We start from the raw sequence: 57371 nt of genomic DNA on the forward strand, positions 1-57371 counted from the left end.
GCGGCAGAGTAACGTGCAAGCACAAACCGAGGCAGCCACCACTCGATTCGATGAGGAGAGAGACAAGCTCGGCGCCAAACGCAGAGCCTCACCGCAACAGTACGATGAACACACCTATCGTACGGATCTCGCTGCGCTGGACAAGGCCGAAACTGCTTATAAAGAAACGGTGCTCGCTAATTATGAAGCGATGAACGAGGCGCGGGGGGACTGGCGTAGAGGCGCTTCTTCGGCATTCCAGAGTTACCTCGAGCACGCCCAAGACGTGGCGGGGCAGACGAAGACTTTATTCACCAATGCCTTCAGCTCGATGGAGAATGCTGTAGTCACGTTCGCGATGACAGGCAAGTTTTCGTTCACGGATTTTACTCGGTCCATTCTCAGCGATATGGCGCGCGTTGCAGCACAGCAAGCAGCCTCTGGTCTGTTATCAGGTATAGCAAGTCTCGCCACCACGGCAATCAGTGCATGGGCTGGAGGAGGTTCAGCCGGGGCAGGCAGCAGTGTCGGCTCCGCAGCAGGCAGCGACAACGACATGTTCAGTCTGGCCAATGCGTCGTCAGGTATGACCTACGGGAGCAGGGGGTTCTCTGCAGGCGGCTACACCGGCCCCGGCAACAAGTACGACCCCGCCGGGATCGTCCACGCCGGGGAGTTCGTCCTGCGCCGCGAAGTGGTCAGCCAGCCCGGCATGCGCAACTACCTCGACCACCTCAATGCCCGTGGTTATGCCGACGGTGGCCTGGTCACCCCTCTGGCCGTTGCACGACCTGCCACCGGCAGCGGCATGGCGATCCATGTCAGCACCACCGTCAACGTCGCCGATTCCGGCGCGGGCGACCCCGGCAAAGGCCTGGATCAACAGGCGTTGCAACAGAACATGGAGAAACAGATGAAAGCGGCAGCAGACAGGGCCGTGGCGGATTCGTGGCGGCCCGGTGGCGTGAGCCATCGCAACACCCTGGGGAGACGCTGATGGCGATCGAACGATTTCTCTGGCCCACCCAGCGTGGCGGCGCGACCACGGTGGAGTACCGCACACGGCAAGCGCGCTTTGGCGGCGGCTACCGGCAGGTGGTCGGCGATGGCCCCAACAACCGGGAAGACAGCCATGCCATCACCGTGACGGCTGACAGGCAGACGATGCAGGCGATCCTGGCCTTCTTCGACCGCCACGCCGGTGCCAAGGCCTTTCTCTGGACCACACCGCTTGGCGAACTCGGCCTGTACACCTGCGCCGATCCCGCGACCACGCCCGTGGGAGGGGGCCGGTTCACCGTGACCGGGACCTTCCAGCGGGCCTACCACCCTTGAGGAGCGCCCATGTCGCTGATCAAACAGATCCAGGCCCTGGAGCCTGGTAGCGAGGTGCTGTTGTTCGAGCTCGACGGCTCGGCGTTCGGCGCCGGCGTGCTGCGCTTTCATGGGCACGCCATCCCCCATACGCCCGAGCAGCTGGCGGCGGCTGGCGATGCCGCCGACCAGCTGCCGGCGCGACCGATCTGGTGGCAAGGCCAGCTGTACAGCGCCTGGCCCATGGAGCTCACCGGCATCGAAGCCAACTCGGACGGCACGGCCGTGCGGCCCACCCTCACGGTCGGCAACGTGGAGGGGCGCATCACGGCGCTGTGCCTGGCCTTCGACAACCTGCTGGAGTTCAAGCTGACCTTGCGCCACACCCTGGCGCGTTACCTGGATGCGGCCAACTACCCCGAGGGCAACCCCGAGGCCGACCCCAGCGAGGAGGCCCTCGATGTCTGGTACATCGACCAGAAAGTCAGCGAGAACGGCACCACGGTCGCCTGGGAGCTGGCCAGCCCCGGCGATGTCGGCGGCGAGACCATCGGCCGGCAGATGACCCAGCTGTGCCATTGGGCGATGACCGCCGGCTATCGCGGCCCGGATTGCGGCTACACCGGTCCGGCCTACGACCTGGAAGGCGAGCCCACCGACGATCCGGCCCGGGACCAGTGCAACGGCTGCCTGGATTCCGGCTGCGTGGTGCGTTTCGGGCCAGGTAATCCCTTGTCGTTCGGCGGGTTTCCTGCCGTTTCGCTGATCGCCAGGAGTTGACCATGCGCAAACACATACTGGCTGCCGTGCAGGCGCATGCTGCCGAGAGCTACCCCCGCGAAGCCTGCGGGCTGTTGCTGGCGATCGGTCGCCGTCAGGTCTATGTGCCCTGCGAAAACACCGCCCGCGAGCCGGCCGAGGAGTTTCGCATCACGCCCGAAGCCTATGCCGACGCCGAAGCGCAGGGCGAGGTGATCGGCATCGTCCACTCGCACCCCGATGCCACCAGCCGACCGTCGCCCCGCGACCTGGCCATGTGCGAAGCCACCGGGGTGCCCTGGCACATCCTGTCCTGGCCGGAGAACGACCTGCGCACACTGGTTCCTACCGGGCACACGCCGCTGCTCGGACGACCCTTCGTGCATGGCGCCTGGGATTGCTGGCAGGTGTGCGCCGACTGGTATGCACGCGAGTGGGGCCTGGCGTTCCCTGCCTATGGCCGTGAGGACGGCTGGTGGGAGCGCGCCGAGGGGCCCAGCCTGTACGAAGAAGCCTACGCCGCGGCAGGTTTCGAACCGGTCAGCCAGCTCCAGCGCGGCGACCTGGTGGTGATGGCCGTGGGGCGTACCGCGCACCCCAACCATGCCGGCATCTACCTGGGCGACACCCCGCAACTGCCGGGCGAGCCCACCGACGTGCATGGGCCAGGGCCTTTCCTGCTGCACCACCTGTATGGCCGGCCCTCGGAGATCATCGTGTTCGGTGGGCCCTGGCGGGACCGTACCCGGTTGATCCTGCGTCACCGCGATGCGCCCAAGGCCATACGACCACTCGACCCCGCCACCCCCTGAACCGAGGAGGTTCGCATGAAACGAAATATGGAGCTGATCCGCGCGCTGCTCACCACAGTCGAAGCGCTGCCCGACCTGGACGCCACGCTGCGCCCGGATCAGCTGGAAGGCTACGCGCCTGAGGCAGTGACGTACCACATGCTCCTGCTGCAACAAGCCGGTTACCTCGAGGTGACGGTGACCGAGTACGTCGGGGAAGGCCTGGACTGCATCGCTCGTCGATTGACCTGGGACGGGCAGGCGTACCTGGCCACGTTGCGTGAGCCTGATGAGCAGGCTTAGCGCGAAGGCGCACGTCCTCGACCAGACGGTGATTCGCGTGGCCACCGTGCGGGCGTTTCTCACTCAATCGGAGGCTTGCCATGTCAACCCTGCTTGCCGGTGACCCGATGACGGTCATCAAACTGTCCGGACCATTGGCGCGACGTTTTGGGCGGATTCATCGTCGGTGCCTGGACGTCAGAAGCTTCAAGGACGCCTGCCGCGCACTGGGCGCGACGCTGCCCGGTTTCGACGAGGAAATCCGCCGCCTAGACCGCCTCGGCATGCGCTTCGCGATCTTCCGCAATGGCCGCAACATCGGCCAGGACGAATTCGAGCGAGGCGGCGCCCGCGAGGTCCGCATCGTCCCGATCGCCGAAGGCAGCAAGCGCAGCGGTTCCTTCCAGACCGTCCTTGGCGCCGTGCTGATCGCGGTTGGCTTTGTCTTGAGCTTTACCCCGCTGGCCGCCGCTTCGCCCTTTTTCTACAAGGTCGGCGCCAGCTTCATGATCAGCGGCGCCTTGCAGATGTTGAGCCCGCAAGCCAAGGGATTGATGCAGAGCGGCGCGCCAGAAAACCTGCCGTCCTATGCCTTCGGTGGCGCCAGGAACACCACGGCCAGTGGTAACCCCGTGCCCCTGTGCATCGGCCGCCGCCGATGGGGCGGGGCGGTTATCTCGGCGTCCATCGAGGCACAGGACACCCATTGACCAACCTGCAGGCGAACCGCCCTGGCGAAGCTGGAGCCTGCTCAGGAGGCGCGATGAGCGCAATCGTTTATACACCGATGACCGACATCCGGTTGTCCGGGTCATTGGCCCGTAGGTTCGGCCGGGTTCACCGCCGTCAGCTCGACAGCGGCGACACCTGGGAAGTCTTCAAGGCCTTGAAAGCTACGCTGAGCGGCTTCGAAGACGAAATCAGGCGACTGGATCGCCTGGGCATGCGTTTCGCCATCTTCCGTAACCGCAAGAACGTGACACCTGAGGTCTTTGATCGAGGCGGCACACGCGAGTTGCGCATCGTGCCCGTGGTGGGGGGCAGCAAGCGTGCAGGGGGCATGCAGATCGTCGTGGGTCTGGTGATCCTGGCGGCGGTTGCCTTTCTGGGGCCCGCAGGAGGCATAGCGGGGGCACTTTCGGCGGGCGGTGCTTGGGGAACCGCTGCAACGATCGGCATCAGCATGGCCGTGGGCGGCGCGCTGCAATTGATCAGCCCGCAGCCGCAAGGTTTGTCCACGAGCGCTGCGCCGGAAAACAGGCCGTCCTACGCCTTCGGCAGTGCCAGGAACACCACGGCCAGTGGCAACCCGGTAGCGCTGTGCATTGGCCAGCGTCGCTGGGGTGGCGCGGTCATCTCGGCGTCGATCGAGGCGCAGGACAAGGCCTAGTGGCGCCGGGCAGGCCCGCTCACCCATGATCACGTCCCTATGAGGCCGGCTGCCAAGGACCTGTGGGCTTGCCCGCGATGCAGGCAGTGACGGAACGGACGCTATCGCGGGCAAGCCCGCTCCCACAAGCTGCTTGCGCAGCCATGCCTACACCGACGGCTGCAGAGGTCTGGGTGGGAGCTGGCTTGCCAGCGATAGGGCCCTGTCGGGCACCGCCTGCGTTGCGGGGAAGGCCACATATCAGCCATGCGGTCGGGCATGTACCCAGTAGAAAAAGACAGTTGCTCTCACATGGAAGTGCATCGGTCTGTCAGCCCCGTAATGCAGCCCAATCCATGCGATCCCTACCGGTGCACCGGACCGGCCGTGATTCGGCCCCAGGGCGTGTGAAGCCAGGCATCCCTCTTCGAACGACCTCCCCATGCAGATCACTGCGCCGTGTGGCTTAAGGCCGCCGCCTGCTGCACGCGCACGCCTGCACCACCTCATTCCACATTGGCACTCACTCTTCCAGAGGCCCGCAATGACCATGACATCCCACATGCCCCTCACGGGTGCAAAAGGTGGCGCCAGCAAACCCAAGACCCCGGTCGAAGCACCCGACAGCCTGCAGTCCACCAACATCGCCAAGCTGCTGCTGGCAGTGGGCGAGGGCGAATTCGACGGCATCCCGACCGACCAGGACATCTACCTCGACAACACCCCGATCCGAGACGCCAATGGCGCGCTCAACTTTCCGGGCGTGAAGTGGGAGTGGCGCCCTGGTACACCGGAGCAGGACTACATCCAAGGCATTCCGGCCGTGGAAAACGAAACCTCCGTCGGGGTCGAGCTGCGCAGCGACACCCCCTTCACGCGTGCCTTGACCGATCTTCAGCTGTCGGCGGTGCGCGTCCGCATGGCCTGGCCGCGCCTGCTCAGCCAGGACAGCAACGGCAATACCAATGGCTACCGCATCGAGTACGCCATCGACATCGCTACCGACGGTGGCACCTATGTCGAGGCGCACCGTGGCGCGGTCGACGGCAAGACCAACAACGGCTACCAGCGCTCGGTCCGGGTCAACCTGCCAACTGCTAACAGCGGTTGGACGATGCGCGTACGCCGGCTGACGCCCAACGCCGACAAAGGCGCGATCGCCGACACCATGACGATCGCCGGCTACACGGAGATCATCGACCAGAAGCTGCGCTACCCCAACACCGCACTACTCTACATCGAGTTCGATGCGCAACAGTTCCAGAACATTCCGGCCGTCACCGTCGACTGCAAGGGGCGACGCTGGCCGGTGCCCAGCAATTACGACCCCGTGACCCGCCGTTATGACGGCGTCTGGGACGGCAGCTTCAAGCACGCCTGGACCAACAACCCGGCCTTCGTCACCTACGGCCTGTGCGTCGAGGACCGCTTCGGCCTTGGCAAGCGCATCAAGCCGTGGATGGTCGACAAGTGGGAGATGTACCGGATCGCCCAGTTCTGCGACCAGGCGGTGCCAGATGGCAAGGGCGGGGAAGAACCGCGCTTTCTGTGCGACATGAACCTGCAAGGCCGCGCCGAGGCCTGGACGCTGTTGCGCGACCTGTCGGCCATCTACCGTGGCATGGTGTACTGGGCCCATGGCGCGCTGTTCATGCAGGCGGACATGCCACGGGCCCAGGACATCGACTACGTGTTCACCCGCGCCAACGTCATCGACGGCGATTTCGTCTACGGCGGTGCCGAGCGCAACACCCACTACAGCCGGGCACTGGTCAGCTACGACAACCCCGCCAACAATTACGACACCGATGTGATCCCGGTGACCGACCTGGCGCTGCAGCGTCGCTATCGCGACCGGCCGGTCGAGATTTCCGCCATCGGCTGTACCCGTGCCTCGGAGGCGCAACGTCGCGGCAAGTGGGCCCTGCTGAGTAACGACCAGGACCGCACCGTCACCTTCAAGACCGGCCTGGAAGGGCGCATCCCGTTGCCCGGCTTCGTCATCCCGGTGGCGGACGAACTGGTCGCCGGCCGGCCCAACGGCGGGCGTATCGCCGCCGCCGAAGGGCGCGTGGTGACCCTGGACCGCGACACGCCAATCAAAGCCGGTGATCGTCTGGTGGTCAACCTGCCCAACGGCACCGCCCAGGCACGCACCGTGGCCGCGGTCACCGGCCGTGCGGTGACCGTCACCACCGCCTATGCCGTGCAGCCCGAGCCACAGCTGCAGTGGGCGATCGACTATGACGACCTGGCCATCCAGCTGTTCCGGGTGCTCAAGACTACCCGCACCGAGGACGGCCACTACGCCATCACCGCCCTCGAGTTCAACCCGAGCAAGTTCGCCGCCATCGACAACGGCGCCAAGCTCGACGAGCGCCCGATCAGCGTGCTGCCCAGCGGCACCGTGCAACCCCCGGCGCAGCTCACGCTGTCGTCCAGCTACCGGATCGACCAGGGCATCGCGGTCAGCACCCTGACCCTCGAGTGGTCGGCCGTGGAAGGCGCGGCCGGCTACGACGTGGAATGGCGCAGGGACAACGGCAACTGGATCCGCCTGCCGCGCACCGGCATGACCTCGGTCGACGTGCCAGGCATCTACGCAGGCGCCTACCTGGCACGCGTGCGTGCGATCAGCGCGTTCGAGCTGGCCTCGTCCTGGACGCATTCGGCGCTGACCTCGCTCAAGGGCAAGGAAGGCGCGCCACCTGCCCTCACGCGCCTGACGACGGAGAGCCTGATCTTCGGGATTGGGTTGACGTGGGGCTTCCCGGCAGGGGCAGGGGACACCCAGCGCACCGAGCTGTGGTACAGCGAGGGGACGGACCTGGACAAGGCTACCAAGCTGGCTGACCTGGCGTATCCGCAGGATCGGCACACCTTGCAGGGCCTTCGCGCCGGGCAGCGGTTCTACTTCTGGGCGCGGTTGGTCGACAAGTCGGGGAATGTGGGGGTGTGGTTCCCGAGCGGCACCACGTTGGTGACCGGCGTGTCGAGTGCGGATGCTGGGCCGATCCTCGAGCAGATCCAGGGCCAGGTGACCGAGAGCGCCATAGGCCAGAAGCTCAACGAGCGGATCGACCTGGTCGACGGTACCGGCCCCGGGTCGGTGACCGAGCGCGTCACCACCGCCTCGAACGCCATCAAGGCCGACGTCAACAAGCAGCTCATCCAGGTCAACAGCACGATCGACGGCGTGCGTTCGAACTTGCAAGGCCAGATCACGGCCGTGGACGGTCGAGTGACCACCGCACGCGACGACCTGCAGAAGCAGATCAGCGAAGTCTCCTCGATTGCCGGGGCGCTGCCCTACAACAAGACCAAGACCTACGCCCTGGACCAGGCGGTGCTCGGCGCCAACGGCAAGCTGTACCAGGCCAAGAAGGCGGTACCGGTCAACATGGCGCCGCCGAACACCGACTACTGGGAAGACGTGGGCCAGTCCGTGCGCACCGCCAACGGTACAGCCAGTGCCGTCAGCAAGTTGCAGATGGATGTCACGACCCTGGGCGACACGGTCACGGCCACGTCGAGCAAGGTCGATGGTTTCCAGGCCAGCATCAACACCGCCAACAGCAACGCCAGCGCTGCCCAGGGCGCCGCGCAGGCTGCGAACGACCTGGCAGGCGGCAAGGGCAAGGTCATCGTCCAGAACGCAGCGCCGGCGGGTGCGGATCGCCTCCCGCAAAACTTGTGGATCGACACGACCAGCGGGGCCAACGCGCCCAAGCGCTGGAATGGCTCTGCCTGGGTTTCGGTCAGCGACAAGGTGGCCACCGATGCGGCCGCAGCAGCCCAAAGCGCCCTGAACCAAGTGGGCAGCAAGGCCGACGCCAGCGCGGTCAACTCGCTGAAGCTGACGGTCGAGCAGCAGGGCCGTGATCTGACGTCCCAGGGCAGCACCCTGAACGGCCTGCAGACCGCGATCGACGGCAAGGCCAGCTCGCAAGCCCTGACCCAGCTGACGAGTCGGGTCAAGCTGACCGAGGACAAGAACGGCCTGCAGGACGACACCCTGAAGTCGCAGAGCGAGTCGCTGACCACGCTCAAGGACACCGTCAGCAAGAAGGCTGAGGCCTCGACCGTCACCCAGCTGGCCAACGACGTGAAGACGCAGGGCAACACCTTGTCGGCGCAGGGTTCGTCCCTGACCAGGATCGAGGCAGGACTGCCGCTTCTCGGCGGCGAGAACCTGCTGGCCAACAGTTCGTTCGAGGAGGAGGCCAGCGGCGGCAGGCCAAAGCACTGGAACATTACCGGCAGCGCAGCGCGTGCACTGGTGCCGTCGGCGCTCACAAGCAGCACCATTGCTGCGCGCATCTCTGGTACGCCAGCGGCCGGCGCTTACATCGAGATCGTCTCGAGTTCGGTCGATGGCAGACCTAACGTCAAGGTCACTGGAGGGTCGACTTACACGCTGACCGTCTACGCGCGGGGCAGCGGCCGGATGCGCATGTACCTCCAGTTCCTGGACGCCTCGACCGGCGTCTTGAGCGCGCCATCGACGGAAGAGGGCTTCGTGCTCTCCGATACCTTCGTCCGCTACGCGCTGACCGGGACTGCGCCGGCAGCCGCAACGCAGGTCAACGTCTACGCCTGCCGAGTGTTCAACACCGGCGCTGCCGGGACGACTGTCTGGGCCGAGGTCGACAACGCCCAGCTGCAGGAGGGCACCATCGCCACGGCCTACCAGCCATCTGTCGTCGCAGCTGGCGACACGGCGGCACAAGCGACCACAGCGCTGGCCGCGCGCGTGGAGAAGACCGAACAGGGGCTGACCTCTGCCAGCCAGCAGACCACGCAACTCAGCAACAGCCTCAGCACCACCAATGGCAATGTGGATAAAGCGCAGAAGGCCGCCCAAGACGCCTACAGCCTGGCGGATGCCAAGGGCAAGGTGATCGTGCAGAACTCCGTGCCCTCAGCGATCAACCAGCAGATCCAGAACCTGTGGATCGACACGACAGGAGGTGGAAACACGCCGAAGCGTTGGAATGGCTCGGCCTGGGCAGCCGTAACCGACAAGGTTGCCACCGACGCGGCGGCAGCCGCGCAGAAGGCCCTGAACCAGTTGGGCGACAAGGCTGACGCCAGTGCGCTGTCCAGTCTGGGCAGCACGGTTGAGCAGCAAGGCCGCGACCTGACCGCTGCTGGCCGGTCCGTCACTGAACTGACTGCATCCATCGGCAATGTCGGCAGCGAGAACCTGCTGTACAACCCATCGCTCGAGGCGCCTCATCCTAGTCGTGCGGGTCTGGCAGCTGGATGGGACCTGGGCAATGCTTTGGCAAACCTCGCGTACTCCCTGGTGGCTTCCACACTGGACCCAGCAGGCAACGCAATCCGCCTGGACCTCACCATCAACGGCGGGTCGAGCTACGTGGACCTGGCGCCCGACCGAGCCTACTGGCCGGCGGTACCGGGCGGGCAGGCCATGGCCATGTCCGGGTACTTCCGCGCCACAGCTGGCATGATCGCGCAGCTGTACGTGCAATGGTTCGATGCCGCTGGTGCGAACATCAGGACAGATGGGGCAGCGTCCACCGCGGCGAATGGGAACTGGCAACGTATCACTCTCGCAACCGCTGCATCGCCGATGGGCGCAGTCAAGGCACGCACCATCTGCCGTATCAGGGGGCCATTCAATGGCGATACGGTGTCCGGATTCTGCGAGTGGGACCGCATGCAGTTCGAAGTGGGCGACCGGGTATCAGGCTGGCGCGATAACGGGCAGGTGAATGCAGCACAGGCGGCCGCCAATGCCTCGGCGACCACTGCGCTGACTTCGCGGGTCACCAAGACCGAGGAGTCGCTAACCAGTCAGAGCGTGGATATCACGCAGCTCAAGAACACCCTGAGCTCTGGCAATTTCGTTGCCGGTAGAGCATGGGAGATGCTCAACGACAATCTGGGATGGTACGCCACGGCAGCTGACGCCACGCTGACGCCGGGACCGCTCTTTTCAACGATGCGGGGCGGCAATAGCAACCTTCAGGTGAACATCAATCCTGCGAAGTTCTCCGGCGCAGAGAACCCCATCGTCAGGTTCCGCATGCGGCGTAGAAACACGACGCGTGTGGGTTGCCGCTTGTATTGGGCGAACGAGGATGGGGGGTTGGCCGAGACGCGCATGATGCCCTTTGACGTCGACGTGAGCAAAAGCGATTGGCAGGAGATCGAGATCGACCTGTCAGGCAATTCAGCCTGGGTGGGCAAGACCGGCATTTACGCGCTGCGCCTGGACATGACGACCACCAGCGACACTAAGGCTGAAGTCGACATTGCCTATGTCGCCGCTGGTCGCAAGTCTGTGGCGGCATCCTCCCAGGTTGTCGCGTTGCTCGGCTCTGTTGTTTCGCAGCAGGGTAGGGATATCGAAAGCACGGGCAGGCAGACCGTGGAGCTGCAAAACAGCCTGACCACTACCGACGGCAACGTGACGAAGGCACAGACGGCTGCTGATGCCGCCAGCAAACTCGCGGGCGGCAAGGGCAAGGTCATTGTCCAGAGTGGCGCACCCGGGGCAGATGATCGCCTGCCACAGAACCTGTGGATCGACATCACGGGCGAGGCCAACACCCCCAAGCGTTGGAATGGCTCGGCCTGGGCCGCCGTAACCGACAAGGTGGCTACCGATGCGGCGGCAGCGGCCCAGAATGCCCTGAATCAACTGGGCAGCAAGGCCGACGCCAAAGCGCTCACCGACCTCACGACGCGGGTCAAGGACACGGAGGACGGACTCTCCACCCAGGCCAGCCAGCTGACAGTGCTGGGCTCTTCAATTGGCAGTGCGCAGCCGTTTGTGGCCGGCGTTTCCTGGGAGTTCATCAACTCTGTACGCGGCTGGGTCGCGAATGCTGCTGACGGAACCATTACTGCGGGCCCAGCGTTTGCCACGATCAAAAAACCGACGAACCTCCAGGCGACCAACACGTTCGGGAAGATCGTCGGAGCCGAGAACCCTTACCTGCGCATCCGTCTTCGTCGTCGCAACACCACGCGAGATCGGGCCGCCATGTACTGGGCAAACGAGGACGGCGGGCTGGCGGAGAACCGTCGTATCGACTTCTCGATCAGCCTGTCCTCGACCGACTGGCAGGACATCGAAGTGGACCTGTCGAGCAATACGCAGTGGGTGGGCAAGACGGGTATCTACGCCATTCGGCTGGACATGACCGGAAGCGCCAACACGGCCTGTGAGATCGACATTGCCTATATCGCGATCGGCCGGCGCTCGGCAGCGGCTTCGGCCCAGGCAGTTTCTCTGCTCGAAACCGCGGTAACCCAGCAAGGAGGCGACCTGAAGCTTACTGCTGACAGCGTGACCAAGCTGACGGGCGAGCTGGGCAAGACAAACGGCAATGTCACCGAAGAAGCAAGGCTCAGGGTAGAGGGCGACAAAGCTCAGGCCTCCAAGACCGACAAGGTGCAGACCAATCTGGACACCACCAACGGAACCGTCAAGACCGTGTCCGACGCGGTGGTCAAGTTGGACGGCAAGGTGAACACCAGCTTCTCCGTGCGCCTCCAGGCGTCGGCGGGCGGAACTCACTATGCGGCCGGGTTCGGCATTGGCCTGGACAACAACGCCGGCACGTTCCAGTCGAGCTTCGTGGTGAAGGCTGACCGGTTCGTGGTGATGAACCCGGTGGGTGAGGGCCTGATCACGCCTTTTGCAATCCAGAACGGCCAGGTGTTCATCAACGACGCGCTGATCTCGAACCTGGCGGTGCAGCGTGCGGTTGTGGGCAGCACGATCGGATCGCAGGCGCTTACATCCTACGGCGCCCCTCGCATGACCCTGAACTTCAATGGAGGAGAAATCATCATCCAAAACAATGCCAGGTCAGGTCGTTATATTCACATGCGGGAGGACGGCATATTTATGGTCAGTGATGGCATCATCGCTATTGAGTTGAGTCTTTAATTATGGCGGGTCTGGTAATTAGGCGTCCCGACACGGGCGCCACACTCATAAGCCTTGCTACCAGAATCACGAGATTTATGGGGTCTTTTGAAATATCCGGGGCCGGTAGATGGGCGATCCCCCCTAGTGAGGGTGTATTTTGGTTTTATGCTCGCCATCCTGGTTATTACACTGATCGCGGGTATGGAACAAAGCTTATACTAGATGGGCAATCGTTGTATTGGGAGAATATGCCACCTAATACGATTATCCTTTGGGGGTACTACTAATGGCACGAGCCAGGATTAGGAATGGCAACAAGGTTCTGCTTGTTGATGAGAGTTATGCCAACCTGGCTTTACGCGAGTATAAGGTGGTAACCACGGGGGCGGAAAATCATCAGTTCTTTTCAACTGTGGATGTAACCTTTAATAATGATCAAAGCGTACTCGCGATTAGATCCAGTAGCGATGTAGCCATATACAGCGTTAGATATACTCCTGGGTTCGTCACATATAGTATAATTGCAGTGCGAGGTTATGCAACAATAGAGTGTTGGAACTTTGATCTAGCTAAATATGGTGCCTACGGCAATCTTGATTGGCCAAAGTTAATTATTAGAAAACCTGGCACTGGTGAAGTCGCATTTGATTCAAGAATGCGGTATATGAAAGTGATAAATTTTCAGTACACTAATAGTGAGAGCGATCAGGCGGCTGTGAATACTTCATATCCGGGTACACTGCCAGCAGTAGTAATCGCATCGCAGCCATGGATATTCAACTCGGAGCGAATTGGTATTCCCAACCCCCACAGCACAATAGTTTCTCAAGGATTGGGGTTTGTTAGAATGAATTCTACGACGGTTACGATAACTCCATTGGCGATATTTAATGACTTTGTAGACCAAAATGAAGGAAATGTTCACCCATCTACCGCAATGCCAGACGGTTACTGGATGACCCTAGACGTTTCTAATTTGCTGTAACCACCAACCAGGAAGTTTAAAAATGCCTTATATCGCAATCAACGCTACCAACAGCTACGACGCAGCCAACTCGACCCGCTACGCCACCCAGGAGGAAGCTGACGCCCGCGCTCGCGAGATCCTGAGTCAGTTCCCAAGGGCCCAAGTCTTCACCGCTCAGGTGCTCAAGGAGTACACGGTCAAGGTGTCGATCACGGCCAAGGAACCGGCCGAGCCCAAGCCGGAAGCCGAGGCGGAAGCTGACAACGCCGCCTGACGGCCCGCTGCACTCACCCAGCCCGCCCTGCGCGGGCTTTTTCATGCCTGGAGAAAACCCATGACCGCACGCGGTGTACGCAACAACAACCCCGGCAACATCGATTTCAACCCACGCAACGCCTGGGTCGGCCAGTTGGGCCTGGAGGAAGGCGTGGCCAACCCGCGCTTCGCCCGTTTCGACTCCCCCGAGAACGGCATCCGCGCCCTGGGCAAGCTGCTGGTCAACTACCGCGGCAAGGACGGCCTGCCCGGTGTCGGCGGGCCGGGCATCGACACGGTACTCGAAACCATCGCCCGCTGGGCGCCGAGCAACGAGAACGACACTCAGGCCTACGCTCAGGCCGTCGCCACGCGTCTCGGCGTGCCCCCTGCGGCGCCGATCAACATCCAGGATCCCGTCACCCTGCGCGGCATGGTGGTGGGCATCATCGTCCATGAGAACGGCGGTAACCCGTACCGGCCGGCGGTCATCGACGAAGGCGTAAGACGGGCGCTGGCATGATCTGGCCGTTACGGGCTGGTCTGCTGGCCCTGGTGCTGGCGTCCTGCTGGGGCGCCTATCGGCAGGGGCTTTCAGTAGCACGCACCGAGGCCCAGGCAGCCTGGGCGCAACGTGACAGCAGCGATCGCCTGGCCGAGACCGAGGGCCAGCACGATGCACGCCAGGAAGAACAACGCCGCGCCCAGGCGCAGGAGGAGGCGAGAGCCCATGCACACAAACACCACCAGGTGGCCGACGCTGGCGCTGCTGGCGCCGATGCTGCTGGCCAGCGGCTGCAGCACGACGCCGCCCAACTCGCCGCCAGCGTCCGTTGCCCCGGCACGGATCCCGCCGCTCTCGCCCGAGGCCAGGCAGCCACCCGCGCCGCTCTGGTGCTCTCCGACCTGCTCGCACGGGCTGATGCAAGAGCGGGAGAACTGGCGAACGCGTATGACCAGGCCCGAATAGCCGGGCTTCAATGCGCGCAGGAATATGACGGGCTGCGCGTGCCAGGGGCGCCTCGTTTCATCAACGAACAGGCCCATGAATAATGGCGTCATATTTATGTCGAAGGCTGCCTTCAGCTTCCCACTATCAGCCTTAACGTATTGTTATAAAAAGAAAGTAGCATTTTGCTATCTGATCGCTACAATGCGCCCCGGCCAAACCATGGCCAGGCCAATGAAGGCGCACAGGAGCGAGTGTCGATGTTTCGGAAGATGATGGGGACAATGGTCGTTGCAGCGATGATCGGCGTTCAGGGTTGCGCCAGTATCGTGGGTGAATCGCGCTATCCGGTGGTGGTGTCCAGTGCACCCCCGGGCGCGGCGTTCGAGATCACTGACAAGAACGGCACCGTGGTGCACACCGGCAACACGCCGAGCACGGTCACGCTCAAGTCCGGCAAGGGCTATTTCACCGGCCAGACCTACACGCTTCGTTTCAAGAAAGACGGCTACCCGGACAGGACCGTCGAACTCGATTCCAGCCTGAGTGGCTGGTACTGGGGCAACATCCTGGTCGGGGGGCTGATCGGCATGCTGATCGTCGACCCATTGACCGGCGCCATGTACAAACTGCCGGAATACGCTTCGGCGGACATGGGTCAGCCTCTGGTGAACGCCAAGCCGGACACGCTCAAGGTGGGTGTGATCGATGACCTCAGTGCCGCTCAGCGTGAGCAATTGGTACCTGTCCAGTAAGGAATGCGTCGCGCCACCTGCAGGCGCCGTACCGTTAGGATCCACGCTGGTCAGACAGACCGATGCAAGCCCCTGGTGCGGGGCTTGCCCGCGATACAGGCAGTAGCGGGCCGGACGCTATCGCAGGCAAGCCCGCTCTCACGGGCCTGTGACAGCGATGAAGCCTTCAGATGGCGCCGTCGCCCGGGTTCGGCCCGTCCCTGTCATCCACGTCGTACTTGCGCGTATTCGGGTCACGCGTGTTCTCGGCCGGGTGCCGCGAATCGACCGTAGGGTCGACATGGGTTTCGGAATTGGGGTCGAACCCGGTTTCATTGTCGGTCGCGCCTGCCTTACCTTTTTGCGAAATGTTGCCGGGTGCGTTGGGGTTGATGTCCATGACGGCCTCCAGTGAACAGCGCAGGGGGATCCGCGCGTTCAACTTTGAGCCAGGCTCAGCGGTTAAGTGCCCTTGCGTTGATCGACGGTGGGCGTGGGGCAATGCCGGTCGACGGCTCGACGGCCATGCTTTTTCAGCCCCTTTGGCAGCGCGACGCAAGAATGACTGACGGCACCCGTCCATCGGTTTTGTCTCTATCTTGCTTCCGCTTTTCCTCGCCCGGCGTAGGGCATTTCCCAAAGATCGTCCCAGCGGCCCATTTGCATTGTGCAGCCGGCTGGCGCTGCCTAGGCTTCGTTCCACCCAGCTCCTTGGGAACATCGATCACTGGAACGCGAAGAGGCACACCATGGCCGTCAGGTTGGACTTTCACACCACAGACCCCGAACAGATCGCATTGGCCAAACGCTATTGGGCGATGGACGAGGAGGGCCTGTTCCTGGAGCGGGTACGCGACCTGCTGCCGTTTCGCGAGGTGACCCAGGCCGGTAGCCTTGCGGCCTACCTGCGTACGTTCTGCGAGGTCTATGACGAAAACCAGGCATGCCCCCGCTGCGAAGGGCCTGTGCGCATCAAAGGGCGCAGCGAGGCACGCCGGACGTATCAGCCTGCCCGCACGGCCTGCCCCGATTGCCAGGCACGTGAGCACCTCGCGCGCCTTCAGCGCGAAGCCGAGGAGCGCGCTGTCCTGACCCAGAAGCTGGCCCCTTACCTCAAACATCTGCAGACCCATACCGTGTGCTACGCCGAACTGCCGGACGATGCGGTCCTAGTCCTCCAGGCCATCCGCGCCCTGGTCGGTCCACGCTTGAGCCAGGGGACATTCACCCGCACGGACTGCAGCGAGTTGACTGCCCTGGGCGCGGATGACTTCATCGATCGGTTGTGCGAACAGGGTGTGCTGCTGGACGATCCCACGGTCATGCCAGGCGCCTACTTCCTGAAAGGGGACCAGGTGTGGGTCAAGAAGCACCAGGCGCGCTATCGACTGTCGCCCGATGCTGACCTGGGCCGCTCCGAGCAGGCGCTCGACGTTCTGATGGAGCGCGCCCTGTGCGACACGCAGGCGCTGACACGTCTGTGGCTGGATTACGCCACCCAGGATGTCCTGCGCTACCTGCAAGGGCAGTGCGACCTGCACAACCTGGTGCCGGAGCCTGAGCATGTCGGCAAACTGGTCGGCACGATCCGTCAGGCGCTGCACACCTACAGCGTTGCCCAGGTCTGGGCCATGAGCTGGAAAATCGTGCGTGATGCCGCGGCACTGGCCAGTCGCAGCTACTACAACTTCGCCAAGGCTGCGGCGACATTGCCGGGCAAGCTCCGCAAGCAACTGGAGCTTGCCGAGTCCAGCCAGACACTGCGTAACGAATGGTCACGACCGGAGCCGCACATTGCGGGCGCCTTGGGCATGGTGTTCCTGGCGCGCTTCGACATCGACGAATACAGCACGGGGGATCAGGTCCTGGCGCTGTTCGCCCGGCTGGGTCAGCGTGCGGAGCCCGAGGCCCGGTTGCAGGCCTTGGCCACTCAGTTCGTCACCACCAGCCTGGCGCGTGCCACCGTACCCGCTGCCTTGCAGGCATTCGCCGAGCATATCCGGGCAGGCCTGGGGGTGGAGGAGGCGCTTACACAGGCCATGCAGCGTCAACCTGACGTGTTTGGCTGACGCGGCAGGCGTACCGGCTTCAGGCCTGCGGCCACTCGAAGACGAACGTGGTCCAGCCGGCCTCGCAGTGCACCCGGATGCATCCGCCATGGGCCTGGACGATGGAACGGGTGATGGCCAGGCCCAGTCCGGCGTGCTCCTGCTGGCCCTCCCGGCGCGCCGGATCGACGCGGTAGAAGCGATCGAACACACGCGGCAGCCGATCGGCCGGGATCGCCGGGCCGATGTTGGCGATGCGTACGCGTGACAGGCCGTCGAGGCTGTCCACCGTCACCACGATCTGCCCTTGGGCAGGCGTGAAGCGCAGGGCATTGTCGAGCACGTTGGAGAATGCCCGGCGCAGCATGTGCCGATCGCCCGCCATGTCGCCGCGGCCGACCCGTCGCAGCTCGACCCCGCGCTCCTCGGCCAGGGGGGCGTAGAACTCCAGCAGCGCATCCAGCTCCTCGTGCAGCGCCAGTGGCTGACGCTGGGGCAGCAGCAGGCCATGGTCCGACTTGGCCAGGTACAGCAGGTCGTTGACCAGTTGCGCCATCCATTGCAGCTCTTCCAGGTTGCCGTGCAGCGCCTCGCGGTAGGTTTCCAGGGACCGTGGCCGTGACAGCGTGACCTGGGTGTGGGTCAGCAGGTTCGACAGGGGGGTGCGCAGTTCGTGGGCGATGTCGGCGGAGAACCCGGACAGGCGCTCGAACGCGTCTTCCAGGCGCTCCAGCATGGCGTTCACCGCCTCGGCCAGGCGAGCCAGCTCCTCGGGCATGTGCGCCACCGGCAGGCGTGTGGTCAGCGAGTGGGCCGAGACCCCCGCGGCGATCCGCCCGATCTGGCGCAGGGGTCGCAACCCCCGGCGCACGGCCCAGGCGCCCAGCAATGCCGTGGCCAGCGCGGACAGCCCGACCGTGAGCCAGATCAGGCGCTGCATGTGCTGCAGAAAGTGCTGGTGGTGCGTGATGTCCAGCAACAGGGCCACCCGGGGCGACCCCGCGTCGACAGGACGCAAGGGCGCGGCGAGGCTGCGGTAGTCGATACCGTCGGCATGCAGGGTCGTCAGGCCCGCGTCTGCTGGCGTGGCGGGCAGGTCAGGGCGGCTGTCGAACCACGGTGTGCCATCGCTGGCCTGGATGCGCAGGGCCAGTTCCGCCGGATGCCCCAGGTCCTGGCGCAGCGCCGGCAGGTAGTCGGCAAGGTCTTCGGGCCGTTGCACGTTCGCCAGGCGGGTGATGATCGCCGTGAGGCGAGGGGACAGCCACTGCTGGTCCAGCTCGATGAAGTGCTGTTCGCTGGCCCGGCTGAACAGCACGCCGGCCGTCAGCGACACCAGCGCGGTACAGGCGGCGAACAGCACGGCCAGGCGGCTGCCGAGGGACAGTCGATGGATCAAGACGCGCGCGCCTCCAGCACGTAGCCCATGCCGCGCACGGTGTGGATCAACTTGTGCGCGTGCGGATCGTCGACCTTGGCACGCAGACGCCGGATCGCCACTTCCACCAGATTGGTGTCGCTGTCGAAGTTCATGTCCCAGACCAGCGAGGCGATCAGCGACTTGGGCAGTACCTCGCCGTGACGACGCAGCAGCAGTTCGAGCAGCGCGAATTCCTTGGCGGTCAGCTCGATCCGCAGGCCTCCGCGCTCGACACGGCGGCGGATCAGGTCCAGGCGCAGGTCGGCCAGGCCCAGGAAGGGTTCCTGGGTCGGCGCGCTGCCGCGCCTGAGCAGGGTGCGCACCCGCGCCAGCAGTTCGGCGAAGGCGAACGGCTTGACCAGGTAGTCGTCGGCGCCCAGCTCCAGCCCGTGCACGCGGTCCTGCACCGCATCACGGGCGGTCAGGAACAGCACGGGCGTTTCCAGCCCGGCGGCGCGCACGGCCTGGAGGATTTGCCAGCCGTCACGCCCCGGCAGCATCACGTCGAGGATCAACAGGTCGTGTTCGCCGGTCAAGGCCAGGTGCAGGCCGGTGTCGCCGTCCTCTGCCAGGTCGGTGACGAAGCCCGCTTCGCTCAGGCCCTGGCGCAGGTAGTGGCCGGTCTTGGCCTGGTCTTCGACGACTAGCAGTCTCATGGCAACGCTCGTGGCAAGGGCGGTAGTTGGGGGCGGAGGGCAGCAGCCACACCTCCAGGCGGCAGGGCGTCATGATACGCCAGGCAGGGGTGGCCCGGTGTGAAGCTGACAATCTTGTAATGCAGCGGTCAGGTCCCTGCCAGCCCGACCTGTCAGACTGTCGCCATCCCTCGTTCTGGAGCGTTTCCGATGAAGTCCACGCTACTGGCCTGTGCGCTGACCCTGACCTGCACGGCGGCCATCGCCGACCCGGCGCACACCTACGCATTCGGCGAACCGGGCGACCCGGCCAAGGCCGACCGTACGGTCGAGGTGCTGCTCAAGGACATCGCGTTCGAGCCCGATCGGTTGCAGGTCAAGGCCGGCGAGACGGTCCGCTTCGTGCTGGTCAACCAAGGACAACTGCCCCATGAGTTCAATCTGGGCGACAAGGCTATGCATGTCGAGCACCAGAAGCAGATGCTGGCAATGGCAGGCCATGTGCACGGCGGCACGGCGCACGATCACGACACCGCCAACACGGTGCTGGTCATGCCGGGCAAGCGCGCCGAGCTGACCTGGACGTTCCGTGGCTCGGCCCCGATCGAGTTCGCCTGCAACGTGCCTGGGCACTACCAGGCGGGCATGGTGGGGCCCGTGACCATCGAGTGACGGCAGGTGCCAGCGTTGGGGGAAAACCCGGTAGAATGGCGCATTTCGATTGACCAGGTCAGAACCATGCATCCCGCTGCCGAACATTCCCCGCTAGGCAAAGCCAGCGAGTACATCTCGACGTACACCCCGTCGCTGCTGTTCCCGATTCCCCGTGAGGCCAAGTGGTCCGAACTGGGCGTCACCGCGCAGACCCTGCCGTGGCAGGGCGTCGACTACTGGAACTGCTTCGAGCTGTCCTGGCTGCTGCCGTCCGGCAAGCCGGTGGTGGCCATCGGCGAGTTCGCCGTTCCGGCCGACTCGCCGAACATCATCGAGTCCAAGTCCTTCAAGCTGTACCTGAATTCGCTGAACCAGACGGCCTTCGCCACCACGGCCGCCGTCCAGGCCTGCCTCGAACAGGACCTGTCCGACGTGGCCGGCAAGCCGGTGCAGGTACGCATTCGCAGCCTGGCGGACGTGGAGGCGCAGGGCTTGGTCGCGCTGCCGGGGCAGTGCATCGATGAGCTGGACCTGGAGGTCAGCGACTACAGCGAGCCACGGCCTTCGCTATTGCGCTGCGAACCGGGCGCCGCCGTGGAGGAGGTGCTGCACAGCCACCTGCTCAAGTCCAACTGTCCCGTGACCCATCAGCCGGACTGGGGCAGTGTGGTGGTGCAGTACCGCGCCGAGCGTCGCCTGGACCCGGCCAGTCTGCTGGCCTACCTGGTGAGCTTCCGTCAGCACTCGGATTTCCATGAGCAGTGCGTCGAGCGCATCTTCCTGGACCTTCAGCGTCTGCTCGCGCCGGCGTCGCTGACGGTCTATGCGCGCTATGTGCGCCGGGGCGGGCTGGACATCAACCCCTACCGCAGCACTGAAGCCCTGACGGTCGACAACGGGCGACTGGCCAGGCAGTGAGGGGCACGCTGGCCGGGCCGTGACCGACCCGGCACAGCATCAGATGCCCATGCTGTGCAGGTGGGTCGCAATGTTGCGCAGCGTGGCGGTCAGGTCCGGGTGAGCGGCTTCGAACCGTTCCACCGCCAGGTTGACCCCGTCGGCGATGTTCGAGTCCTGGGCCTGGGTCTCCGTCTCAAGCGCGAGCTGGGCCTCGATCTGCTCCATCAGCTGGTGCAGATTGTCGCGTTCTTCGAACGACAGAGGCGCATTGGTCTTCAACTGCTCGCGCAGGCTATCGAGTTGCTCTTGCAGTTCGCGGGCGGGCATGGGGCGTCTCCCTCAATGAAATGGTCACAGCCATGGACCTCGCCGGCAGGGCAAAGGTTCTTGCACGGCTGTTCACAGCGTATGCCAAGGCAGAGGGGTCTGCCTCGTTCGCCCGGCGCCAGGCGACTGCCGGGCAGGTGCGCGTTTCGTTGAAGATCATGACGTGCAGGTAAAACTGTTCTCGAACCCCGCAGTCTTTATACTGATGCCTTATCAGCCACGCGCCCGGCGCGTGATCCGTGACTCGATGGAGATATGTTATGCGTGCGATTGCTGCTGGCGTGATGCAGCGAATCACCCAGGCCTGCGTGTGTGCCGGCCTCGTCCTGGCGCCCTGGACGGCGAGCCAGGCGGCGACGGAAGACGATCCGTGGGAGGCGGTCAATCGCCCGATCTTCCAGTTCAACGACTTCCTCGACACCTATGCCCTCAAGCCCCTGGCCAAAGGGTACCAGGCCGTCACGCCACAGTTCGTCGAAGACGGCATCCACAACGTCTTCAACAACCTGGGCGACGTCACCAACCTGGCCAACAACATCCTCCAGCTCAAGCCCTACGAGGCCGGCGTGGACACCGCGCGGCTCATCGTCAACACCACGTTCGGCCTGGGCGGCCTGATCGATGTCGGCACCCACATGGGCCTGACCCGCAGCGATGAAGACTTCGGCCAGACCCTGGGCTACTGGGGCGTGGGCAGCGGTCCGTACGTGGTGATTCCTTTCCTGGGGCCAAGCACGGTGCGCGATGCCGTGGCCAAGTACCCGGACACCTACACCCGGCCGTATCGTTACGTCGACGACGTGCCGGTGCGCAACTCGGTGTTCGCGCTGAACGTGGTCGATACCCGGGCCAACCTGCTGTCGGCCGAGAAGCTGATCACCGGCGACAAGTACATCTTCATCCGCAATGCCTATCTGCAGAACCGCGAATTCAGGGTCAAGGATGGCGAGGTCGAGGACGACTTCTAATTCGTGCACAGGGCAGGGCGGCTCTGGCCGCGCCTGCCCGGTGTGAAAAGGCGCCGTATCTGAAAACGAAAAAAGCCCAGTGCTCGGCACTGGGCTTTTTCATGCTGCCAGGGGTGTTGTGGACATCGCTGACAGGGCAGAACTGGTCGGAGAGACAGGATTCGAACCTGCGGCCTTCTCGTCCCGAACGAGACGCGCTACCTGGCTGCGCTACACTCCGATGAACAGGATCTTACTCGACGCGAAAATGCCGTGCAAGCCCCTGATGCGACAGGTTAAACCGTCGAATCACAGCTCCTTGACGGTGCGTACCTGATCCTTGTTGATGCGGGTCTTCTTGCCGTCGAGCTGTTCGAATTCGTAGAAGCCGGAGTCTTCATCGTAGGACGGTTTGTCGGTGGCCTGGATCTCGCGGCCGTCGTTCAGGGTGATGACGGTCGGCGAAGCGCAGCCGGCGAGCGTCGCCAGGCCGAGGGCGAGCAGGAAAGCGGGAACGATACGTTGGGCCATGGTGTTTCTCCGAGGCGAAGGTGGAAAGATGGCATTGAGACGCGGACGAACGGTACAAGTTCCTTGCTCGAGCGCGCACGGTGCGGATCGTCATGCATGCCCGCCGATCCGTCTTGCGCTGTGATATAACCCGTGGCTTGTCTTCCCTGCAATGGATCCCGTGCCCTTTATGAAAGCCAAGGCCGATACGCCCTTCGTTCCGCTCAATATCGCCGTGCTGACGGTGAGCGACACGCGCACGTTCGAGACCGATACCTCTGGCCAACTGTACGTGGACCGGCTCAAGGCGGCGGGCCATGCGCTGGCCGAGCGCGTCCTGCTGAAGGACGATCTGTACAAGATCCGCGCCCAGGTGGCGCAGTGGATCGCCGATGACGTGGTCCAGGTCGTGCTGATCACCGGCGGTACCGGCTTCACCGGCCGCGACAGCACGCCTGAAGCCGTCACCTGCCTGCTCGACAAACAGGTCGAAGGCTTTGGCGAACTGTTCCGGCAGATCTCGATCGCCGACATCGGCACCTCCACCGTTCAGTCCCGCGCCCTGGCCGGGCTGGCCAACGGCACCTTGGTGTGCTGCCTGCCCGGCTCGACCAACGCCGTGCGCACCGGCTGGGACGGTATCCTCGGCGAGCAGCTCGATGCCCGTCATCGCCCCTGCAACTTCGTGCCGCACCTGAAAAAGGCCGCGCCGTGTGAAAGCCGTGGCTGAGGCGACCCAGGGCCGGGCCCTGATGCCGGTGGAGGAAGCGCTCCAGCGCCTGTTGACGTTCGCGGTCGCCGCGCCGATCCGTGAAACCGAATCCCTTGCGCTGGCGCATTGCGATGGGCGCGTCCTGGCGCAGCCGTTGGTGGCGAGTCTGGACCTGCCGCCCTGGCCGAACAGTGCCATGGACGGTTACGCCCTGCGTTGCGCAGACGCCTCTGGCGAGCCCTTGCCGGTCAGCCAACGCATCTTCGCAGGCCAGGCACCGGCGCCTTTGCAGCCCGGCACCTGTGCACGCATCTTCACGGGCGCGCCGGTACCTGAAGGGGCCGATTGCGTCGAGATGCAGGAAAACGTCGAGGTACTGGACGACGGGCGCGTACGGTTTGCCCGGTCGCTCACCGCTGGCCAGAACATTCGCCCGCAAGGCCAGGAGACGCGCGCCGGGGAAGAAGTGCTGGCTACCGGGACACGCCTGGGGCCCATCGAACTGGCCCTGGCCGCGACCCTGGGCGTGCCGACGTTGTCCGTGGTGCGTCGCCCGCGGGTCGCGGTGCTGTCGACCGGCGATGAGCTGGTCGAGCCCGGCGAACCGCTGGGGCCGGGGCAGATCTTCAACAGCAACCGGCAACTGCTGATCAGCTGGCTGGAGCGCCTGGGCTGCGAACCGGTGGATGTCGGCATCCTTGCCGACGACCTGGCGCAGACCCGCGCCTGCCTGGCCGGCCTTCGGGGCATCGACCTGATCCTGTCCACGGGCGGGGTGTCGGTCGGCGAGGCGGACTACCTGGGCATCGCCTTGCGCGAGGCCGGCGAACTGGACCTGTGGAAGCTGGCGATCAAGCCCGGCAAGCCGCTGACCTTCGGCCACTGGCAGGGCGTACCGGTACTGGGCCTGCCCGGTAATCCGGCCTCCACGCTGGTGACCTTCGGCCTGCTGGCGCGGCCCTACCTGCTGCGTCGCCAGGGCGTCGACGATGTCACGCCTCTGGGGGTCGACGTACCGGCCGGTTTCGACTGGCCGCGTGCCGGTACGCGCCGCGAGTACCTGCGTGCACGGCTGGAGAGCGGGCAGGCCTGCCTGTACCCCAACCAGAGTTCGGGCGTGCTGCGCAGCGCTGCCTGGGCCGAGGGCCTGGTAGAGGTGCCCGAGGGGCAGACCCTGCAGGTCGGTGACCCGGTGCGTTTCATCCCGCTGAGCGAGTTGCTGGGCTGACGGCAGTTTTTCGCGAAACGCGGAGTATATCTGCCAAAACCGTGGTCGAGATCTGCGCACGCTCGACGGAGGAGACGCACGATGAACGTTCGAAAGGCCATGTTGGTGCTGCACGGTAAGCAGGCAACGAATGACGCGGTTCGCGAGGCGGTCAAGCAGATGCGCGAGCGCGGCTGGACGCTCGATGTGCGGCTGACCTGGGAAGGCGGCGACGCCGAGCGTCTGGTCCAAGAGGCCTTGGCGGCGGGCTACCCGCACATCGTCGCCGGCGGGGGCGATGGGACCTTGCGCGACGTGGCCCAGGCCATGGCCGGCGCCTCGGCCAGCCTGGCGCTGTTGCCACTGGGCACGGCCAACGACTTCGCCCACGCTGCCGGCGTCCCCCTGGAGCCCGAGGACGCCTTGCTGCTGTTGGAGCAGCCTGCCAGGACGGTCGACCTGGGCGCGGCGGGGGAGCGGATCTTCCTCAACATGGCGACCGGGGGCTTCGGCAGTACCGTGACGGCCAACACGTCCGAAGACCTGAAGAAGGTCCTGGGCGCCGCCGCCTACATGCTGACCGGCCTGAGCCGCTTCAGCGAGTTGCAGTCGGCCTCGGTCGAGCTGACCGGGCCAGAGTTTCACTGGCAAGGGCAGCTGCTGGCCCTGGGCATCGGCAACGGGCGTCAGGCCGGTGGTGGGCACGAACTCTGTCCGGAAGCGGTGATCGACGACGGCCTGCTGGACATCAGCATCCTGCCGGCGCCCCAGGAAGTGGTCGGCGCCTTGCGCGAGCTGCTGTCGGGCGAGGGGCTGTATGTGCGTGCGCGGCTGCCCTGGGTGGAGATTCGCAGTTCGCAAGGTGTCGACATCAACCTGGACGGCGAACCCTTGCAAGCCGATGCCCTGCGCTTCGAAGCACGCCCGGGGGCGCTGCGCCTGCACCTGCCGCCTGGCTCGGCGTTGCTGGGGCAGGCGCAGCTCACCGGCCCCGTCTGAAACGACCTGGATAACGGGGGCCGCAAGGCCCTTGAACCTTCATTCCCGCTGCGCAGGACAGACCCTGCAATTTGCCCATCAAGCTCCGCCCCCTCCCGCCGATACAGCCGTATCACCTTCAATCCGCTACCACACCCTGGGGGCCCCATGGCCGGCATTCTCGACACGGTCGATCAACGCACACAACTGGTCGGCGAAAACCGTCTGGAAATTCTCATGTTCCGCCTGGCCGGGCGGCAGCTTTTCGCCATCAACGTGTTCAAGGTCCAGGAAGTCCTGCAACTGCCCAAGCTGACGCTGATGCCCCAGCGCCACGCGTTCGTCTGTGGCGTGGTCAACCTGCGCGGCCAGACGCTGCCGGTGATCGACCTGTCCCAGGCCATCGGCATGCGCCCGCTGCAACCGGGTCCTGACAGCACCATCATCGTCACCGAGTACAACCGTTCGGTGCAGGCGTTCCTGGTCGGTGGCGTGGACCGCATCGTCAACATGAACTGGGAGTCGATCATGCCACCCCCGGCCAGCGCCGGGCGGCAGCACTACCTGACCGCCATCACCAAGGTCGATGATAAGCTGGTCGAAGTAATCGATGTCGAGAAGGTGCTGGCCGAGATCGTTCCCTACAACGTCAAGGTATCCCAGGCCCGGCTCGAAGACCCGATCCTGGCGCGGGCCCGTGGGCGCGAGGTGCTGCTGGTGGATGACTCCAGCGTGGCCCTGGCGCAGTTGCGCGATACGCTGTCGCAACTGGGGGTCAAGCTGCACATGGCCAGCGACGGACTCAAGGCGCTGCGCCTGCTCAAGGGCTGGGCCGATGCCGGCGAGAACGTTTGCGACAAGCTGCTGATGGTGTTCACCGATGCCGAGATGCCCGAGATGGACGGCTACCGCCTGACCACCGAGATTCGTGGCGATGCACGCCTGCGTAACCTGTACGTAGTACTGCACACCTCGCTGTCGGGCAGCTTCAACGAATCGATGGTGAAGAAGGTGGGGTGCGACAATTTCCTCTCGAAATTCCAGCCCGACCGTCTGGTGGACGTGGTGCGCGAGTGCCTGCTGCGCGACCAGGCCCCTGCCTGACCGCGATCGCAATGCCCGGACAGCACGAAGGCCTGCGCGGCAGGCCTTCGGTCTTGGGTGGGGCAGGGGGCGTCACAGGTCGTCGAAGTAGCGCTCGTGCCAGTCCACCAGCGGCTGCGGGATATTGAGCTTCTGCCCATAGATCACCGAATACGACAGCACGTTCTGCACGTACTGGCGCGTCTCGTCGAACGGAATCGATTCCACCCAGACGTCGAAGCTCAGGTGCTTGGCGCCCTTGAGCCATTGCCGTACCCGTCCCGGGCCGGCGTTGTAGGCCGCCGAGGCCAGTACACGGTTGCCGTTGAACTGGCCATGGACCTGGCTCAGGTAGGCCGCGCCCAACTGGATGTTCTTCTCCGGGTTGAGCACCTGCGCCGGTGACGCCAGGGGGATGTCGAACTTGCGCGCGGTCTCCTTGGCCGTGGCCGGCATCAGCTGCATCAGGCCGCTGGCACCCACGCCGGAGCGGGCGTCTTCCATGAAGGCGCTTTCCTGGCGGGTGATGGCGAACACCCAGCTCGGGTGCAGTCCACGGACCTTGGCTTCACGCACCAGCGTATCGCGGTAGGCCATCGGGAAACGGATGTCCAGGTCGTCCCAGTACTTGGCCAGGCTGATGGTGCGAATGGCCGGGAAGTACCAGCGCATGTCGTAGGCCAGGCGGGCCTGGGCCACCATCTCGTCGCGGTTGAAATGCCGGCTGACGTGGTACCACTCGCGGCGCCCGTCGACGATCTGGCCACGGGCATGGAATTCCAGCGCGCGTTCGATGCCCGGCGTGGTGCGCACCTTCTGCTTCAATTGTGGGCTCAGGACCAACGGCTTGTGGTTGAGCTGGTAGGGCGTGTGGGCGCGTTCGGCGGCCAGGAAACCGTAGAAGTCGCGCTCGTCGGCCACTGCCTTGTACAGCCGTGGCACCTGTGGGTTCTTCGGTTGCGCCAGTTCGAGCGTACGCGCCTGCCAGTAGCGCCAGCGGCTGGTCGTGGCGAGCGAGGCCGGCAGGCGCTGGGTCAGGGCGTGGGCATCGTCCCAGCGACCCAGGCGCAGCAGCAGGCGCAGGCGCCATTCGGTCACGGTGTCGTCGCGCAGCTCCGGGTCGTAGCGCGTCATCAGCTCCAGCGCCCGCGGGTCGTAGCGGCGCGCCAGGGTCAGGCCGATCTCGCGGGCGATGGCCACCTGCTCGTCCTTGGAGAAGTGCATGCGCTGCGCGTAGTCGTCCAGCAGGCTCATGGCCTGTTGAGGGTCCTGGCGCGCCAGGCGTCGCAGGCCCAGGCCGACCACATCGGACATGGCCTCGTCGACCGGCGCGAAGCGGGAAGGCTGGTTGAGCAGTTCCGGCTTCTGCGCGACTTCGATCAACAGGCGGCCTTGGGTGCCAAGTGTGCTCAACCCGTTGACCAGGGTGGTGGCCAGCGGGTAGTTGCGCGCCTGGGCCGCCAGCTTGGCCCGATGCCAGCGACGTGCTTCGGTCAATTGGCCTTCGGCCGCCCACAGACCGAACAGCGTGTCGCAGGCGGCTGGTTGCGGCTTGCCCACGTTCCACAGTCGCTCTGCAGTGGCCAGGCCTTCGGCGCGCTGGCCGTGCGTGAGCTGGTACTGCCCATTGAGGCAGTCGAGTTCGGTGAAGTTGAGTTTCGGGTCGTAATACCGCGCGAAGGTCGCCCAGTCGCCGCGCTCGGCCAGCCAGCGCAACCAGCGCAGCTTCATCCAGTTGGCCTGGGGCAGGTCGCCATGGGCCGCGAGGAAGGCTTCGATCTCTTCGTTGCTGGCGCTTTTCAGGCGCGCGGTCAACTCGTCGTAGGCCAGGTAGGGCGTGAGCGGATAGTCGCTCAAGACCTGGGCGTTGCGCAGGTAGGGGCCCTTGTCGCCCTTGGCCAGCGCGCGCTTGGCTTCGTCGTAGTACTGACGCTGCAGGGTGAGATCTGCGGCCTGCGCACCAGCGGCGGCGGTCAGAAGCAGGCATGAAGCGAGGGTGAGCAAACGGCTGCGCATGATACGTCCAGGCAGGGAAAGCAGGGAAGTGACGGCCAGGCCAGCACTGTGGAATAGGTCGGGCCTTAGCTTAGCTGGTTGCCGAGGCTGGAAGAAAGCATTGTGCCGGTATCTGGCGCAATGGTTTTACCGCAGGTTTCAGCCGGGCCGGCCGTCCAGCGTGGCGTAATGCCTCGCGCGCCCAAGTCAGGTAGAATGCGCGCCCGGTTTCTGGAGAGAATCATGACCCTGCTCAAATTCAGCGATGTGTCCCTGGCCTTCGGCGCGATGCCGCTGCTGGACAAGGTATCGTGGCAAATCGCCCGTGGTGAGCGGGTGTGCATCATCGGCCGCAATGGTACCGGCAAGTCGAGCATGCTGCGCCTGGTCAAGGGCGAGCAGAAGCCCGACGACGGCGACGTCTGGCGCGCCCCGGGTCTGAAGATCGGCGAGCTGCCGCAGGAACTGCCGGTGGCCGACGGCCGCAGCGTGTTCGACGTGGTCGCCGAAGGCCTGGACGGCGTCGGTGCCCTGTTGGCCGAGTTCCATCACCTAAGCCAGAACATCCAGGGCGACGACGACCTGGACAAGCTGATGCGCGTGCAGACCGAACTCGAAGCCCGCGATGGCTGGCGCCTGCAGCAACTGGTCGACAGCACCCTCAGCCGCCTGCAACTGCCGGCCGACAAGACCCTCGCCGAATTGTCCGGCGGCTGGCGCCGTCGTGTCCTGCTGGCCCAGGCGCTGGTCTCCGAGCCCGACCTGCTGCTGCTCGACGAACCGACCAACCACCTGGACATCGGGGCCATCGCCTGGCTCGAAGAGGCCCTGAGCACCTTCAACGGCGCGGTGCTGTTCATTACCCACGACCGTTCCTTCCTGCAGAACCTGGCCACGCGCATCCTCGAACTGGACCGCGGCGGGCTGATCGACTGGAACGGCGACTACGCCAGCTTCCTGGTCCACAAGGAAGCCATGCTGGCCGCCGAAGAGACCGCCAACGCGCTGTTCGACAAGCGCCTGGCCCAGGAAGAAGTGTGGATCCGCCAGGGCATCAAGGCGCGCCGCACCCGTAACGAAGGCCGCGTGCGTGCGCTCAAGGAGCTGCGCGTCGAGCGCAGCCAGCGACGCGAACGCCAGGGCAAGGCCAACCTGCAGATCGAGTCGGCCGAAAAATCCGGCAAGCAGGTGATGCTGCTCGAGAACGTGAGCTTCGCCCACCCCGGTGGCCCGCACCTGGTCAAGGACTTCTCCATGGTCCTGCAACGCCAGGATCGGATCGGTCTGCTCGGCGCCAACGGCACCGGCAAGACCACCTTGCTCAAGCTCATGCTGGGCGATCTGGAGCCCACCAGCGGCAAGATCGAGCGCGGCACGCGTCTGGAAGTGGCCTATTTCGACCAGATGCGTCACCAGCTCGACCTCGAGAAGACCGTCATCGACAACCTGGCCGAAGGGCGCGACTTCATCGAAATCGACGGGCAGAACCGGCACGTGCTGAGCTACCTGGGCGACTTCCTGTTCAGCCCGCAGCGCGCGCGTACGCCGGTCAAGGCGTTGTCCGGTGGCGAGCGTGCGCGTCTGCTGCTGGCCAAGCTGTTCAGCAAGCCGGCCAACCTGCTGGTGCTCGACGAACCGACCAACGACCTGGACGTCGAGACCCTCGAATTGCTCGAAGAGGTCCTGTCGGCCTACAAGGGCACCGTGCTGATGGTCAGCCACGACCGGGCCTTCCTCGACAACGTGGTGACCAGCACCCTGGTGTTCGAAGGCGAGGGTCGCGTGCGCGAGTACGTCGGCGGTTACGAGGACTGGATCCGTCAGGGTGGCTCGGCCAAGCTGCTGGGCGTGGCCGAGAGCAAGTCCGGCAAGTCGGAGCTCAACAGCGCGGTGGTCAAGCCGGTGGCCGAGGCTTCCGAGGCACCGGCCCCTGCGCCTGCCGAGGCCGGTGCCAAGAAGAAGCTCAGCTACAAGCTACAGCGCGAGCTTGAGGCCCTGCCGGGTCAGATCGATGCGGTGGAGCAGCAGATCGCCCAGGTGCAGGAGGAAGTCGGCAGCGCGGCGTTCTACCAGCGTCCGATCGGCGAGACCTCGGCGGTGCTGGCGCGTCTCGAGGCGCTGCAGGCCGAACTGGACACGCTGGTCGAGCGGTGGGCCGAACTCGAGGCCTGAACAGGCTCGCCGACCCGGCAGGTGCCGGGTCGGCCATGCGCCGTCAGTCCTTTTGCAGGCGTACCGCCAGCACATCGCACGGTGCGCCGTGCAGCACGTCATTGGCTGTCGAGCCCAGCAGCAAGGCCAGGCCATGGCGCCCATGGCTGCCTACCACGATCAGGTCACAGCCCTGTTCGGTGGCCAAATCATGGATTTCCTGACGCGGTTGCCCATATTTCAAGTGCGAGTCACCACGCGCGATGCCAGGGTACTTGGCGAACAGCCGATCCAGGCGCGCCTTGGCCTGGTCGAACTGTTGCTGCTGCAATTGCGACAGATCCATCGGCACATCGCCGCCAAAGGCCATGGCCATGGGTTCGACGATGTGGACCAGGGAGACCTTGGCGCCGGCGGGCTGGGCGAGGGCCATCGCGCGCTTGATCACCGGATCGCATTCTTCGGTCAGGTCGACCGCGACCAGCAGGTGGGTGTAGGACATGGTAGGTGCTCCTGGCAAGTGCAAAGATTCCAGTAGAGTCGGTATTCGGCTGGCCATGGCAAGGCCGGCTAACCCGCTCATTCACAACGCATTGTAGGACGTACAGATATGACGGTATGGCTGGTTGTGTCAATCCTCGCGCTGATTCTCAGTCCGCTCGCCTGGCTGCGTCCTTCGCGCAAACAGAGCGAGCAGATGAGCCTGCGCCTGGAGGCCCGGCGCCGGGGGATGGTCATGCAACTGGCTCCCCAGCAGTGGCCGCACTGGATGGAGCGGGACGCGCCGAGCCCGTGTCCCCAGTATCATCGCGCACGTCGCCGGGGCCGTCAGGACCAGTGGTGTTATTGGCAGGTCACGCCAGGCACCTGGCTCGACCGTTGGCGCGAGCCCTGTGCCGATCCTCGGGTGATGGAGGTGCTGGCGCGGTTGCCCGAGAGCGTCTACAAGATCGAAGCGGATACACGCATGATCGCGTTGTGCTGGTCGGAACGCGGCGAGGAGTCGGTGCTGCAGGACATCGCCTGGGCGTTGAATACGCTGGCTTGATGCTGTGTGAAAGTTTGCTCGCCCATGAGGGCGGTGACGGACCGGACACTATCGCGGGCAAGCCCGCACACAAGCTGCTTGCGCAGCCATGTCGACATCGACAGGCGGCAGAGGTCTAGGTGGGAGCTGGCTTGCCAGCGATAGGGCCCTGTCAGGCGCCGCCTGCATCGCGAGCAAGCCAGCTCTTATAGAACAAAAAATAGCTTGTTGATTTCAAAGGAAATAATTTTAGAATTTTGTGAGCCCTGCGGGCCCAATCGCGGCACAGGGGCCGCTCCCACAGGTGACCGCGATAGCCTGCAACCGCGCGGTGGGACTACGGGTGTAGGAGCGGCCCCTGTGCCGCGATGGGCCGCAAGGCGGCCCTAAAATTGATTAGCAATGAAGCTTCGGATCCTGCCAGCTATCGCCATGTTTTCTGCGCGATAGCGCGGCGCCAAGGCGGAGGGCGGACTCCCACAAGCTGCTTGCGCAGCCATGCCGACATCGGCAGGCTGCAGAGGTCTAGGTGGGAGCTGGCTTGCCAGCGATAAGGCCCTGTCAGGCGCCGCCTGCATCGCGGGCAAGCCCTACAGTACCGCGATCGCCTCTACTACTGCGGTGTAACTACGGGTGAACGGCCCCAGCCGGGGCGTCAGACCGGCCGCGATTTGGGTCCGCTGGGCCCACACATTAGCCCATGCGGTCTGGCATGTAACGAGTAGAAAAAAGACAGCTGCTCTCACAAGGTCCGTGGCCGCCGGTCTTGCTGTGGCATGCTCATGGGGCAGCGATTCCAAAGATCATCATCCGTAAAAGCTCGGCTCCTTCCAGCCATCGCCACGTCCTCTGCGTGAGCAGGCCGCTGCCTGACCTGCCAGCGAAGCGCACCTTCGGCCTTGCGCACACTGGCACACCCTCCCTCAGCCGCTATCGTGTCTCATCAGGCATAACGTGACCAAAAGGTCGCAAATCGTCTGCATCCGCCAGCATTTGACAAGCCTCCGCATTTCGGAGAATGTGTGCGCACCCCAAGTCAAACGGGCGTATGAATTGAGCGTTTGTCGGTGAAACGCTCTGCCATGACCCGATTCGCGCGGCGATGGGTGCACCTGGTACCACGGCAGGCAAGGCCCGCCCCACCAGCGGTCGACGCGTAACGTTCAGCTTCCATATTGGAGATCAGTGGATGATTTACGAAGGTAAAGCCATCACGGTTGAGGCGCTCGAAAGCGGCATCGTCGAATTGCGCTTCGACCTCAAGGGTGAGTCCGTCAACAAATTCAACCGCCTGACCCTGGAAGAGTTGCGCCAGGCCGTCGAGGCGGTGAAGGCCGACGCTTCCATCAAGGGCGTGATCGTCAGCAGTGGCAAGGATGTGTTCATCGTCGGTGCCGACATCACCGAATTCGTCGAGAACTTCAAGCTGCCCGAGGCTGAACTGGTGGCCGGCAGCCTGGACGCCAACCGGATCTTCAATGCCTTCGAGGACCTGCCGGTGCCTACCGTGGCGGCCATCAACGGCATTGCCCTCGGTGGCGGCCTGGAGATGTGCCTGGCGGCGGACTATCGGGTCATGTCGAGCAGTGCCAAGATCGGCCTGCCGGAAGTGAAGCTGGGCATCTACCCGGGCTTTGGCGGTACCGTGCGTCTGCCGCGCCTGATCGGCGCCGACAATGCCATCGAGTGGATCGCCGCCGGCAAGGAAAACCGTGCCGAGGACGCCCTCAAGGTCGGCGCCGTCGATGTCGTGGTCGCCCCCGAGCTGCTGCGCGCCGCTGCCCTGGACCTGATCAAGCGTGCCATCAGCGGCGAGCTGGACTTCCAGGCCAAGCGCCAGCCCAAGCTGGAAAAGCTCAAGCTCAACGCCATCGAGCAGATGATGGCCTTCGAGACCGCCAAGGGCTTCGTCGCCGGGCAGGCCGGGCCGAACTACCCGGCCCCGGTCGAGGCCATCAAGAGCATCCAGAAAGCCGCCAACTTCGGGCGCGACAAGGCGCTGGAGATCGAGGCGGCAGGTTTTGCCAAGCTGGCCAAGACCTCGGTCGCCGAAAGCCTGATCGGGCTGTTCCTCAACGATCAGGAGCTCAAGCGCAAGGCCAAGATCCACGACAAGATCGCCCATGACGTCAAGCAGGCCGCCGTGCTCGGCGCCGGGATCATGGGGGGCGGCATCGCCTACCAGTCAGCGGTCAAGGGCACACCGATCCTGATGAAGGACATCCGCGAAGAAGCCGTCCAGCTCGGCTTGAGCGAGGCCTCCAAGCTGCTGGGCAGCCGTGTCGAGAAGGGCCGTCTGACCACGGAGAAGATGGCCGAGGCGCTCAACGCCATCCGCCCGACGCTCTCCTATGGCGACTTCGGACACGTCGACATCGTGGTCGAGGCCGTGGTCGAGAACCCCAAGGTCAAGCAGGCCGTGCTGGCCGAGGTCGAAGGGCAGGTGCGTGACGACGCCATCCTCGCCTCCAACACCTCCACCATCTCCATCAACCTGCTGGCCCAGGCGCTCAAGCGCCCGGAAAACTTCGTTGGCATGCACTTCTTCAACCCGGTGCACATGATGCCGCTGGTGGAAGTGATCCGCGGCGAGAAGTCCAGCGATGTCGCGGTCGCCACCACCGTCGCCTACGCCCGCAAGATGGGCAAGAACCCCATCGTGGTCAACGACTGCCCGGGCTTCCTGGTCAACCGTGTCCTGTTCCCGTACTTCGGCGGCTTCGCTCGCCTGGTGGGTGCCGGCGTGGACTTCGTGCGCATCGACAAGGTGATGGAACGCTTTGGCTGGCCCATGGGCCCGGCGTACCTGATGGACGTGGTCGGCATCGACACCGGCCACCACGGTCGTGACGTGATGGCCGAGGGCTTCCCCGACCGCATGAAAGACACCCAGCGTACCGCCATCGATGCCCTGTACGACGCCAAGCGCCTGGGCCAGAAGAACGGCAAAGGCTTCTACGCCTACGAAACCGACAAGCGCGGCAAGCCGAAGAAGGTCGCCGACCCGGCGGTGCTCGACGTGCTGCAGCCGATCATCACCGAGCACCGCGAGCTGAGTGACGATGACATCATCAACTGGATGATGATCCCGCTGTGCCTGGAAACCGTGCGCTGCCTGGAAGACGGCATCGTCGAGACCGCTGCCGAGGCCGACATGGGCCTGGTGTACGGCATCGGCTTCCCTCCTTTCCGCGGTGGCGCACTGCGCTACATCGATTCGATCGGCGTCGCCGAGTTCGTTGCCCTGGCCGACCGCTATGCCGAGCTTGGGCCGCTTTACCAACCCACCGAGAAACTCCGTGAAATGGCCCGCACCGGCCAGCGGTTCTTTGGTTGAGCGACCCTTCGAGACTGAGCGAGAGATAACGTATGAGCCTGAATCCAAGAGACGTGGTAATCGTCGACTTCGGTCGCACACCCATGGGCCGCTCCAAAGGCGGCATGCACCGCAACACCCGCGCCGAAGACATGTCGGCGCACCTGATCACCCAGCTGCTGCAGCGCAACGCCAAGGTCGATCCCAAGGAAGTCGAGGACGTGATCTGGGGCTGCGTCAACCAGACCCTGGAGCAGGGCTGGAACATCGCGCGCATGGCCTCGCTGCTGACGCCGATCCCGCACACCAGCGGCGCGCAGACCGTCAGCCGTCTGTGCGGCTCCTCCATGAGCGCGCTGCACACCGCCGCTCAGGCCATCATGACCGGTAACGGCGATGTATTCGTGGTCGGCGGCGTGGAGCACATGGGCCACGTCAGCATGATGCACGGTGTCGATCCCAACCCGCACCTGTCGCTGCACGCGGCCAAGGCCTCGGGCATGATGGGCCTGACGGCCGAGATGCTGGGCCGGATGCACGGCATCACCCGTGAGCAGCAGGACCTGTTCGGCCTGCGTTCGCATCAGCTGGCCCACAAGGCCACGGTCGAGGGCAAGTTCAAGGACGAGATCATCCCCATGCAAGGGCATGACGAGCAGGGCTTCCTCAAGGTCTTCGACTACGACGAGACCATCCGTCCGGAAACCACCCTCGAAGGCCTGGCGGCGCTGAAGCCGGCCTTCAATCCCAAGGGCGGCACCGTGACCGCGGGCACCTCCTCGCAGATCACCGATGGCGCGTCGTGCATGATCGTGATGTCGGCCCAGCGCGCCCAGGACCTGGGCATCCAGCCGATGGCAGTGATCCGCTCGATGGCGGTGGCCGGGGTGGATCCGGCCATCATGGGCTACGGGCCGGTTCCGGCGACCCAGAAAGCGCTCAAGCGTGCCGGTCTGACCATCGCCGACATCGACTTCTTCGAGCTCAACGAAGCCTTCGCCGCGCAGGCCCTGCCGGTGCTCAAGGACCTCAAGGTGCTCGACCAGATGAACGAAAAGGTCAACCTGCACGGCGGTGCGATCGCCCTGGGCCATCCTTTCGGTTGCTCCGGTGCCCGTATTTCAGGCACGCTGCTCAACGTCATGAAGCAGAATGGCGGCACGCTGGGCGTGGCGACCATGTGCGTCGGCCTTGGCCAAGGCATCACCACGGTGTTCGAGCGCGTTTGATCCCCGCGGGATGACCATGACCGGGGCTCGATGCCCCGGTTTTTTTTCGATCCGATTCACGAGAAGGCAGCATGCACATTCAGCCAGGCATCTATCGTCATTACAAAGGGCCCGAGTACCGCGTGCTCGGCACCGCGCAACACTCTGAAACCGAAGAGTGGCTGGTGTTCTACCAGGCGCTGTATGGTGAGTTCGGCTTGTGGGTACGTCCCTTGGCCATGTTCCAGGAGCAGGTCGAGGTCGATGGGGAATCGGTGGCGCGTTTCGCGCTGATCGAGCCGCAGGAGAGCCCCTTGGCGACGCTCGGCAAGGCGACCGGTTGAACTCCCGCGCTTGACCTCACTCTGTTGCCACTATATATAGCGGTGCCGCGTCGAGCACCTGGCGCGTTTTTCTTTTCAGCTTTTCAGGAATTATCCGATCCATGGGCAAATCGCTGGTCATAGTGGAATCCCCGGCCAAGGCCAAGACCATCAACAAGTACTTGGGCAACCAGTACGTGGTGAAGTCGAGTATCGGCCATATCCGCGACCTTCCCACCAGCGGTTCGGCCAGCGCGTCCAAGGAGCTTGCCGCCAAGCGCGGCAAGGCTGCGGCCGAAGGGCCGGTCCTGTCGCCGAAGGAAAAGGCGCGCAAGCAGCTGATCAATCGCATGGGCGTCGACCCGGACCATGGCTGGAAAGCCAAGTACGAGATCCTGCCGGGCAAGGAAAAGGTCATCGACGAGTTGCGGCGCCTGGCCAAGGACGCCGACACCATCTATCTCGCGACCGACCTTGACCGCGAAGGGGAGGCCATCGCCTGGCACTTGCGCGAGGCCATTGGGGGCGATGACAGTCGCTACAAGCGCGTGGTGTTCAACGAGATCACCAAGAAAGCCATCCAGGAGGCCTTCGCTCAACCTGGCGAACTCGACATCGCCCGGGTCAATGCCCAGCAGGCGCGTCGTTTCCTCGACCGCGTGGTGGGCTACATGGTGTCGCCCCTGCTCTGGTCGAAGATCGCCCGTGGGCTGTCGGCCGGTCGGGTGCAGTCGGTAGCGGTCAAGCTGGTGGTCGAGCGTGAGCGTGAGATCCGTGCCTTCAACCCTGAAGAATACTGGGAAATCCACGCCGACCTTGGCACCACGCGCGGCGCCAAGGTGCGTTTCGACGTGGCCCGCGAGAACGGCGAAGCCTTCCGGCCGCTGAACGAAGCCCAGGCCATGGCCGCGCTGGACAAGCTCAAGGCCTCCAGCTACAGCATCGTCAAGCGTGAAGACCGTCCGACCAGCAGCAAGCCATCGGCACCTTTCATCACCTCGACCCTGCAGCAGGCCGCCAGCAACCGTCTGGGCTTCGGCGTGAAGAAGACCATGATGATGGCGCAGCGCTTGTACGAAGCGGGCTACATCACCTACATGCGAACCGACTCCACCAACCTGTCGGTCGACGCGGTGAGCATGGCGCGCGAGTACATCGAGCAGGAGTTCGGCAAGCAGTACCTGCCGGAGTCGCCGGTGGTCTACGGCAGCAAGGAAGGCGCGCAGGAGGCTCACGAAGCCATTCGCCCGTCCGACGTGAACACGCACCCGAGCAAGCTCAGTGGCATGGAGCGTGATGCCGAGCGTCTCTACGAGCTGATCTGGCGCCAGTTCCTGGCCTGCCAGATGCCACCGGCGCAGTACCTGTCGACCAGCGTGACCGTGGCGGCCGGTGAGTTCGAGCTGCGTGCCAAGGGGCGCATCCTCAAGTTCGATGGTTATACCCGTGTGCTGCCACAGCAAAGCCGTCCCGGCGAGGACGACGTGCTGCCTGAAATGACCAAGGGTGAAGCGCTCGAGCTGCTCCAGCTCGACCCGAGCCAGCATTTCACCAAGCCACCGGCGCGGTTCACCGAAGCCAGTCTGGTCAAGGAAATGGAAAAGCGCGGCATCGGCCGTCCGTCCACCTATGCGGCGATCATCTCGACCATTCAGGACCGGGGTTACGTGACCTTGCACAACCGTCGTTTCCACTCGGAAAAGATGGGCGATATCGTCACCGAACGCCTGGGCGAAAGCTTCGCCAACCTGATGGACTATGGTTTCACCGCCGGCATGGAAGAAAACCTCGACGACGTGGCGCAGGGCGAGCGCGACTGGAAGAACGTCCTTGACGAGTTCTACGGCGATTTCAGCAAGAAACTGCAGCACGCCGAGTCCGCCGAGAGCGGCATGCGCGCCAACCTGCCGACCTTGACCAACATTCCGTGCAAGGAATGCGGGCGTCCGATGATGATCCGTACCGCCTCCACGGGCGTGTTCCTGGGCTGCTCGGGCTACAGCCTGCCTCCCAAGGAACGCTGCAAGGCCACCGTCAACTTGGTGCCGGGCGACGAGATCGCCGAGGATGACGAGGGTGAGTCCGAGTCGCGCGTGCTCCGCAGCAAGCACCGTTGCCCGATCTGCGCCACGGCCATGGATGCCTACCTGCTCGACGAGAAGCACAAGCTGCACATCTGCGGCAACAACCCTGATTGCCCAGGCTACGAGATCGAAGAGGGCAGCTATCGGATCAAGGGCTACGAAGGCCCGAGCATCGAGTGCGACAAGTGCGGCAGCGAGATGCAGCTCAAGACAGGCCGCTTCGGCAAGTTCTTCGGGTGCACCAACCCGGCGTGCAAGAACACCCGCAAGCTGCTCAAGAGTGGCGAAGCCGCTCCGCCGAAGATGGACGCGGTGAAGATGCCCGAGCTCAAGTGCGAGAAGGTCGACGACACCTACGTGCTGCGTGATGGGGCATCGGGCCTGTTTCTGGCGGCCAGCCAGTTCCCGAAGAACCGCGAGACCCGCGCGCCGCTGGTGATGGAGATCGTCCCGCACAAGGACGAAATCGATCCCAAGTACCACTTCCTTTGCGAAGCGCCGCAGAAAGACCCCGAAGGGCGTCCTACGGTCATCCGCTACAGCCGCAAGACCAAGGAGCAGTACGTGCAGTCCGAAGTCGACGGCAAACCGACCGGGTGGAAAGCGTTCTACGACGGCGGGGCCTGGAAGGTCGAAGACAAGCGCTGAGTGCAGCGGGCGGTCACCTCGTCGTGACCGCCTGCCATCCTGCCTGCTGTTGCGCCACCGCCTTGGGCGAACCATGATCTGTCGGGGTCGTATTCGCGCTTGCCTGGGTGGCGCCTGATCACCGACACTGGCTCATCGCTCGAAGGCCCCAGGAGGGCACCGTGATGGCCCAGGAACTCTACACCCGTACCAACCAGAAACTGTTCTTCGCCGGGCTGGCCCTGGAATCCATGGGCAAGGCACAGGCAAGCCAGGCCATGAACGCACAGGGCTTGGTTCAGGCCGAGCGGGAAGCGGCCGTCTTCCACCTGTACGGCGCCTTGTTGGGATTGTGTCAGGAGATTGCCGGCTTTTACCGTCTGACGCCGTCTGCAGAACCCCGCGTCGAGGCGCTGCTTGCCGAGCCGGCGCTGCGTGATCTTGCCATCCCCGAAGTGGCCGAGCTGCTCGAGTTGGCCCACAACCGCGAAACCTGGCTGGCCTGCCTGCTGCGCACCTACAACGGTTTGTACCTGCCAGCGCAGGCGAAGAAGGCATCCAAGGGGGATGTGACCCAACCCCTGATCCAGGCGATCAACCTGGATGAGCCCGCCTCCCCGGTGGTATCGCGCGAAGAGCTGGAGCACTGGCGGCACAGCCTGAAAGACGTGGTTCGACGTTTCCGCGACGCGCTCAGTGAGTGCTGATGGCCACACTGGCTGCTACAATGCCCGCCTTACGTGGAGAACAGTCTTTTATGTCAACGTCGTTTCTGGAAATTGTCGAATTGCCGGATGGCCGCATCGAGCTGCGCCGTGCCGAAGATGAAGGGTCCCTGGTCATTCTGGATTTCTCCGAGGACGCCAAGGTCTTTCTGCAAGGTCAGCATGTCGAAGTGGCCAAGGCAATGTTGAGCGTCGGCGTGCAGATGGCAGGTCGCCTGGTAGAAGGCGAGCTGGAGCAGGAAGAAGGCCCGCGCGTTCTGCATTGAGGTGACGGGGCCTGGAGGCCCCGAACCTGTCGAGACGATCCTCGATCAAGACAAACCCCTGAGCATCAGCCGAAGCGGATGTTCAGGCTTTGTGCATTCCCCATCATGGCGGCGCGGACAAGCTGTTGACGTGCAGCGGCGTTGACGTTGCCGAGCCAGCTCACCACGGTGTGGCTACGGCCCAGACGCAGGGCTTCGCTGGCCAGTTGCAGGGCGCTCTGGGTACCGCGGGGTTGCAGCAGCAGAATGCGTTCGCGGTTCAGCCCCGCCTCCCTGAACCAGGCGTGGGTCAGGCTGACCGGTGGCGCGATCAGGGTCAGCCAGCGTGCATCCTGCTCCTCGCTGAGTTCGCGCAGCACGGGCGCGAGCAGGCTCTGGCAATGGGCCTGCGCACCGCGCAGGGCCAGTTCACTGAAGTGCTCGGGCCGGTACTCGGGCGCCACAGGCTCCCGAGTCTTGAAACCGGGTAGGACCGGTTGTGCCAAGAAGGCTTCGAACAAAGGCAATTGTGTAGGCCTGGCCGATTGTGCGGTGGGTTGCATGGTGCCTCCTGTCAGCGACGTATCACGCCGACGCTCAAGCCTTCGATCACCAGATCCTGGTCCTTGAGGTCCACTTCGATCGGGGCGAAATCCGGGTTTTCGGCCAGCAGCCAGACCTTGGTCCCTTCGCGCTTGAAGCGCTTGACCGTCACTTCGTCGCCAATGCGTGCCACGACGATCTGGCCATTGCGCGCTTCACGGCAGGTGTGCACCGCCAGCAGGTCGCCATCGTAGATGCCGACGTCCTTCATGCTCATGCCATGCACCCGCAGCAGGTAGTCGGCGCGAGGGTGGAAGAAAGCGGGGTTGATGTTGCAGGACTGCTCGATGTGTTGCTGGGCCAGGATGGGCGCCCCTGCTGCCACACGGCCAACGACGGGAAGGCCGGGCTCTTCCTTGGTGTCTGCGCCGGGGATGCGAATGCCGCGGGAGGCGCCGGGCGTCATTTCGATGGCACCCTTGCGCGCCAGGGCCTTGAGGTGTTCCTCGGCGGCGTTGGGCGACTTGAAGCCCAGCTCCTGAGCGATCTCGGCGCGAGTGGGGGGAAATCCATTGTCTTCAAGGCAGCGCTTGATGAAGGCCAGGATTTCGGCTTGGCGTGGCGTCAGTTTCAGCATGGCGTGGGCTCTGGCTTTTTATACAGTGACTGGGATTATATACAGGGGTGGAGTCGCTGCAAGCACGAACTTGCGAACGGTCGTCCGATTCTCAGGACAGGAGGTGCGCCAGGGTTCGATGCGCAAGAGCAATGAGCGCTGACTCATCGGTCATATGGCCTTGACAGCGGCAGGGAATGAAACGTATGTTTCAAACAACTGTTTGCGGGCGGAAAGGTCATGGCTCAATCGGAAACTGTCGAACGCATCCTCGATGCGGCAGAGCAGCTGTTCGCGGAAAAAGGGTTCGCGGAAACCTCTCTGCGCCTGATCACCAGCAAGGCCGGTGTCAATCTGGCTGCGGTAAATTACCACTTCGGCTCGAAGAAGGCGCTGATCCAGGCCGTCTTTTCGCGCTTTCTCGGCCCGTTCTGCGCCAGCCTCGAGCGCGAGCTCGAGCAGCGGCAGGCACGCCCCGAGCGTCAGGACAGCCTCGAGGCGCTGCTGGAGATGCTGGTCGAGCAGGCGTTGGCCGTACAGCCGCGCAGCAACAATGACCTGTCGATCTTCATGCGTCTGCTGGGCCTTGCCTTCAGCGAAAGCCAGGGGCACCTGCGCCGCTACCTGGAAGACATGTATGGCAAGGTCTTTCGCCGGTACATGCAGCTGGTGAACGAGGCCGCGCCGCGTATTCCTCCCCTCGAACTGTTCTGGCGCGTGCATTTCATGCTGGGCGCGGCCGCCTTCAGCATGTCCGGCATCAAGGCCTTGCGCGCCATTTCCGAAACCGAGTTCGGGGTCGATACCTCCATCGAGCAGGTGATGCGCCTGATGGTGCCGTTCCTGGCCGCCGGCATGCGCGCCGACAGCGGGGTGACCGACGCCGCCATGGCCGCTGCCCAGGTGCGGCCACGCAGCAAGTCGAGCCCTGCCAAGGCCTGAGGACCACACGCCGCGTGTCGCTGCAAGGCTGGGCGTCTTCGTCCGGCTCGGCTAAGCTGCGCGGCGGCGCGCTCCGTTCGTGGTCTCATGCCGCGGCAGGGGCGGGCGCTTCTCCATTTTTCGTACGCTGCGTTTCGCGCTAAGGATTCAACATGCCCATTGGCCTGCAAGGCTCCCTGATGGTGGACATCGCCGGTACCTGGCTGACCGCCGAGGACCGGCACCTGCTGCGTCAGCCCGAAGTGGCGGGCCTGATCATCTTTGCACGCAACATCGACAGCCCGCGGCAGGTGCGCGAGCTGTGTGCCTCCATCCGCGCCGTGCGCCCTGACCTGATCCTGGCAGTCGATCAGGAAGGCGGGCGCGTCCAGCGCCTGCGTCAGGGTTTCGTGCGGTTGCCCGCCATGCGCGACATCGGTGAGTGCGCCAATGCTTCGTCTCTGGCTGAGGCCTGTGGTTGGCTGATGGCGACCGAGGTGCTGGCGGTGGGCCTGGACTTGAGTTTCGCGCCCGTGCTCGATCTCGACCACCAGCGCAGTGCCGTGGTCGGTCGCCGTGCCTTCGAGGGTGATCCACAGCGTGTGGTGGAGCTGGCCGGCGCATTCATCGACGGCATGAACGCCGCAGGCATGGCGGCTTGTGGCAAGCATTTCCCTGGCCACGGCTGGGCCGAAGCGGACTCGCACGTGGCCATTCCGACCGATGAGCGCAGCCTCGACACGTTGCGAGCGGTGGACATGGTGCCGTTCGCCCGGCTGGGCGATCAACTGGCCGCCGTGATGCCGGCGCACGTCATCTACCCTCAGGTCGACACGCTGCCGGCCGGTTTCTCACGCCGCTGGTTGCAGGACATCCTGCGCGGCGAGCTGGGCTTCGAGGGTGTGATTTTCAGCGACGACCTGTCGATGGCTGGTGCCCATGTGGTCGGCGATGCCGCCAGCCGCATCGAAGCTGCGCTCACGGCCGGGTGCGACATGGGGCTGGTCTGCAATGACCGTGCAGCGGCCGAACTGGCCTTGTCCGCTGCCCAGCGTCTGGGCGTGCGCCCTCCGCCCCGTATCGCCCGCATGCGCGGACGCGGCACGGCCAGTACCGACTACCGTGCACAGCCGCGCTGGTCTGCTGCCCTGACCGCGCTCAAGGATGCTGGCCTGGTCGATTGAGTCGGCTTCGAGCCTTTCTTGCCAGCCTCGCTGAACCGACGCATGCCCCTTTCGGTCTACCTCAGCGGTAAATTTCCTAGGACCGAGGCATGCGCGGCAAGACCCTGACCCTGATGACGCTGGCCATCCTGCTGTGCCAGCCAGCCCTGGGGCGTGAGTACCGTTACAGTGACGCCCATCTGCACTACGTGGACTTCTTTCAGGAAAGCGAAGGCATGCCGGCGCTGTTGAAGGCCATGGATGCTGCCGGCATCGAGCACTCGATGATTTCAGGCATCCCCGTAGCGAAGAAATGGCACGAAGACGAACCCAAGCGTCCGCGTTACTACGCCGGTGACGATGCGGCGGCGTACTGGTACAGCGCCACGGACGTGTATGTGGCGGCTGCCCTACAAGAGTTGCCACCTGAGCAGCGCCGGCGCTTTCATCCCTTTCTGAGCGGTTTCAACCCTGTCGACAAGAACGCCGCCGCCCATGTCGAGCGCATGCTCGACCTGTATCCGGGGCTGTGGCAGGGCCTGGGCGAGGTCTTCACGCGACACGACGACCTGACGGCCTTGACCAGTGGCGACACGCCACGGGCCAACAACGAAGCGATGGACCTGATCTACACGCTGGCCGCCAAGCGCGACCTGCCCGTGCTGGTGCACTCGAACATCACGTCCAAGCGCGAGCGCAACCCGTTGTACCTGGCCGAGATCGAAGAGCCGCTGGGCAAGCACCCGAACACGCGTTTCATCTGGGCCCACGCCGGTGCCAGCCTGGAAATCCACCGTCACCAGACGCAGATGGCGTTCCTGTTGCCCGAGGTCACCCGGTTGCTGGAGCAACATGCCAACCTGTTCATCGACCTGTCCTGGAGCATGCGTGAACCCTACCTGCTGGATGAGCAGGGCAAGCCTCGTCAAGCCTGGGTCGACCTGGTCAAGCGCTTTCCCGATCGTTTCATGGTGGGTTCGGACGTGGTCGGTCGCTTCGGCAGCCTGGGCGAGCAGATGCACGGCTTCGACGTATTCCTCGATGCGCTGCCCGAGCCTGTGGCACGCCGAGTCGCCAAGGACAACTTCCTGGCGCTGCTGCCCACGGCCAAGTGACCTGCCGCAGGCAGGCTGAAACGCAAACGCCCCGCCTGGTTCGCGTGAGCAGGGTGCTCAGGTCGCGAACCAGGCGGGGCGTTGCGTGTTGCCAGGGAGGTGTTACTGACCCTGCCAGCGCTTGAGCACCAGCGTGGCATTGGTGCCGCCGAAGCCGAAGCTGTTGCTCATGACCGTGTCGATCTTGGCGTTTTCTTCGGTCTGGCGAGCGATCGGCAGATCGGCAACCGCAGGGTCCAGCTCGTCGATGTTGGCCGAGCCGGCGATGAAGTTGTTCTCCATCATCAGCATGCAGTAGATCGCCTCGTGCACACCGGCAGCGCCCAGCGAGTGGCCGGACAGGCTCTTGGTCGAGCTGATCTTCGGTGCCTTGTCGCCGAACAGTTCGCGCACGCCCTTCATCTCGGCGACGTCGCCCACTGGCGTGGAGGTGCCGTGGGTGTTCAGGTAGTCGATGGGGGTGTCGACGGTGGACAGTGCCATCTGCATGCAGCGCACGGCGCCTTCACCGCTCGGGGCGACCATGTCGTAACCGTCGGACGTGGCGCCGTAGCCCACGATTTCGGCGTAGATCTTCGCGCCACGGGCCAGGGCATGCTCGAGTTCCTCGACCACCACCATGCCGCCGCCGCCCGCGATGACGAAGCCGTCGCGGTCTGCGTCGTAGGCACGGGAGGCCAGTTCAGGCGTCTCGTTGCGCTTGCTCGACAGGGCGCCCATGGCATCGAACAGGAACGACTGGCTCCAGTGCTCTTCCTCGCCACCACCGGCGAAGACGATGTCCTGCTTGCCCATCTGGATCTGCTCCATGGCGGTGCCGATGCAGTGCGCGCTGGTGGCGCAGGCCGAGGCGATGGAGTAGTTCAGGCCCTTGATCTTGAACGGCGTGGCCAGGCAGGCCGAGACCGTGCTGCTCATGGTGCGGGTGACCCGGTAGGGGCCGACGCGCTTGACGCCTTTCTCGCGCAGGATGTCCAGCGCTTCCATCTGGTTCAGGGTCGACGCGCCGCCGGAACCGGCGATCAGGCCGGTACGCGGGTTCGACACCTGCTCTTCGCTCAGGCCCGAGTCCTTGATCGCATCGGCCATCGCCAGGTAGGCGTAGGCGGCAGCGTGACCGACGAAGCGGAAGACCTTGCGGTCGATCAGTTCTTCGAGGTTGAGGTCGATCGAGCCGGACACCTGGCTACGCAGCCCCATTTCCTTGTATTCCGGGTTGAAACGAATGCCCGGACGGCTGTTGCGCAGGTTTTCGGTGACGGTAGCTTTGTCATTGCCCAGGCACGATACGATGCCCAGACCAGTGATAACGACGCGGCGCATGCGAATAACCCTTAGAAGTTGTCAGTGGAGGTGAACACGCCGACCCGCAGGCCTTCGGCGGTGTAGATCTCGCGGCCGTCGACGCTGACCGAACCATCGGCGATGGCCATGTTCAGCTTGCCTTTGAGCACGCGCTTGATGTGAATGTTGTAGGTCACCTGCTTGGCGGTCGGCAGGACCTGGCCGAAGAATTTCACTTCGCCCGAACCCAGCGCACGGCCACGGCCTGGCAGGTCCTGCCAGCCGAGGAAGAAACCGACCAGCTGCCACATGGCGTCCAGGCCCAGGCAGCCTGGCATCACCGGGTCGCCTTCGAAATGGCAGGCGAAGAACCACAGGTCAGGATTGATGTCCAGCTCGGCGACCAGCTCACCCTTGCCATACTTGCCACCTTCGGCACTGATGTGCGTGATGCGGTCGACCATCAGCATGTTGGGGGCGGGCAGTTGCGCATTACCTGGGCCGAACAGCTCACCGCGACTGCAGCGCAGCAGGTCTTCCCGGGTAAAGGCGTTTTGTTTGGTCATGCGAGCTCCTCAATAATCCCCAAGGTGGCGGGGGCAATCTTCCCGGCCTGGCCCGAGCCTAAGGGGCATCGGGTCGGCAGCCTACAGGTAGACTATTGCGTTGTGGTGAAAGTCACAGTGGATCGGTGATCCAGTACAAGTGTTCACTGAAAAGACGTATTTTCAGACGCCACGTGCGTCCTGTCCAGTCTTTAAGACTGCCGCACTTTAGCATTTATCGCCAGTCGGCGCAGTCCCGGCGGACGTCCAGCGATCGAGTACGCGTCGCAAATCGCTGCGCTGGAACGGCTTGCCGAGGTAATCGTCCATGCCGGCGTCCAGACAGCGCTGGCGATCACCCGGCAGGGCACTGGCCGTGAGGGCGATGATCGGTACGTGCTGGCCCTGGGGCAGGTGCCGGATACGCCGTGTCGCCGCGAAGCCATCGATGCCCGGCAGGCGGCAGTCCATCAGGATCGCGTCGAACCGTTGCCGCTCCACGGCGTCGATCGCCTGTTGTCCGTCCACGGCGACCTGGGTGCGATAACCCAGGCTGTGGAGCAGGGCGAGGGTCACTGTCTGGTTCACGGCATTGTCTTCGACCACCAGCACTTCGAGCGCCTGACCCGAGGCGCTATCGCCTTCGGCCATGTCGGTGCGTTCGACGTCGGCGTCTGCCAACGACAACGGCAGCGTCAGCGTGAACGTCGATCCCCGGCGCTCGTGGCTCTGCGCCTGCAGCTGGCCGCCCATGCGCTCGGCGAGCGTACGGGCGATCGACAGCCCCAGGCCTGTGCCACCGTAGCGCCGGGAGATCGAACTGTCCGCCTGCTGGAAGGCCACGAACATCGCCTCCAGGCGCGAGGGGTCGATGCCGATCCCCGTGTCGCATACTGCGCAGGTCAGTTCGAGGGTCCGCGCCGTGAGCCTGCGCCCCTGCACCTCGACGCTGACGCGCCCTTGCTCGGTGAACTTGAGGGCATTGCCGATCAGGTTCAGCAGAATCTGCCGGATCCGGGTCGGGTCGCCCATGACCTGCAAGGCATCCACGCCTTCGGCCACATGCGTCTCCAGCTGCAGCCCACGCGCCCGCGCCAGGTGCTGGAACGCATGCACGCAGCGCCTGACCAGATCGCCCGGGGCGAACACGACCGACTCGAGTTGCACGCTCGTGCGCTCCAGGCGGGAGAAATCGAGGATATCGTTGATGACCTTGAGCAGATGGCCCGTGGACTCGCTGGCGACCGTGGTGTACTCGGCCTGCTCGTGGGTCAGGGCGGTGGTCTGCAACAGCTGCAGCATGCCCAGTACCCCGTTCATGGGCGTGCGCAGCTCATGGCTCATCATGGCCAGGAAGTCGGACTTGGCGCGGTTGGCCTGCTCGGCTTCCTCGCGCGCCTGGATCAGCTGGGCGATCGCCTGTTGCTGCTCGCGGCTGGCGTGGTCCAAGGCACTGGCCAGGCTGTTGATGTGGCGGGCCAGGCGGCCCAGCTCGTTGTCGTCCACCACCGGCAAGGGCGTATCGAAATCGCCCTGCTGGAGCGCCTTGACGGTCTGCGCCATGTCGCTGATCGGTTGGGCCAGGCTGCGTGCCAGGCGCCGTGCGAGCACGAAGGTGAAGGCCAGCGCGCACAGCGCCAGGATGATCGCCTTGATGACGATCTCTTGCTGGCGCTCGTTGAACGCATCGTCCGACATGCCGACGATCACCCGGCCCAGGTAGTCGTCACCGACCTGCGGCGTCGAGGGTTTGCCCTGACCCAGAAAGTCGTTGTCCAAGGCGATGCGCTGCAGGCGGATCGGGGCCTGGAAGACTTCGATCCGTTGCGGTCGCGGCGTGCTTTCGCCCGGCTGCTCGACATAGGTCAGGATCTGGTTGCGGCTATCCTGCACTTCGAGAAAGCGCACGTGCGGGATGCTCAAGGTCGCGCGCATCAGGCTGTCGAGCACCTGGCTGTTGCCAGAGATGACGCCATACTCCGAGGCCGGCGCCAGTTGGCTGGCGATCAGTTGCCCGGTGTGATTGAGCTCCTGGCGCAGGTCCTGGATGCGCACGAAGGTGAAGAAGCCGATCAGCATCAGGGTCAGCAGCAATGCCGGCCCCAGGCTGATGATCTGCGTGCGCGTCTGGATGTTCCAGTTCAGGCGTAGGCTCATGGGCGTGTGCCTTCTTCGGCCAGGGCCAGCTCGGCGGCCTTCGTGTCGATGGGACCAAGGCCGAGGGCCCGAGCCACCTGCTGGTTGCCGAGCACGCCGAAGTGCGTCGGGTAATGACTGCGCGGCCAGGTGGCCGGGGCGCGGTCGAGCAGGCGATCGAGCTCGCTCAGCCAGTCCTGCTGGTCGCTGTAGGTGGTGGCCAGGGCCCCCGCGCGCACGAAGCCCGCGCTCGGGCCGATCAGGGCCAGTTGTCGACCGTAGCTGCTCAGCAGCACGTTCTTGGCGGTCGTCGAGTTGTAGACGTCCGGATCGTCCATTCCGAGCAAGACGTCGCTGCCTGCCAGGACCTGTTGCAAGGGACGGTTGTCGCTCGGCTGCGGCCAGGCCTGGGGCACGATCTCCAGGTTGAGTGGTGCGGCAGCGCGGGTGAGCTCGGCCAGCAGAAAGCCGCTGTCGTTGCCGTGCAGCACCCCGATCCGACGTGCCGATGGCAGCAGGTAGCGGATCAGGCGCAACTGCCGGTCCAGGGGTGGATCGCTCCACAACAGGCTGAGAAACCCGGGCCGCGCCAGGCCCAGGCGGCGCTGCGCCTGGACCCGGCTGACACGCAAGGCGAGGGCAGGGGGCCCGGCCTGCTCGCCCAGCCGCCATTCCAGCGCGTCGGCGTCGAGCAGGATCACCCGCGTTTCCGGCGTCAGCTGGGCAGGGCGGGGCAGCTGCGTCACGGCTTCGAAGCGCACATGGTCGGCCGGGCGACGTGCTTGCAGGGCGTCGGCGAATGCGCGCATGCCAGGTTCCTCCCGGGCTCCGACCACCAGTACCTCGTGCGCCGAAAGCGAACCCAGCGGGCAGATCAGCGTCAGCAAGGCCAGGCACACCCAGCGCCTCATCAGAACTGCAGCTCCGCGCTGAAGCTCAGGCGCCGACGGCTGTCATAGCGGTTCTGCACGAGCGTGGTGGGTTCGTCGTCCAGCCGCTGCTGCCACAGCGCGGCCAGTTCGAGGCGGGTGCCCTGCCAACGCAGGCGTTTGGCCAGGCGCAGGTCGGCACGCTCGTAACGGTAGCCGTTGAGTGCATCGTCGCCCAGGTAGAACAGCCCGCTCGACCAGCCATCGCCCCATTCGCGCAGCCAGGCGACCGAGCCGCTGTTGCGTGCGGTGAGCTGGCGGTCGGCAGGGTTGCTGGCCCAGGCATCGACGTAGGCGTAGGTCACGCGCAGCCGGTCTTCGAGCGTCGCCTGCCAGTCGAGCTGCGCTTCGCTGCCGGTGAAGCGGGCGCGGTTGGTGTTGCTGGCGATGTACTGGTTGTTGCGCAGCGGCTCGCTGATCATGCCGGTGATTTCGTCATGGAACAGCTTGAGGTCGACGTTCAGGTCCAGGGCGGTGAAATAGCCGTTGTAGCCGAGTTCGCGCGAGCGCATGCGCTCCTGCTCCAGATCGCCCGGCCCGCGGGTCTTGACGAAGTACTCGGCCTGGCGTTGACCGAATGCGGCGGGGGTCAGGTGGTCGACCCGGTAGCTCCAGTTGACGTTGTTCTCGAACATGTCCGGCGAACGAACGGCCTCGGCGTACACCAGGCGTACACCATGGCGCGGGGTGATGAGGTAGTTGAGCGCCACGCGCGGGGTGAACGACTCGCCGGACAGGCGGCTGTCCTCGAGCATGGCGCCGCCCTGGAGTATCCAGTGTTCATCGAGGCGCCATTCCAGCTGGCCGAACGTTCGCCAGGTCTGGTCATCCATGCTGCCGTTGAAATAGGTCTGTGAATCGGCGCGGTCGTAGCGGTAGCCCAGACCGCTGAGCAGGCGCAGGCTGTCGGTCAGGCTCAGGGTGTCCTGCAGCTCGAGGTCGTAGCGGGTCTCGCGGGTGCTCTGGTCGACATCGCCGCAGACCACCTGGCTGCCGCCTTGACGATCCCATTGATCCTTGACCCGATCGCGCAGCGCTTGGCGTAGCGGGTCGGTGCTGGTGGGCGGGTGGGTGATGCCACGCGCCACCTGTTCGGCGAAGCCAGGGTCCAGTTGCCAGAGTCGGGTCAGCTCGGGGCTGAACGACAGTGCCGCATCGCAGGCTCGCCAGACCTGACGTCGTTCGAACCGCTGCGCGGAGGCCTGCACGTGCAGGCTGTGGCGCGGATCGATGTCGAGGTTCCAGCGCACCGAGCCGGCGTAGTCGTCGGCCTCGACATCGGCGTCCTTGCCGGCGGCGGCGACGTTGGGGAAGACCGCCTGATACGTGTAAGGGCGCTGATTGCTGCCCTGCTTGGCCGCGAGTTGCCAGTCGAGACGCTGCCCAGGTGCCAGGGCCTGGCTGGCGCTGAGGTTGAAGCGGCTCAGGCGTCGGCTGTCGCGGTAGTCATGGCCGAACGCATCGTGGTCGAAACCGTCGTCTGCCGCGCCCGACAGCGACAGACGCGCGTCGCCGCCATCCCAGCTTAGGCCCTGGCTGGCGTACCAGTCGGCGATGCCGTTCTGGCCACGGGTCACCTTCAGCCGGGTGCCGTGGCTGTCGGCCGGGTGACGGGTCAGGATGTTCACCACCGCCATCAGGGCATTGGCGCCATAGCTCACCGTGTTGGGTCCTCGAAAGACTTCGATGCGCTCGATGTCCTCGAGCGCGACGGGAATGTCGCTCCAGTCCACCGTCGCCAGGCCGGCGCGATACACCGAACGACCATCGATCAACACCTGCATGCGGCGCGCATCGCTGACGTTGCTGCCATGGTAGTTGACGGTCGGCTGGTTGCCGGCGCCGTAGCCGATCATCATGCCCGGCACCAGCCGCATGAGCTCGGGGATGTCCCGCGCACCGCTGGCCTGGATCAGCGCGCTGTCGAGCACGGTCATGCTCCCCGGCACCGTGGCCGGCGACTGCCGCAACCGTGTCGCGGTCAGCACCTCGGGCAGGGCCTGATCGTCGACGAACAGGTCATCGGCCAGCGCCGGCCCGCACAGGGCAGCGGTCAGCAGGAGGGATCGGGAGGGGAAGCCTGCGCGCACGGTGTGGTCTTGGTCAGTGTGAGGGCGGGCATGTTAACCGACGCGGCGGCTTTTGCCAGCGCCGCCCAGCGGCGATTGTCACTGGCCCTGTCGTGCAGGCTCCGTATAATGCCTTCATCACCTATCGACAGCGTTTTTGACGGATGGAACATGACTGGACAGCAAGCTGTAGCGGTGTTGGGAGGGGGCAGTTTCGGCACGGCGGTGGCGAACCTGCTGGCTGAAAACGGCGTGCGCGTGCTGCAGTGGATGCGTGACCCGGCGCAGGCCGAGGCGATGCGCACCCACCGCGAGAATCCGCGCTACCTCAAGGGCATCCGTCTGCGCGACGGCGTCGAACCGGTCACCGACCTGCTGGCCACGCTGCAGGCCTGTGACCTGATCTTCGTCGCGCTGCCCTCGAGCGCGCTGCGCAGCGTGCTGGCACCCCATGCCGCCCTGCTCGACGGGCGCATGCTGGTCAGCCTGACCAAGGGCATCGAGGCGCACAGCTTCAAGCTGATGAGTCAGATCCTCGAAGAGATCGCACCCAAGGCACGTATCGGCGTGTTGTCCGGCCCCAACCTGGCGCGCGAGATCGCCGAGCATGCCTTGACTGCCACGGTGGTGGCGAGCGAGGACGAGGCCTTGTGTCAGCGCGTCCAGGCCGTGCTGCATGGGCGTACCTTCCGGGTCTATGCCAGCGCCGACCGTCATGGCGTCGAGCTGGGCGGCGCGCTGAAGAACGTCTATGCCATCATCGCCGGCATGGCCGTGGCCCTGGGCATGGGCGAGAACACCAAGAGCATGCTGATCACCCGCGCGCTGGCCGAGATGACGCGTTTTGCGGTCAGCCAGGGCGCCAATCCCATGACCTTCATGGGCCTGGCCGGCGTGGGTGACCTGATCGTCACCTGTTCCTCGCCCAAGAGCCGCAACTATCAGGTCGGCCACGCCCTGGGGCAAGGGCTGAGCCTGGAGGACGCCGTCAATCGGCTGGGCGAAGTGGCCGAGGGGGTCAACACGCTCAAGGTGCTCAAGGCCAAGGCCGAGGCGCTCGAAATCTACATGCCCCTGGTCGCCGGGCTGCATGCGATTCTCTTCGAAGGCCGGACGCTCGATCAGGTGATCGAGTGGCTGATGCGCGCCGAACCCAAGACCGACGTCGATTTCATCTCCACCAGCGATTTCAACTGACCTTTGGAGCATCTCCGTGAATCCCTCTTCCCGCCCCGAGCAGCACGAATCGATCATCCTGCGCATCCTGTGGATGCTGCTCTTTCTCGTCGTCTGGCAACTGGCCGAGCTGCTGCTGGCGGCCCTGGTGCTGGCGCAGTTGATCTATCGCCTGGTGTATGGCGCGCCCAATGCCGGTCTGATGAACCTGGGTGACAGCCTGAGCCAGTACCTGGCGCAGATCGGTCGCTTCGGCATGTTCCAGACCGACAGCAAGCCTTGGCCCTTCGCCGACTGGCCAAAGCCGCGGGCGCCAGAAGGTGAAGCGCCGCACAAGCCTGCTGCCTCGCCGTCCAGTCACCGGCCGAAGCCGTGAAGGTCTGGATCCTGCGTCACGGCGAAGCCCAGCCGCACGCAGCGCGCGATGCCGAGCGCCGGCTCACCGCCCATGGGCAGGCACAGGCCGTGCAGGCGGCTGCGCACCTGGTCGGCCAGCCATTGCAGGCGATCATCGCCAGCCCTTACGTACGTGCCCAGCAAACGGCGGCTCTGGTTCATCACGCCCTGGCTGCGCCGCTGGCGGTGCGTACCGAAGCCTGGCTGACGCCCGAGGGCGATCCGCGCGAGGTGCTGAACCAGCTCGATGCGCTTGCCCTGGAGCACGTGCTGCTGGTCAGTCACCAGCCGTTGGTGGGTGAACTGGCCAGCCTGCTCGAGCACGGCCATGTACAGCAGCCCGTGGGGTTTTCCACGGCCAGCCTGGCCGAGCTGGAAGGCGCGTGGGCACTAGCCGGCGGCATGACCTTGCGGGCACTGCATCAACCTGACGGATAAAACAACCTGACACTTTTGTCAGTTGTGGTGGCTTTTTCCCCCTTGCTACCGTTCGTGGCAAATGATGAGTCCGGGGGATACGGATGACCATTCACGACCTGAGGCTGGTGCGCTCGCTGAACCTGCAGACCACCAAGGACAAGGTACGCGACGACAGGGTGCTGGATTTTGCCGAATACAGCGTGCTGCGCGACAGTGCCGGGGCCCGGCTCGACCAGTTGGTGCGCGCGTTCCACGACCACGAGACGTTCGAGGAACTGCACCAGGCGACCCAGCGCATGGCGCAGTCCCTGCAAGCCAGTTGCCTGCTGGTGCGGCGTCTGGAGATGTCGGCCGAGCAGCGTCGGCTGGCCTACGAGGCCCTTGATCAGCAGATGGTCTATTTGCAGGCCTGTCTGCGCCGTTCGCTCTCGGTCGTGAAATCATCGGCCTGACCTGATCGCCCTTGACGATGACTTGTCCAGACGTTGCTCAGGTCGAGCGCTCCTTCGACAATGACCGCTTCGTTGCCGACAACCGAGATGGTCATGCCTCAGCCGATCTTCTTCGCCCATGCCAATGGGTTCCCTTCCGCGACCTATGGCAAATTGTTCGCTGCCCTTGCGCCGGACTACGACGTGAGCCATGTGGCGTGTCAGGGGCATGACCCGCGCTTTCCCGTGGACGACAACTGGCGTGGCCTGGTCGATGAGCTGCTGCACCATGTGCAGGGCCAGCCGGCGCCGGTCTGGGGCGTCGGCCATTCGCTGGGCGGTGTATTGCACCTGCACGCTGCCATGCGCCGGCCGGATCTGTACCGTGGCGTGATCATGCTCGACTCGCCGGTGTTCACGCGTGTCGAGCGCTGGTTGATTCGCGGTGCCAAGCAGGTCGGTCTGATCGACCGCATTACGCCTGCGGGGCGAACCTTGGGCCGACGGGCATCGTTTCCCGACCCCGATACCGCTCGCCGCTATTTCTCCAGCAAGGCACTGTTCCAGGGCTTCGACCCAGAATGCCTGGACGCCTACCTGGAGCATGGGCTGGCGCAAGCCGCACAGGGCTGGCAGTTGCGATTCGATCCTGCGACCGAAATCGGCATCTACCGAAGCGTACCCCACGAGTTGCCCATGCCTGGCCGCCTGCTGGACGTGCCGGTGGCGATGATCGGCGGGCGGCAGAGCCGGGTGGTACGGCCTCGCCACGCGCTGGCCGTACGCGCGCTGCCCAAGGGTGAATACCATGCCGTACCCGGTGGACACATGTTCCCACTGGAACGCCCCGTGGACACCGCCAGCCTGATCAAGGGCCTCTGCGACCGTTGGAGTCAGGCATGAGCGTGAAATCGAGCGAACTCAGCCTGGACCTGGGTCACCTGACCTTGGCCGCGCGGGTGTACGGGCCCGCGGACGGTATGCCGATGCTGGCGTTGCACGGCTGGCTGGACAACGCCGACAGTTTCGTCCGCCTGGCGCCACGCCTGGAGGGCCTGCGCATCGTTGCGCTCGACCTGGCCGGGCATGGTCGTTCCGGGCACCGACCGCCGGGTGGCGATTATCACCTTCCAGGCTATGTGGAGGATGTCCTGGGCGTCGCCGACCGCCTGGGCTGGCAGCGCTTCGGGCTGCTGGGCCACTCGCTGGGCGCCGTGATCGCCGTGCAACTGGCCGGTGCGTTGCCCGAGCGCGTCGATCGACTGGCCTTGATCGATGGCGTGCTGCCGCCCATGGCACACGAGCAGGACGCGGCCAGCCGGCTGGGCATGGCCTTGCAGGCACGCCTGCGCCGACAGCCGGGCCGCAAGCGGGTCTACGCCAGTTTCGAAGAGGGCGTGAGGGCGCGCATGAACGGTCAGGTGCCGGTCAGTCACGACGCTGCCGAACGGCTGGCGCTACGGGGGCTTGAGCCCGTGCAGGAAGGGTTCAGCTGGCGCAGCGACAGCCGTCTGACCCTGCCTTCGCCCGTTCGTCTTACCCAGGGCCAGGCGCTGTCGTTTGTCCAGCGCATCGCCTGCCCGACTCAGCTGATCGTCGCGACCGACGGCCTGTTGGCGCATGAACACGACCTGCTGGCCCAACTGCCGTTCGAGCAGGTGACGCTGCCAGGCGGGCATCACCTGCACCTGAACGATGAACGCGGCGCAAGCCTTGTTGCAGACTGTTTCAATCGTTTCCTGCGGTTTGCTTGACTTGAGCCGGGCAAGTGCCGAGGCTTGCCAGGTTCATCAGGGAGACGACCATGTACATGCCAGACAGTCCATACGGCCCGAGCGGCCAGCCACATTTAGCAGGCAATCGATGAGCAGGCGCTGCGCAACACGCCTGGCAGCAGGCCTGACACTGACCCTGTCCGCCGTGGTGTGCCGGGCGGACGCATTGCCCACGCCGGCCGATGCACGTGTCGTGGACCAGCGGCCTGCGGTGCAGCAGGAGCGTGTCTATCCGCTTGGCGCGTTGCGCAAGATCAGCGGTCGGCTACGCATGGAAGGCAAGGTCGAAGGCCGTGGCCAGGTCAGTTCGATCACCTATGAGCTGCCCCAGGAGCGCACGGCCCGCGAGGCGTTCACCGCAGCGCGCGAGCAGCTGCAGCGCGAAGGAGGGTATCCGCTGTTCTGGTGCCAGAGTCGTGATTGCGGCGAAGCCAGCCTGTGGGCCAACGAGGTGTTCAAGAACGCACGCCTCAACGGCGGGGACGAGCGCCAGGCGTTCATCCTGCTGCGCCGCTCCGCCGAACAGCCCGATGCGCTGGTGTCGTTGTACAGCGTCACGCGGGGCAACGGGCGCGCCTATCTGCACGTCGAGGAATTCGTGGCCGATACGCCCCTGGGCGAGCTGTTGCCGACACCAGCGACGATCCTGCGCGAGCTGCGTGACACTGGTCAGCTGGACTATCCGGAACTGGGCGCGGTGCGGCCGACCTGGGCGACATTGCTGGCGCGCAGCCTCAACCTGGACAGCACGCTCAGGGTCGTGCTCGGCGGTGAACAGCCCGAGGCCTGGCGCCAGCAGTTGATCGACGCCGGCGTGCGCAGTACCCGGCTGGAAGCCAACCCGACGGCCGACAAGGGCCTGCACGTGGAGCTGATCCGCTGAGCACGCCCATCCTGCCCAACAACGACCGATTGCTGGTCCAGATTCTCCTGCTGGCGCTGCTCGGCGCAGGCGTCTGGGTCATGGCGCCGTTCATTTCTGCGCTCCTGTGGGGCGCGATCCTGGCCTTTGCCAGCTGGCCGGCCATGCGCGTGCTGACGCGCTGGCTGGGTGGACGCGAGACGCTGGCAGCCGCGCTCCTGACCGGGGCCTGGACCTTGCTGGTGGTACTGCCCCTGGTCTGGCTCGGCTTCAACCTGGCCGACCATATCCGCGATGCCACGCTCTTCATCCGCGACATCCGCGTCGAAGGGTTGCCGCCCGCGCCACCGTGGATGGGCCGCATGCCCCTGATCGGCGAGCGTCTGGTCGATGGCTGGAACACCCTCGATCAGCAGGGCGCGGCGCTGCTGGCGTCGCTCAAGCCCTACCTGGGGCAGGTCGGCAACTGGCTGTTGGCGCGCAGCGCCCAGATCGGCGGTGGCATCCTCGAGCTGACCTTGAGCATCGTGTTCGTGTTCTTCTTCTACCGCGACGGGCCA

Annotated in this window: 53 protein-coding genes and 1 tRNA gene (2 of these 54 only partly in view); 38 read left to right on the plus strand and 16 right to left on the minus strand. The window is 64.7% G+C overall.

Translation table 11 applies throughout. The features are described from left to right. The 10 genes from APT63_07165 to APT63_07210 all read left to right on the plus strand — a co-directional run. Positions 1-976: the 3' portion of a hypothetical protein gene (locus tag APT63_07165; GenBank protein ID AMA45427.1), read on the plus strand. It extends 1529 nt beyond the left edge of the window; 976 of the gene's 2505 nt are visible here — the last part of the coding sequence; its start codon lies off the left edge, out of view; the stop codon is at positions 974-976. Continuing rightward, the gene (locus tag APT63_07170; GenBank protein ID AMA45428.1) at positions 976-1314 is read left to right on the plus strand and encodes a phage tail protein; all 339 of its coding nucleotides are present in this window, start codon (positions 976-978) and stop codon (positions 1312-1314) included. Before APT63_07165 ends, APT63_07170 begins: the two co-directional genes overlap by 1 nt. 9 nt (positions 1315-1323) lie before the next feature. Beyond that, entirely contained in the window at positions 1324-2073 is a 750-nt protein-coding gene (locus APT63_07175) for a phage tail protein (protein AMA45429.1), read from the plus strand. Positions 2074-2075: 2 nt separating this feature from the next. Next, positions 2076-2864: a hydrolase Nlp/P60 gene (locus APT63_07180; protein AMA45430.1), complete on the plus strand. Its 789-nt coding sequence runs from the start codon at positions 2076-2078 to the stop codon at positions 2862-2864. Between the two features lie 27 nt (positions 2865-2891). Then, positions 2892-3146: a hypothetical protein gene (locus APT63_07185; GenBank protein ID AMA45431.1), complete on the plus strand. Its 255-nt coding sequence runs from the start codon at positions 2892-2894 to the stop codon at positions 3144-3146. An 80-nt stretch (positions 3147-3226) separates the two neighbouring features. After that, positions 3227-3835, plus strand: a complete 609-nt coding sequence (locus APT63_07190; protein AMA45432.1) for a phage tail protein — start codon at positions 3227-3229, stop codon at positions 3833-3835. Between the two features lie 53 nt (positions 3836-3888). Beyond that, on the plus strand, positions 3889-4515 hold the full coding sequence (locus APT63_07195; protein ID AMA45433.1) for a phage tail protein: 627 nt from the start codon (positions 3889-3891) through the stop codon (positions 4513-4515). A gap of 541 nt (positions 4516-5056) precedes the next feature. Beyond that, complete coding sequence (locus APT63_07200; GenBank protein ID AMA45434.1) at positions 5057-12421, plus strand: hypothetical protein; 7365 nt, start codon at positions 5057-5059, stop codon at positions 12419-12421. Between the two features lie 989 nt (positions 12422-13410). Further along, complete coding sequence (locus APT63_07205; GenBank protein AMA45435.1) at positions 13411-13644, plus strand: hypothetical protein; 234 nt, start codon at positions 13411-13413, stop codon at positions 13642-13644. A gap of 60 nt (positions 13645-13704) precedes the next feature. Beyond that, complete coding sequence (locus tag APT63_07210; GenBank protein AMA45436.1) at positions 13705-14148, plus strand: structural protein P5; 444 nt, start codon at positions 13705-13707, stop codon at positions 14146-14148. 71 nt (positions 14149-14219) lie between these two features. On the opposite strand, the gene APT63_07215 is transcribed toward APT63_07210, so the two are convergent. Continuing rightward, complete coding sequence (locus tag APT63_07215) at positions 14220-14672, minus strand: hypothetical protein (protein ID AMA45437.1); 453 nt, start codon at positions 14670-14672, stop codon at positions 14220-14222. A gap of 162 nt (positions 14673-14834) precedes the next feature. Here APT63_07215 and APT63_07220 point away from each other — a divergent pair, with 162 nt between their 5' ends. Continuing rightward, positions 14835-15329: a hypothetical protein gene (locus tag APT63_07220; protein AMA45438.1), complete on the plus strand. Its 495-nt coding sequence runs from the start codon at positions 14835-14837 to the stop codon at positions 15327-15329. Positions 15330-15495: 166 nt separating this feature from the next. Here APT63_07220 and APT63_07225 read toward each other — a convergent pair whose 3' ends face one another. After that, complete coding sequence (locus APT63_07225; GenBank protein AMA45439.1) at positions 15496-15708, minus strand: hypothetical protein; 213 nt, start codon at positions 15706-15708, stop codon at positions 15496-15498. Between the two features lie 349 nt (positions 15709-16057). Between APT63_07225 and APT63_07230 the strand changes: the two genes are divergently transcribed. Then, a complete protein-coding gene (locus tag APT63_07230; protein AMA45440.1) occupies positions 16058-17377 on the plus strand; it encodes a hypothetical protein in 1320 nt (439 codons plus the stop codon). Positions 17378-17396: 19 nt separating this feature from the next. Here the strand turns inward: APT63_07230 and APT63_07235 are convergent, their stop codons facing one another. Beyond that, positions 17397-18755, minus strand: coding sequence for an ATPase (locus APT63_07235; protein ID AMA45441.1), 1359 nt, complete (start codon positions 18753-18755; stop codon positions 17397-17399). Then, positions 18752-19432 carry a two-component system response regulator gene (locus APT63_07240; protein ID AMA45442.1) on the minus strand — a complete coding sequence of 227 codons (681 nt, stop codon included), beginning with the start codon at positions 19430-19432 and terminating at the stop codon, positions 18752-18754. The genes APT63_07235 and APT63_07240 overlap by 4 nt, the downstream gene beginning before the upstream one ends. A gap of 189 nt (positions 19433-19621) precedes the next feature. Between APT63_07240 and APT63_07245 the strand changes: the two genes are divergently transcribed. Next, positions 19622-20083, plus strand: a complete 462-nt coding sequence (locus tag APT63_07245) for a copper-binding protein (GenBank protein ID AMA45443.1) — start codon at positions 19622-19624, stop codon at positions 20081-20083. Between the two features lie 66 nt (positions 20084-20149). Next, positions 20150-20983, plus strand: a complete 834-nt coding sequence (locus tag APT63_07250) for a preQ(1) synthase (protein AMA45444.1) — start codon at positions 20150-20152, stop codon at positions 20981-20983. 39 nt (positions 20984-21022) lie between these two features. Here the strand turns inward: APT63_07250 and APT63_07255 are convergent, their stop codons facing one another. Next, positions 21023-21292 (minus strand): chromosome partitioning protein ParA, encoded by a 270-nt coding sequence (locus APT63_07255; protein AMA45445.1) that lies wholly within the window; start codon positions 21290-21292, stop codon positions 21023-21025. 260 nt (positions 21293-21552) lie between these two features. Here APT63_07255 and APT63_07260 point away from each other — a divergent pair, with 260 nt between their 5' ends. Further along, the gene (locus APT63_07260; protein AMA45446.1) at positions 21553-22260 is read left to right on the plus strand and encodes a hypothetical protein; all 708 of its coding nucleotides are present in this window, start codon (positions 21553-21555) and stop codon (positions 22258-22260) included. A gap of 143 nt (positions 22261-22403) precedes the next feature. Here APT63_07260 and APT63_07265 read toward each other — a convergent pair. Both APT63_07265 and APT63_07270 read right to left on the minus strand, forming a co-directional pair. Beyond that, positions 22404-22480 (minus strand) — tRNA-Pro (locus APT63_07265). A gap of 68 nt (positions 22481-22548) precedes the next feature. Further along, entirely contained in the window at positions 22549-22770 is a 222-nt protein-coding gene (locus APT63_07270; GenBank protein AMA45447.1) for a hypothetical protein, read from the minus strand. A 169-nt stretch (positions 22771-22939) separates the two neighbouring features. Between APT63_07270 and APT63_07275 the strand changes: the two genes are divergently transcribed. From APT63_07275 to APT63_07290, 4 genes are all read left to right on the plus strand, one after another. Next, complete coding sequence (locus APT63_07275) at positions 22940-23479, plus strand: molybdenum cofactor biosynthesis protein (GenBank protein AMA45448.1); 540 nt, start codon at positions 22940-22942, stop codon at positions 23477-23479. After that, complete coding sequence (locus tag APT63_07280; protein ID AMA45449.1) at positions 23463-24689, plus strand: molybdenum cofactor biosynthesis protein MoaA; 1227 nt, start codon at positions 23463-23465, stop codon at positions 24687-24689. Before APT63_07275 ends, APT63_07280 begins: the two co-directional genes overlap by 17 nt. 81 nt (positions 24690-24770) lie before the next feature. Continuing rightward, on the plus strand, positions 24771-25667 hold the full coding sequence (locus APT63_07285; GenBank protein ID AMA45450.1) for a lipid kinase YegS: 897 nt from the start codon (positions 24771-24773) through the stop codon (positions 25665-25667). A gap of 147 nt (positions 25668-25814) precedes the next feature. Continuing rightward, positions 25815-26750: a chemotaxis protein CheW gene (locus tag APT63_07290; protein ID AMA45451.1), complete on the plus strand. Its 936-nt coding sequence runs from the start codon at positions 25815-25817 to the stop codon at positions 26748-26750. 72 nt (positions 26751-26822) lie between these two features. Here APT63_07290 and APT63_07295 read toward each other — a convergent pair whose 3' ends face one another. Further along, complete coding sequence (locus APT63_07295) at positions 26823-28745, minus strand: lytic transglycosylase (protein ID AMA45452.1); 1923 nt, start codon at positions 28743-28745, stop codon at positions 26823-26825. 222 nt (positions 28746-28967) lie between these two features. On the opposite strand from APT63_07295, the gene APT63_07300 reads away from it, so the two are divergent. Beyond that, on the plus strand, positions 28968-30896 hold the full coding sequence (locus APT63_07300; GenBank protein ID AMA45453.1) for an ABC transporter ATP-binding protein: 1929 nt from the start codon (positions 28968-28970) through the stop codon (positions 30894-30896). A gap of 43 nt (positions 30897-30939) precedes the next feature. On the opposite strand, the gene APT63_07305 is transcribed toward APT63_07300, so the two are convergent. Continuing rightward, the gene (locus APT63_07305; protein ID AMA45454.1) at positions 30940-31377 is read right to left on the minus strand and encodes a universal stress protein UspA; all 438 of its coding nucleotides are present in this window, start codon (positions 31375-31377) and stop codon (positions 30940-30942) included. A 108-nt stretch (positions 31378-31485) separates the two neighbouring features. Here APT63_07305 and APT63_07310 point away from each other — a divergent pair, with 108 nt between their 5' ends. The 7 genes from APT63_07310 to APT63_07340 all read left to right on the plus strand — a co-directional run bounded on the left by APT63_07310 (position 31486) and on the right by APT63_07340 (position 40451). After that, positions 31486-31923: a hypothetical protein gene (locus APT63_07310; GenBank protein ID AMA45455.1), complete on the plus strand. Its 438-nt coding sequence runs from the start codon at positions 31486-31488 to the stop codon at positions 31921-31923. A 1168-nt stretch (positions 31924-33091) separates the two neighbouring features. Then, positions 33092-35239, plus strand: coding sequence for a multifunctional fatty acid oxidation complex subunit alpha (fadB, locus tag APT63_07315; protein ID AMA45456.1), 2148 nt, complete (start codon positions 33092-33094; stop codon positions 35237-35239). Positions 35240-35271: 32 nt separating this feature from the next. Continuing rightward, positions 35272-36447, plus strand: a complete 1176-nt coding sequence (gene fadA, locus APT63_07320; protein AMA45457.1) for a 3-ketoacyl-CoA thiolase — start codon at positions 35272-35274, stop codon at positions 36445-36447. Between the two features lie 71 nt (positions 36448-36518). Continuing rightward, a complete protein-coding gene (locus APT63_07325) occupies positions 36519-36770 on the plus strand; it encodes a TonB box-like protein (protein AMA45458.1) in 252 nt (83 codons plus the stop codon). A gap of 101 nt (positions 36771-36871) precedes the next feature. Next, a complete protein-coding gene (locus tag APT63_07330; GenBank protein AMA45459.1) occupies positions 36872-39481 on the plus strand; it encodes a DNA topoisomerase I subunit omega in 2610 nt (869 codons plus the stop codon). Positions 39482-39645: 164 nt separating this feature from the next. After that, a complete protein-coding gene (locus APT63_07335) occupies positions 39646-40167 on the plus strand; it encodes a PasA protein (GenBank protein ID AMA45460.1) in 522 nt (173 codons plus the stop codon). Positions 40168-40217: 50 nt separating this feature from the next. Further along, entirely contained in the window at positions 40218-40451 is a 234-nt protein-coding gene (locus APT63_07340) for a hypothetical protein (protein AMA45461.1), read from the plus strand. Between the two features lie 65 nt (positions 40452-40516). Here the strand turns inward: APT63_07340 and APT63_07345 are convergent, their stop codons facing one another. Beyond that, positions 40517-40993, minus strand: coding sequence for a CDP-glycerol--UDP-pyrophosphoryl-N-acetylglucosaminyl-N-acetylmannosamine glycerophosphotransferase (locus tag APT63_07345; GenBank protein AMA45462.1), 477 nt, complete (start codon positions 40991-40993; stop codon positions 40517-40519). Between the two features lie 11 nt (positions 40994-41004). Then, entirely contained in the window at positions 41005-41610 is a 606-nt protein-coding gene (locus tag APT63_07350; protein ID AMA45463.1) for a LexA family transcriptional regulator, read from the minus strand. Positions 41611-41829: 219 nt separating this feature from the next. On the opposite strand from APT63_07350, the gene APT63_07355 reads away from it, so the two are divergent. From APT63_07355 to APT63_07365, 3 genes are all read left to right on the plus strand, one after another. Further along, the gene (locus tag APT63_07355; protein AMA45464.1) at positions 41830-42531 is read left to right on the plus strand and encodes a TetR family transcriptional regulator; all 702 of its coding nucleotides are present in this window, start codon (positions 41830-41832) and stop codon (positions 42529-42531) included. 152 nt (positions 42532-42683) lie between these two features. Continuing rightward, complete coding sequence (locus APT63_07360; protein AMA45465.1) at positions 42684-43694, plus strand: beta-hexosaminidase; 1011 nt, start codon at positions 42684-42686, stop codon at positions 43692-43694. Positions 43695-43783: 89 nt separating this feature from the next. Beyond that, complete coding sequence (locus APT63_07365) at positions 43784-44788, plus strand: 5-oxo-L-prolinase (protein AMA45466.1); 1005 nt, start codon at positions 43784-43786, stop codon at positions 44786-44788. A 102-nt stretch (positions 44789-44890) separates the two neighbouring features. Here the strand turns inward: APT63_07365 and APT63_07370 are convergent, their stop codons facing one another. The 5 genes from APT63_07370 to APT63_07390 form a co-directional block, all read right to left on the minus strand. Continuing rightward, positions 44891-46111, minus strand: coding sequence for a beta-ketoacyl-ACP synthase I (locus APT63_07370; GenBank protein ID AMA45467.1), 1221 nt, complete (start codon positions 46109-46111; stop codon positions 44891-44893). Positions 46112-46122: 11 nt separating this feature from the next. Then, positions 46123-46638: a 3-hydroxyacyl-[acyl-carrier-protein] dehydratase FabA gene (locus tag APT63_07375; GenBank protein ID AMA45468.1), complete on the minus strand. Its 516-nt coding sequence runs from the start codon at positions 46636-46638 to the stop codon at positions 46123-46125. A gap of 207 nt (positions 46639-46845) precedes the next feature. Further along, a complete protein-coding gene (locus tag APT63_07380) occupies positions 46846-48774 on the minus strand; it encodes a hybrid sensor histidine kinase/response regulator (protein ID AMA45469.1) in 1929 nt (642 codons plus the stop codon). After that, positions 48771-49652: an ABC transporter substrate-binding protein gene (locus APT63_07385; protein AMA47814.1), complete on the minus strand. Its 882-nt coding sequence runs from the start codon at positions 49650-49652 to the stop codon at positions 48771-48773. Before APT63_07385 ends, APT63_07380 begins: the two co-directional genes overlap by 4 nt. A gap of 11 nt (positions 49653-49663) precedes the next feature. Continuing rightward, the gene (locus APT63_07390) at positions 49664-51772 is read right to left on the minus strand and encodes a TonB-dependent receptor (protein AMA45470.1); all 2109 of its coding nucleotides are present in this window, start codon (positions 51770-51772) and stop codon (positions 49664-49666) included. Between the two features lie 150 nt (positions 51773-51922). On the opposite strand from APT63_07390, the gene APT63_07395 reads away from it, so the two are divergent. From APT63_07395 to APT63_07430, 8 genes are all read left to right on the plus strand, one after another. Then, positions 51923-52948, plus strand: a complete 1026-nt coding sequence (locus APT63_07395; GenBank protein AMA45471.1) for a glycerol-3-phosphate dehydrogenase — start codon at positions 51923-51925, stop codon at positions 52946-52948. A gap of 73 nt (positions 52949-53021) precedes the next feature. Next, on the plus strand, positions 53022-53303 hold the full coding sequence (locus APT63_07400; protein AMA47815.1) for a lipase: 282 nt from the start codon (positions 53022-53024) through the stop codon (positions 53301-53303). Further along, positions 53300-53761, plus strand: coding sequence for a phosphohistidine phosphatase (locus APT63_07405; protein ID AMA45472.1), 462 nt, complete (start codon positions 53300-53302; stop codon positions 53759-53761). Before APT63_07400 ends, APT63_07405 begins: the two co-directional genes overlap by 4 nt. A gap of 83 nt (positions 53762-53844) precedes the next feature. Beyond that, complete coding sequence (locus APT63_07410) at positions 53845-54195, plus strand: hypothetical protein (protein ID AMA45473.1); 351 nt, start codon at positions 53845-53847, stop codon at positions 54193-54195. 93 nt (positions 54196-54288) lie between these two features. Next, a complete protein-coding gene (locus APT63_07415; protein ID AMA47816.1) occupies positions 54289-55077 on the plus strand; it encodes an alpha/beta hydrolase in 789 nt (262 codons plus the stop codon). Then, positions 55074-55928, plus strand: coding sequence for an alpha/beta hydrolase (locus APT63_07420; protein ID AMA45474.1), 855 nt, complete (start codon positions 55074-55076; stop codon positions 55926-55928). Before APT63_07415 ends, APT63_07420 begins: the two co-directional genes overlap by 4 nt. A gap of 109 nt (positions 55929-56037) precedes the next feature. Continuing rightward, positions 56038-56832, plus strand: a complete 795-nt coding sequence (locus APT63_07425) for a hypothetical protein (GenBank protein AMA45475.1) — start codon at positions 56038-56040, stop codon at positions 56830-56832. Between the two features lie 11 nt (positions 56833-56843). Beyond that, positions 56844-57371: the 5' portion of a hypothetical protein gene (locus APT63_07430; GenBank protein AMA45476.1), read on the plus strand. Its footprint extends 519 nt past the window's final position; only the first 528 of its 1047 coding nucleotides appear in the window; it begins with the start codon at positions 56844-56846; the stop codon falls past the right edge of the window.

Source organism: Pseudomonas monteilii, from assembly GCA_001534745.1.
Classification (GTDB): domain Bacteria; phylum Pseudomonadota; class Gammaproteobacteria; order Pseudomonadales; family Pseudomonadaceae; genus Aquipseudomonas; species Aquipseudomonas alabamensis.

What these genes read in the sequence shown, in the direction of transcription:
- APT63_07400 (AMA47815.1), top strand. Translation starts at nt 53,022, where the DNA reads ATGCTGCTCTTTCTCGTCGTCTGGCAACTGGCCGAGCTGCTGCTGGCG.
- APT63_07415 (AMA47816.1), top strand. Translation starts at nt 54,289, where the DNA reads ATGCCTCAGCCGATCTTCTTCGCCCATGCCAATGGGTTCCCTTCCGCG.
- APT63_07215 (AMA45437.1), bottom strand. Translation starts at nt 14,672, where the DNA reads ATGGGCCTGTTCGTTGATGAAACGAGGCGCCCCTGGCACGCGCAGCCC.
- APT63_07375 (AMA45468.1), bottom strand. Translation starts at nt 46,638, where the DNA reads ATGACCAAACAAAACGCCTTTACCCGGGAAGACCTGCTGCGCTGCAGT.
- APT63_07365 (AMA45466.1), top strand. Translation starts at nt 43,784, where the DNA reads ATGCGCGGCAAGACCCTGACCCTGATGACGCTGGCCATCCTGCTGTGC.
- APT63_07190 (AMA45432.1), top strand. Translation starts at nt 3,227, where the DNA reads ATGTCAACCCTGCTTGCCGGTGACCCGATGACGGTCATCAAACTGTCC.
- APT63_07250 (AMA45444.1), top strand. Translation starts at nt 20,150, where the DNA reads ATGCATCCCGCTGCCGAACATTCCCCGCTAGGCAAAGCCAGCGAGTAC.
- APT63_07335 (AMA45460.1), top strand. Translation starts at nt 39,646, where the DNA reads ATGGCCCAGGAACTCTACACCCGTACCAACCAGAAACTGTTCTTCGCC.
- APT63_07325 (AMA45458.1), top strand. Translation starts at nt 36,519, where the DNA reads ATGCACATTCAGCCAGGCATCTATCGTCATTACAAAGGGCCCGAGTAC.
- APT63_07300 (AMA45453.1), top strand. Translation starts at nt 28,968, where the DNA reads ATGACCCTGCTCAAATTCAGCGATGTGTCCCTGGCCTTCGGCGCGATG.
- APT63_07370 (AMA45467.1), bottom strand. Translation starts at nt 46,111, where the DNA reads ATGCGCCGCGTCGTTATCACTGGTCTGGGCATCGTATCGTGCCTGGGC.
- APT63_07345 (AMA45462.1), bottom strand. Translation starts at nt 40,993, where the DNA reads ATGCAACCCACCGCACAATCGGCCAGGCCTACACAATTGCCTTTGTTC.
- APT63_07245 (AMA45443.1), top strand. Translation starts at nt 19,622, where the DNA reads ATGAAGTCCACGCTACTGGCCTGTGCGCTGACCCTGACCTGCACGGCG.
- APT63_07240 (AMA45442.1), bottom strand. Translation starts at nt 19,432, where the DNA reads ATGAGACTGCTAGTCGTCGAAGACCAGGCCAAGACCGGCCACTACCTG.
- APT63_07230 (AMA45440.1), top strand. Translation starts at nt 16,058, where the DNA reads ATGGCCGTCAGGTTGGACTTTCACACCACAGACCCCGAACAGATCGCA.
- APT63_07225 (AMA45439.1), bottom strand. Translation starts at nt 15,708, where the DNA reads ATGGACATCAACCCCAACGCACCCGGCAACATTTCGCAAAAAGGTAAG.
- APT63_07340 (AMA45461.1), top strand. Translation starts at nt 40,218, where the DNA reads ATGTCAACGTCGTTTCTGGAAATTGTCGAATTGCCGGATGGCCGCATC.
- APT63_07410 (AMA45473.1), top strand. Translation starts at nt 53,845, where the DNA reads ATGACCATTCACGACCTGAGGCTGGTGCGCTCGCTGAACCTGCAGACC.
- APT63_07355 (AMA45464.1), top strand. Translation starts at nt 41,830, where the DNA reads ATGGCTCAATCGGAAACTGTCGAACGCATCCTCGATGCGGCAGAGCAG.
- APT63_07360 (AMA45465.1), top strand. Translation starts at nt 42,684, where the DNA reads ATGCCCATTGGCCTGCAAGGCTCCCTGATGGTGGACATCGCCGGTACC.
- fadB (AMA45456.1), top strand. Translation starts at nt 33,092, where the DNA reads ATGATTTACGAAGGTAAAGCCATCACGGTTGAGGCGCTCGAAAGCGGC.
- APT63_07210 (AMA45436.1), top strand. Translation starts at nt 13,705, where the DNA reads ATGACCGCACGCGGTGTACGCAACAACAACCCCGGCAACATCGATTTC.
- APT63_07185 (AMA45431.1), top strand. Translation starts at nt 2,892, where the DNA reads ATGGAGCTGATCCGCGCGCTGCTCACCACAGTCGAAGCGCTGCCCGAC.
- APT63_07295 (AMA45452.1), bottom strand. Translation starts at nt 28,745, where the DNA reads ATGCGCAGCCGTTTGCTCACCCTCGCTTCATGCCTGCTTCTGACCGCC.
- APT63_07180 (AMA45430.1), top strand. Translation starts at nt 2,076, where the DNA reads ATGCGCAAACACATACTGGCTGCCGTGCAGGCGCATGCTGCCGAGAGC.
- APT63_07275 (AMA45448.1), top strand. Translation starts at nt 22,940, where the DNA reads ATGAAAGCCAAGGCCGATACGCCCTTCGTTCCGCTCAATATCGCCGTG.
- APT63_07310 (AMA45455.1), top strand. Translation starts at nt 31,486, where the DNA reads ATGACGGTATGGCTGGTTGTGTCAATCCTCGCGCTGATTCTCAGTCCG.
- APT63_07350 (AMA45463.1), bottom strand. Translation starts at nt 41,610, where the DNA reads ATGCTGAAACTGACGCCACGCCAAGCCGAAATCCTGGCCTTCATCAAG.
- APT63_07330 (AMA45459.1), top strand. Translation starts at nt 36,872, where the DNA reads ATGGGCAAATCGCTGGTCATAGTGGAATCCCCGGCCAAGGCCAAGACC.
- APT63_07270 (AMA45447.1), bottom strand. Translation starts at nt 22,770, where the DNA reads ATGGCCCAACGTATCGTTCCCGCTTTCCTGCTCGCCCTCGGCCTGGCG.
- fadA (AMA45457.1), top strand. Translation starts at nt 35,272, where the DNA reads ATGAGCCTGAATCCAAGAGACGTGGTAATCGTCGACTTCGGTCGCACA.
- APT63_07175 (AMA45429.1), top strand. Translation starts at nt 1,324, where the DNA reads ATGTCGCTGATCAAACAGATCCAGGCCCTGGAGCCTGGTAGCGAGGTG.
- APT63_07380 (AMA45469.1), bottom strand. Translation starts at nt 48,774, where the DNA reads ATGAGCCTACGCCTGAACTGGAACATCCAGACGCGCACGCAGATCATC.
- APT63_07285 (AMA45450.1), top strand. Translation starts at nt 24,771, where the DNA reads ATGAACGTTCGAAAGGCCATGTTGGTGCTGCACGGTAAGCAGGCAACG.
- APT63_07425 (AMA45475.1), top strand. Translation starts at nt 56,038, where the DNA reads ATGAGCAGGCGCTGCGCAACACGCCTGGCAGCAGGCCTGACACTGACC.
- APT63_07200 (AMA45434.1), top strand. Translation starts at nt 5,057, where the DNA reads ATGCCCCTCACGGGTGCAAAAGGTGGCGCCAGCAAACCCAAGACCCCG.
- APT63_07290 (AMA45451.1), top strand. Translation starts at nt 25,815, where the DNA reads ATGGCCGGCATTCTCGACACGGTCGATCAACGCACACAACTGGTCGGC.
- APT63_07420 (AMA45474.1), top strand. Translation starts at nt 55,074, where the DNA reads ATGAGCGTGAAATCGAGCGAACTCAGCCTGGACCTGGGTCACCTGACC.
- APT63_07260 (AMA45446.1), top strand. Translation starts at nt 21,553, where the DNA reads ATGCGTGCGATTGCTGCTGGCGTGATGCAGCGAATCACCCAGGCCTGC.
- APT63_07395 (AMA45471.1), top strand. Translation starts at nt 51,923, where the DNA reads ATGACTGGACAGCAAGCTGTAGCGGTGTTGGGAGGGGGCAGTTTCGGC.
- APT63_07195 (AMA45433.1), top strand. Translation starts at nt 3,889, where the DNA reads ATGAGCGCAATCGTTTATACACCGATGACCGACATCCGGTTGTCCGGG.
- APT63_07255 (AMA45445.1), bottom strand. Translation starts at nt 21,292, where the DNA reads ATGCCCGCCCGCGAACTGCAAGAGCAACTCGATAGCCTGCGCGAGCAG.
- APT63_07170 (AMA45428.1), top strand. Translation starts at nt 976, where the DNA reads ATGGCGATCGAACGATTTCTCTGGCCCACCCAGCGTGGCGGCGCGACC.
- APT63_07305 (AMA45454.1), bottom strand. Translation starts at nt 31,377, where the DNA reads ATGTCCTACACCCACCTGCTGGTCGCGGTCGACCTGACCGAAGAATGC.
- APT63_07220 (AMA45438.1), top strand. Translation starts at nt 14,835, where the DNA reads ATGTTTCGGAAGATGATGGGGACAATGGTCGTTGCAGCGATGATCGGC.
- APT63_07205 (AMA45435.1), top strand. Translation starts at nt 13,411, where the DNA reads ATGCCTTATATCGCAATCAACGCTACCAACAGCTACGACGCAGCCAAC.